This is a genomic window from Pseudomonas sp. ITEM 17296 (genome assembly GCF_028895205.1).
GTDB lineage: Bacteria > Pseudomonadota > Gammaproteobacteria > Pseudomonadales > Pseudomonadaceae > Aquipseudomonas > Aquipseudomonas kermanshahensis.
The window spans coordinates 170193-227863 of record NZ_WJRS01000002.1 but is presented as its reverse complement, the minus strand read 5'-3'; the positions used below and the strand labels follow the sequence as shown (position 1 = coordinate 227863).

General features: G+C 58.4%; 51 protein-coding genes and 9 pseudogenes (2 of these 60 cut by a window edge). 37 read left to right on the top strand and 23 right to left on the bottom strand.

Annotation, left to right across the window (positions count from 1 at the left end):
* Positions 1-568, top strand: partial view of an AEC family transporter gene (locus GIB19_RS03640; RefSeq protein ID WP_407692102.1) — the 3' portion only. Its footprint begins 308 nt before the window's first position; the window shows 568 of its 876 coding nt (coding positions 309-876); its start codon lies off the left edge, out of view; the stop codon is at positions 566-568.
* 21 nt (positions 569-589) lie between these two features.
* On the opposite strand, the gene GIB19_RS03635 is transcribed toward GIB19_RS03640, so the two are convergent.
* The 4 genes from GIB19_RS03635 to GIB19_RS03620 form a co-directional block, all read right to left on the bottom strand.
* Positions 590-1516: a LysR family transcriptional regulator gene (locus GIB19_RS03635; protein ID WP_125859173.1), complete on the bottom strand. Its 927-nt coding sequence runs from the start codon at positions 1514-1516 to the stop codon at positions 590-592.
* Between the two features lie 77 nt (positions 1517-1593).
* On the bottom strand, positions 1594-2166 hold the full coding sequence (locus GIB19_RS03630) for a putative natural product biosynthesis protein (protein WP_274883614.1): 573 nt from the start codon (positions 2164-2166) through the stop codon (positions 1594-1596).
* An 83-nt stretch (positions 2167-2249) separates the two neighbouring features.
* The gene (locus GIB19_RS03625; RefSeq protein ID WP_223811845.1) at positions 2250-2627 is read right to left on the bottom strand and encodes a DUF2946 family protein; all 378 of its coding nucleotides are present in this window, start codon (positions 2625-2627) and stop codon (positions 2250-2252) included.
* A gap of 220 nt (positions 2628-2847) precedes the next feature.
* A complete protein-coding gene (locus GIB19_RS03620; RefSeq protein ID WP_125859175.1) occupies positions 2848-3228 on the bottom strand; it encodes a DUF2946 domain-containing protein in 381 nt (126 codons plus the stop codon).
* A 291-nt stretch (positions 3229-3519) separates the two neighbouring features.
* Between GIB19_RS03620 and GIB19_RS03615 the strand changes: the two are divergent.
* A pseudogene (locus GIB19_RS03615) lies at positions 3520-3969 on the top strand (cytochrome ubiquinol oxidase subunit I); the annotation flags it as partial.
* Between the two features lie 398 nt (positions 3970-4367).
* Here the strand turns inward: GIB19_RS03615 and GIB19_RS03610 are convergent.
* The 4 genes from GIB19_RS03610 to GIB19_RS03595 form a co-directional block, all read right to left on the bottom strand.
* On the bottom strand, positions 4368-6314 hold the full coding sequence (locus GIB19_RS03610; protein WP_274883842.1) for a TonB-dependent receptor: 1947 nt from the start codon (positions 6312-6314) through the stop codon (positions 4368-4370).
* A gap of 6 nt (positions 6315-6320) precedes the next feature.
* A complete protein-coding gene (locus GIB19_RS03605) occupies positions 6321-6575 on the bottom strand; it encodes a hypothetical protein (RefSeq protein ID WP_125859177.1) in 255 nt (84 codons plus the stop codon).
* A gap of 71 nt (positions 6576-6646) precedes the next feature.
* A complete protein-coding gene (locus GIB19_RS03600) occupies positions 6647-7048 on the bottom strand; it encodes a DUF2946 domain-containing protein (RefSeq protein ID WP_274883607.1) in 402 nt (133 codons plus the stop codon).
* Complete coding sequence (locus GIB19_RS03595; protein ID WP_190305999.1) at positions 7035-8198, bottom strand: PepSY-associated TM helix domain-containing protein; 1164 nt, start codon at positions 8196-8198, stop codon at positions 7035-7037. Before GIB19_RS03595 ends, GIB19_RS03600 begins: the two co-directional genes overlap by 14 nt.
* Positions 8199-8224: 26 nt before the next feature.
* Here GIB19_RS03595 and GIB19_RS03590 point away from each other — a divergent pair, with 26 nt between their 5' ends.
* The 8 genes from GIB19_RS03590 (at position 8225) to GIB19_RS03555 (ending at position 16339) form a co-directional block, all read left to right on the top strand.
* On the top strand, positions 8225-9277 hold the full coding sequence (locus GIB19_RS03590) for a TonB-dependent siderophore receptor (protein WP_274883600.1): 1053 nt from the start codon (positions 8225-8227) through the stop codon (positions 9275-9277).
* 74 nt (positions 9278-9351) lie between these two features.
* On the top strand, positions 9352-10194 hold the full coding sequence (locus tag GIB19_RS03585) for a TonB-dependent siderophore receptor (RefSeq protein WP_342456456.1): 843 nt from the start codon (positions 9352-9354) through the stop codon (positions 10192-10194).
* A gap of 217 nt (positions 10195-10411) precedes the next feature.
* Positions 10412-10681 (top strand): hypothetical protein, encoded by a 270-nt coding sequence (locus tag GIB19_RS03580; protein ID WP_274883598.1) that lies wholly within the window; start codon positions 10412-10414, stop codon positions 10679-10681.
* A gap of 9 nt (positions 10682-10690) precedes the next feature.
* Positions 10691-11242 (top strand): DJ-1/PfpI family protein, encoded by a 552-nt coding sequence (locus GIB19_RS03575; RefSeq protein WP_223811849.1) that lies wholly within the window; start codon positions 10691-10693, stop codon positions 11240-11242.
* Between the two features lie 294 nt (positions 11243-11536).
* The gene (locus GIB19_RS03570; protein ID WP_125859179.1) at positions 11537-11827 is read left to right on the top strand and encodes a c-type cytochrome; all 291 of its coding nucleotides are present in this window, start codon (positions 11537-11539) and stop codon (positions 11825-11827) included.
* 624 nt (positions 11828-12451) lie between these two features.
* Entirely contained in the window at positions 12452-14368 is a 1917-nt protein-coding gene (locus tag GIB19_RS03565) for a TonB-dependent receptor domain-containing protein (RefSeq protein WP_274883595.1), read from the top strand.
* A 55-nt stretch (positions 14369-14423) separates the two neighbouring features.
* The gene (locus GIB19_RS03560) at positions 14424-14855 is read left to right on the top strand and encodes a copper uptake system-associated protein (protein ID WP_274883593.1); all 432 of its coding nucleotides are present in this window, start codon (positions 14424-14426) and stop codon (positions 14853-14855) included.
* Between the two features lie 74 nt (positions 14856-14929).
* Entirely contained in the window at positions 14930-16339 is a 1410-nt protein-coding gene (locus tag GIB19_RS03555) for a di-heme oxidoreductase family protein (protein WP_264312512.1), read from the top strand.
* Here the strand turns inward: GIB19_RS03555 and cydB (GIB19_RS03550) are convergent.
* Positions 16268-17425 (bottom strand): cytochrome d ubiquinol oxidase subunit II, encoded by a 1158-nt coding sequence (gene cydB / locus GIB19_RS03550; protein WP_274883590.1) that lies wholly within the window; start codon positions 17423-17425, stop codon positions 16268-16270. The genes GIB19_RS03555 and cydB (GIB19_RS03550) overlap by 72 nt on opposite strands.
* Before the next feature lie 335 nt (positions 17426-17760).
* Here cydB (GIB19_RS03550) and GIB19_RS03545 point away from each other — a divergent pair, with 335 nt between their 5' ends.
* Positions 17761-18249 carry a copper chaperone PCu(A)C gene (locus tag GIB19_RS03545; RefSeq protein WP_264312510.1) on the top strand — a complete coding sequence of 163 codons (489 nt, stop codon included), beginning with the start codon at positions 17761-17763 and terminating at the stop codon, positions 18247-18249.
* A gap of 80 nt (positions 18250-18329) precedes the next feature.
* On the opposite strand, the pseudogene GIB19_RS03540 reads toward GIB19_RS03545, so the two are convergent.
* The 4 genes and pseudogenes from GIB19_RS03540 to GIB19_RS03525 all read right to left on the bottom strand — a co-directional run.
* Positions 18330-18575 (bottom strand): annotated as a pseudogene (locus GIB19_RS03540) (LysR family transcriptional regulator); the annotation flags it as partial.
* A gap of 75 nt (positions 18576-18650) precedes the next feature.
* A complete protein-coding gene (locus GIB19_RS03535) occupies positions 18651-19226 on the bottom strand; it encodes a putative natural product biosynthesis protein (protein WP_274883587.1) in 576 nt (191 codons plus the stop codon).
* Positions 19227-19304: 78 nt separating this feature from the next.
* The gene (locus GIB19_RS03530) at positions 19305-19694 is read right to left on the bottom strand and encodes a DUF2946 family protein (RefSeq protein ID WP_274883585.1); all 390 of its coding nucleotides are present in this window, start codon (positions 19692-19694) and stop codon (positions 19305-19307) included.
* Between the two features lie 176 nt (positions 19695-19870).
* A complete protein-coding gene (locus tag GIB19_RS03525) occupies positions 19871-20248 on the bottom strand; it encodes a DUF2946 family protein (protein ID WP_274883583.1) in 378 nt (125 codons plus the stop codon).
* Positions 20249-20541: 293 nt separating this feature from the next.
* Between GIB19_RS03525 and GIB19_RS03520 the strand changes: the two genes are divergently transcribed.
* The 5 genes from GIB19_RS03520 to GIB19_RS03500 all read left to right on the top strand — a co-directional run bounded on the left by GIB19_RS03520 (position 20542) and on the right by GIB19_RS03500 (position 25758).
* Positions 20542-21957, top strand: coding sequence for a cytochrome ubiquinol oxidase subunit I (locus GIB19_RS03520; protein WP_274883581.1), 1416 nt, complete (start codon positions 20542-20544; stop codon positions 21955-21957).
* Between the two features lies 1 nt (position 21958).
* On the top strand, positions 21959-22966 hold the full coding sequence (cydB, locus tag GIB19_RS03515; protein WP_274883580.1) for a cytochrome d ubiquinol oxidase subunit II: 1008 nt from the start codon (positions 21959-21961) through the stop codon (positions 22964-22966).
* Between the two features lie 12 nt (positions 22967-22978).
* Complete coding sequence (locus GIB19_RS03510; protein WP_274883841.1) at positions 22979-23119, top strand: DUF2474 domain-containing protein; 141 nt, start codon at positions 22979-22981, stop codon at positions 23117-23119.
* Between the two features lie 101 nt (positions 23120-23220).
* The gene (locus tag GIB19_RS03505) at positions 23221-23628 is read left to right on the top strand and encodes a DUF2946 family protein (protein ID WP_274883579.1); all 408 of its coding nucleotides are present in this window, start codon (positions 23221-23223) and stop codon (positions 23626-23628) included.
* 78 nt (positions 23629-23706) lie between these two features.
* Complete coding sequence (locus tag GIB19_RS03500) at positions 23707-25758, top strand: TonB-dependent receptor (protein ID WP_274883577.1); 2052 nt, start codon at positions 23707-23709, stop codon at positions 25756-25758.
* Positions 25759-26016: 258 nt separating this feature from the next.
* Here GIB19_RS03500 and GIB19_RS03495 read toward each other — a convergent pair.
* The 4 genes and pseudogenes from GIB19_RS03495 to GIB19_RS03480 form a co-directional block, all read right to left on the bottom strand.
* Positions 26017-26903, bottom strand: a pseudogene (locus GIB19_RS03495) (IS5 family transposase); the annotation flags it as partial.
* A 212-nt stretch (positions 26904-27115) separates the two neighbouring features.
* A pseudogene (locus tag GIB19_RS03490) lies at positions 27116-28091 on the bottom strand (IS5 family transposase).
* 181 nt (positions 28092-28272) lie between these two features.
* A complete protein-coding gene (locus GIB19_RS03485; protein ID WP_125859195.1) occupies positions 28273-28821 on the bottom strand; it encodes a cysteine hydrolase family protein in 549 nt (182 codons plus the stop codon).
* A gap of 102 nt (positions 28822-28923) precedes the next feature.
* Positions 28924-29814: an MBL fold metallo-hydrolase gene (locus GIB19_RS03480; protein WP_125859196.1), complete on the bottom strand. Its 891-nt coding sequence runs from the start codon at positions 29812-29814 to the stop codon at positions 28924-28926.
* A 121-nt stretch (positions 29815-29935) separates the two neighbouring features.
* Here GIB19_RS03480 and GIB19_RS03475 point away from each other — a divergent pair, with 121 nt between their 5' ends.
* Both GIB19_RS03475 and GIB19_RS03470 read left to right on the top strand, forming a co-directional pair.
* Positions 29936-30907: a GlxA family transcriptional regulator gene (locus tag GIB19_RS03475; RefSeq protein ID WP_125859197.1), complete on the top strand. Its 972-nt coding sequence runs from the start codon at positions 29936-29938 to the stop codon at positions 30905-30907.
* A 346-nt stretch (positions 30908-31253) separates the two neighbouring features.
* Positions 31254-32566, top strand: a pseudogene (locus GIB19_RS03470) (di-heme oxidoreductase family protein).
* A 56-nt stretch (positions 32567-32622) separates the two neighbouring features.
* Here the strand turns inward: GIB19_RS03470 and GIB19_RS03465 are convergent.
* Complete coding sequence (locus GIB19_RS03465; protein ID WP_264312502.1) at positions 32623-33585, bottom strand: GlxA family transcriptional regulator; 963 nt, start codon at positions 33583-33585, stop codon at positions 32623-32625.
* Positions 33586-34347: 762 nt separating this feature from the next.
* Between GIB19_RS03465 and GIB19_RS03460 the strand changes: the two genes are divergently transcribed.
* The 8 genes and pseudogenes from GIB19_RS03460 to cydX all read left to right on the top strand — a co-directional run bounded on the left by GIB19_RS03460 (position 34348) and on the right by cydX (position 42702).
* Positions 34348-35040, top strand: a complete 693-nt coding sequence (locus tag GIB19_RS03460) for a hypothetical protein (RefSeq protein ID WP_274883575.1) — start codon at positions 34348-34350, stop codon at positions 35038-35040.
* A gap of 1306 nt (positions 35041-36346) precedes the next feature.
* Positions 36347-36895 (top strand): annotated as a pseudogene (locus GIB19_RS03455) (hypothetical protein); the annotation flags it as partial.
* Positions 36805-37098 (top strand): annotated as a pseudogene (locus GIB19_RS28355) (hypothetical protein); the annotation flags it as partial. The pseudogenes GIB19_RS03455 and GIB19_RS28355, both read left to right, overlap by 91 nt.
* A gap of 72 nt (positions 37099-37170) precedes the next feature.
* Positions 37171-38010 carry an ATP-binding cassette domain-containing protein gene (locus GIB19_RS03450; protein WP_274883572.1) on the top strand — a complete coding sequence of 280 codons (840 nt, stop codon included), beginning with the start codon at positions 37171-37173 and terminating at the stop codon, positions 38008-38010.
* A 71-nt stretch (positions 38011-38081) separates the two neighbouring features.
* On the top strand, positions 38082-39716 hold the full coding sequence (locus GIB19_RS03445; protein WP_264312500.1) for an amino acid ABC transporter ATP-binding/permease protein: 1635 nt from the start codon (positions 38082-38084) through the stop codon (positions 39714-39716).
* 39 nt (positions 39717-39755) lie between these two features.
* Positions 39756-41378, top strand: coding sequence for a cytochrome ubiquinol oxidase subunit I (locus GIB19_RS03440; protein ID WP_125859202.1), 1623 nt, complete (start codon positions 39756-39758; stop codon positions 41376-41378).
* Positions 41365-42519, top strand: a complete 1155-nt coding sequence (gene cydB / locus GIB19_RS03435) for a cytochrome d ubiquinol oxidase subunit II (RefSeq protein WP_125859203.1) — start codon at positions 41365-41367, stop codon at positions 42517-42519. The genes GIB19_RS03440 and cydB (GIB19_RS03435) overlap by 14 nt, the downstream gene beginning before the upstream one ends.
* Positions 42520-42546: 27 nt before the next feature.
* Positions 42547-42702: a cytochrome bd-I oxidase subunit CydX gene (gene cydX, locus GIB19_RS28350; protein WP_125859204.1), complete on the top strand. Its 156-nt coding sequence runs from the start codon at positions 42547-42549 to the stop codon at positions 42700-42702.
* 229 nt (positions 42703-42931) lie between these two features.
* Here the strand turns inward: cydX and GIB19_RS28345 are convergent.
* From GIB19_RS28345 to mexE, 4 genes and pseudogenes are all read right to left on the bottom strand, one after another.
* Positions 42932-43039: pseudogene (locus tag GIB19_RS28345) on the bottom strand (hypothetical protein); the annotation flags it as partial.
* Positions 43038-43411 (bottom strand): annotated as a pseudogene (locus GIB19_RS03425) (TolC family protein); the annotation flags it as partial. The pseudogenes GIB19_RS03425 and GIB19_RS28345, both read right to left, overlap by 2 nt.
* Positions 43408-46587 carry an efflux RND transporter permease subunit gene (locus GIB19_RS03420; protein WP_274883565.1) on the bottom strand — a complete coding sequence of 1060 codons (3180 nt, stop codon included), beginning with the start codon at positions 46585-46587 and terminating at the stop codon, positions 43408-43410. The pseudogene GIB19_RS03425 and the gene GIB19_RS03420, both read right to left, overlap by 4 nt.
* Before the next feature lie 15 nt (positions 46588-46602).
* Positions 46603-47859, bottom strand: a complete 1257-nt coding sequence (gene mexE / locus GIB19_RS03415) for a multidrug efflux RND transporter periplasmic adaptor subunit MexE (protein ID WP_274883564.1) — start codon at positions 47857-47859, stop codon at positions 46603-46605.
* Positions 47860-49546: 1687 nt separating this feature from the next.
* Between mexE and GIB19_RS03410 the strand changes: the two genes are divergently transcribed.
* The 9 genes from GIB19_RS03410 to GIB19_RS03370 all read left to right on the top strand — a co-directional run bounded on the left by GIB19_RS03410 (position 49547) and on the right by GIB19_RS03370 (position 56680).
* Complete coding sequence (locus GIB19_RS03410) at positions 49547-50311, top strand: hypothetical protein (protein WP_274883562.1); 765 nt, start codon at positions 49547-49549, stop codon at positions 50309-50311.
* A 113-nt stretch (positions 50312-50424) separates the two neighbouring features.
* Positions 50425-50640 carry an AlpA family transcriptional regulator gene (locus tag GIB19_RS03405; protein WP_125859208.1) on the top strand — a complete coding sequence of 72 codons (216 nt, stop codon included), beginning with the start codon at positions 50425-50427 and terminating at the stop codon, positions 50638-50640.
* A gap of 4 nt (positions 50641-50644) precedes the next feature.
* Entirely contained in the window at positions 50645-51523 is an 879-nt protein-coding gene (locus GIB19_RS03400) for a ParA family protein (protein ID WP_274883560.1), read from the top strand.
* Between the two features lie 14 nt (positions 51524-51537).
* Complete coding sequence (locus tag GIB19_RS03395; protein WP_125859210.1) at positions 51538-53076, top strand: ParB family protein; 1539 nt, start codon at positions 51538-51540, stop codon at positions 53074-53076.
* Between the two features lie 16 nt (positions 53077-53092).
* Positions 53093-53644 carry a DUF2857 domain-containing protein gene (locus GIB19_RS03390; protein WP_125859211.1) on the top strand — a complete coding sequence of 184 codons (552 nt, stop codon included), beginning with the start codon at positions 53093-53095 and terminating at the stop codon, positions 53642-53644.
* Complete coding sequence (locus GIB19_RS03385) at positions 53638-54849, top strand: STY4528 family pathogenicity island replication protein (RefSeq protein WP_274883557.1); 1212 nt, start codon at positions 53638-53640, stop codon at positions 54847-54849. The genes GIB19_RS03390 and GIB19_RS03385 overlap by 7 nt, the downstream gene beginning before the upstream one ends.
* A 150-nt stretch (positions 54850-54999) precedes the next feature.
* Positions 55000-55755, top strand: coding sequence for a PFL_4669 family integrating conjugative element protein (locus tag GIB19_RS03380; protein ID WP_125859213.1), 756 nt, complete (start codon positions 55000-55002; stop codon positions 55753-55755).
* Positions 55752-56246 (top strand): DUF3158 family protein, encoded by a 495-nt coding sequence (locus GIB19_RS03375; protein WP_274883555.1) that lies wholly within the window; start codon positions 55752-55754, stop codon positions 56244-56246. The genes GIB19_RS03380 and GIB19_RS03375 overlap by 4 nt, the downstream gene beginning before the upstream one ends.
* 5 nt (positions 56247-56251) lie before the next feature.
* Positions 56252-56680, top strand: a complete 429-nt coding sequence (locus tag GIB19_RS03370; RefSeq protein WP_125859215.1) for a single-stranded DNA-binding protein — start codon at positions 56252-56254, stop codon at positions 56678-56680.
* 102 nt (positions 56681-56782) lie between these two features.
* On the opposite strand, the gene GIB19_RS03365 is transcribed toward GIB19_RS03370, so the two are convergent.
* A complete protein-coding gene (locus GIB19_RS03365; RefSeq protein ID WP_125859216.1) occupies positions 56783-57001 on the bottom strand; it encodes a hypothetical protein in 219 nt (72 codons plus the stop codon).
* 105 nt (positions 57002-57106) lie between these two features.
* Between GIB19_RS03365 and GIB19_RS03360 the strand changes: the two genes are divergently transcribed.
* Together GIB19_RS03360 and GIB19_RS03355 are read left to right on the top strand one after the other, a co-directional pair.
* Positions 57107-57451, top strand: a complete 345-nt coding sequence (locus GIB19_RS03360; RefSeq protein ID WP_125859217.1) for a helix-turn-helix domain-containing protein — start codon at positions 57107-57109, stop codon at positions 57449-57451.
* Between the two features lie 111 nt (positions 57452-57562).
* Positions 57563-57671 carry the 5' end (the start) of a DNA topoisomerase III gene (locus GIB19_RS03355; RefSeq protein ID WP_274883549.1) on the top strand. 1859 nt of this gene lie beyond the right edge of the window, so 109 of the gene's 1968 nt are visible here — the first part of the coding sequence; the start codon lies at positions 57563-57565; the stop codon falls past the right edge of the window.

The window sequence follows — 57671 nt, the reverse complement described above, 5'->3', positions numbered from 1 at the left end:
CCAGGGCATCGCGCTGGCTGCCGTAGCCAATGCGGCCATAGTGCCGACAGTGAACATTCTGTGTGTACTGGTGTTCGCCCGCTACGGCACAGGGGGCGGAATGTCTGTGTGCAAGGTTGCCAGGCAAGTGGCACTTAACCCACTTGTTCTGGCCTGCTTCGCAGGTATAGCGCTTCAGGCGCTGGGGTTGGGCCTGCCGGTTGGCATCGAGCCGGTGATCAAGGCTTTAGGGCAAGCGTCGTTGCCGTTGGGCTTGCTTTGTGTGGGGGCTGCGCTTGAGCTGGGCTCTGTACGCAGTTGGTTTCGACCCGTCGCGTATTCATCGGTGGTCAAGTTTCTGATCATGCCGCTGATGACGCTGTGCGCTTGTCATGTGGTGGGGCTGGGCGGCAAGGCCGCCATCGCGGCATTGCTTTTCCAGGCACTGCCGACCGCCTCATCATCCTACATCATGGCGCGGCAGCTAGGAGGGGATGCGCCCCTGATGGCAGGAATCATTGCCAGCCAGACGTTACTTGCAGCAGTGGTTCTGCCCATTGCTGTGATCGTCTTGATCCCCTGGATCTGATACCAGAACTGGCACGGCCCCTCAAGCACAGAGGGTCTGCACATCGCCAGCCAACATACCCGGCATGTGATCCATCAGATGATGGATCCAGGTGCTGGTGCGCACATCCGTCTGCTGCCGGCTCGGATAGATCGCATAGATAGCACCAGGCCGAGCATGGTAACTTGGCAACACCTGGAGCAGACTGCCGTTGCGCAAACCCTCAGCTGCCGCATATGCCGGCAGCAAACCTATTCCCAACCCCGCCACGATCGCCGATCGCATTGCGTCTTCCGAATCAACCCGTAGTGGCGTCTGCGCCAGCGGCACCTTGACTGGCCCAGAAGGGCCGTAAAGCTGCCAATCATCAGAGTGCCGCGCACCATCACAAAAGCTGAGACAGGCATGCGCACGCAAATCCTGCGCACCTTCCAAGGGAGCATGGCTCGCCAGGTAGCCTGGCGACGCGCAGAGAATCGCGTCTACGCTACCCAGTGCCTGCACACAGTACGCCACCTGAGGCGGTGAGTTCTGCAACAGGATCGACATGTCATAGCCATCCTTGTACAGGTCTGGCAATCGGTTGGATAGCGTCAGCTTGAACGTGACCTCGGGATAGCGTTTACGGTATCGGGTGATCAGGTCCACCACGTAGTGCTGTCCCAACCCGTGCATCGCGTGGATACGCAACTCCCCCATCGGCCGGTTGTGCTGTTGCTGCACCTCGCTCTCGGCCGTGTCTACCAACGTAAGTATCTGCTCGCAGCGTGCCAGATACCGTTTGCCTGCTTCTGTCAGGGCGACACGGCGAGTGGTGCGATTGAGCAGGCGAATACGCAGGTGTGCCTCCAGTTGCGTGAGCATACGGGAGATGTTCGCCGTGCTGGTTTGCAGTCGTTCAGCCGCGCCCGTCAGGCTGCCCGCCTGGACCACGGAACGAAACGCGCGCATGAATTGCAGTACATCCATCGTCAGAGCCTCGAAGTGGGTTGAATATCATGTCGCTGTCGGGCGAGCCCTCGGTCCGCCCGTGCAAACACACAGCCCTAGCCGGGCACTGGCAACCAACGCCGAAAGCTGACCGCACCTTTGCCACTGAGTGGGCTCCATGAGAAGTCCCACGGTGGCGACGGCAGTTGCTTGCTGTCTTCAAGCGTAAATGCGCCAGCACGCGCCCCCTGCTTCCACTCCACCACCACCTCGCCCATCGGTTGCCAAGCCAGTACCAGGCCACGGGCTTGGGAAACATCACTGGCAACCCACAACGCCGCCGCTGCGACTAGAAAAGCTTCGATGTGCTTATCGGTAACCTGGGCCTTGTAAGGCGAACTCAGCAGCCAGCGGCAGACGCTGACGTAATAGGTCCAGTCCAGTGACGGATGATTCCGATAGGCCCAGGTCATGAAACGACGAAATAGCTCCAGACCTTCAGGAGGGTCCAGTTTGAGCAAGCTCGGACATACATCGAACAACGTATGCCAGTACGGCAGCAGGCGTGCGTCAAGATGCACGAAACTGCGGGCATTGCAGGGGTAATCGGGAAACGGCAACAAAAAATCACCGTTGCGAGGTGCATTACCGGGGACCGGCACCGCCGGAGAGGTCAAGGCGCGAGACATCGCGTGCTCCTGAAATCATTAGCCATCGGCAGGCTCGCACGTCAGCAGAACGCTGAAGGGCGACAACCTGTATTCACTTCGGATCAGAGGATTGATGCAGGCGAGGCGCGAGGGTTGATCGATGGCCAGTCATGACGGGGCGAACGGTGTTGACCGCTGGCCTGAGGGACCTCAGGAGAAATTTGTGGCAGCCAGCGCGAGAGCAGCAGGCTAGCCGTAATCGGCACCGGACCGTTTGCCTGAGAACAACAGCAATGCCCCGAGTCCGACACTTGCGAGGAACTGACCGGGTCCTTGTCTACCGCCAGATACTGCGCGCCACCGGAAGCGCAGTAACTGCCGGAAAGCAGTTGCACCAAGCTCAGCTCACCCGCAACACTGGCCACGGACAAGGCGAACACCTTGAACAACATCGCCATCAGCGCTGCTATCCATAAATTGTCCCAGGTGGTTTTACTCATGCCGCAGCGCTGCACTGTCAAACCACTCTCGGGCGGGAGTCAACGCGCAGCGCTAGACCCGCCAGTACTGGCGAGATAATCAGATAGTTCATGGCTCATGCCCTTGACAGCTGACGATCACCTGGGCGCACCACCTACGTTCTGACGGACGTGAAAATGGACGATCAGGCGCCCTGGAGCATGAGCAAAAGCTCGCTCCAGCACTCGAGTGCAGATAGTCTCAGAGAGGGGATGCGCGTGGGTTGGCCGAGGGCCAACAATATCGAGGCGGCGCCTCAGTGCGCACCTCAGCATTGATCAGGCGTCGATTGGCGCGTGCCAATAACCAGAACACGCCAAATAGAAACAGCAGGCAAAAAAAGGATGCCGAACACAACGGGCAAGCGAATGGGCTGCTCAATTCTTCGGTTACAAGCGCGCTACCCTCCTCGGCCTGGAGCGTCGAGGTGTCGCCACCAAGACTGCAGAACACACCGCTGATCCCTATCAAGGCAAAGCCCAGCGCCTGACCGTGCCCCAGCCCACAGGAAAACACATTGAACAGGACACAGAAATACAGTGCCCAGGTAGTGAGAGGACGGTGGGAGTGGTTGCGATTCATGGCACGGACTCTAGCACCGAAAGCGCTCAGGTTGAAGCACACCCCCTGAGCAACCTGGGTGCGACACCCTGCCACAGCCATCAGCCTTCGCTGCGGCCAGATGCCGAGTGGCGCATGGCGGGGCAGATTGTCGCAGTTGGTGATGCCTGGCACGGTCTTTAAAGTGACGCCGCCGTCGCATCGACGACTTTGCACCATTCAAGAATTTACTGCCAGCAAGCTCGCCCAGGACCTGAGCGCTTATTCCAGCAACCGGCGCCGAAAGGTGCCGTCCCGTGAGGCTTAAACATTATGAGCATGTTCGAGGCGTTGGACCTGGCCCGAATCCAGTTCGCATTCACTATTTGATTTCACATCCTTTTCCCTGCCATCACCATTGGCCTGGCCAGTTATCTAGCGGTACTTGAAGGCCTTTGGCTCAAGACCCAGCAAAGCGTTTACCGCGACCTCTACCACTTCTGGTCGAAAATCTTTGCCGTGAACTTCGGCATGGGCGTTGTCTTGGGCCTGGTCATGGCCTACCAGTTCGGCACCAACTGAAGCCGCTTCAGCGACTTCGCGGGTGCTGTGACCGGGCCGCTGCTGACGTATGAAGTACTGACCGCGTTCTTCCTTGAAGCGAGCTTCCTCGGTGTGATGCTGTTCGGCTGGAACCGCGTGGGCCGTGGCCTGCACTTCTTTTCCACGGTGATGGTGGCGATTGGCACACTGGTTTCAACTTTCTGGATTCTCGTGCGTAATTGCAGTCACTTGACCACCTGTTTGCATCCGACGTGACCAGTCATTTGCATCGACTTGACCAGTCGCTCGCGTGGGGGGCTTGCCAGTGGCTCACCGGTAATCGTTGGCCTGTTCCTTGGATGTCCATGCCCGACCTAACTCAAGGCAATGGAACGTTGCGATGGAGATCGGGCATTTTGCCCACCACTACTCAAGCCTGCTCACCCTGCTCATGAGGTATTACTCAACGCAGGCACCGCCCGCGAAACCGCTGAAAAATGGAATATCCGCGCAGAGGACATGGATTACATCTACAACTCAGACAGCTAACTCTTAACGCACAGACCAAGCCCTCAATCGCTGTCTGTTGGATGATGGCTGCTCCGGCAGGCACAGCCAGGAACTGATCTCCCGCCGACCTAGAACTTGAAAGCGAGGCTCAGCTCAACGCTTCGTGGAGCACCGAGGTAGATCTGGGTCGCTGAATAGCCTGAGTACTCGCCATAGAACCTATCGGTGAGGTTGCGCCCGCGAAGCGTCAGGGTCGCATTCTTCATTTCATAGGCAATCGACGCGTCGAGCGTCGTGTAGCCCTCAACGAAATAGGTGTTGGCGGTGTCGGTGTAGAAGCCGCCTGAGTGCCTGACGTATTCGCCGACTGTGATTGGAACGGATTCGAAACGATAGATCAGTGCTGCATTGGCGGTTGTTCGTGGGACGTTGACCGGATGGTTACCGGAGCGGTCAGCACCGCCTGCCTCGACAAGCTCTTCGTAATGCGCATCGACAACCGAACCCCCGAGGTCGGCCCGCAGTTGCGAGGTGAGCTGTGCCGAGCTCGTCAGCTCAACGGCGCGCGAGCGCTGTTTGCCGCCCTGCACGGTCCAGGTGCTGTCGTTGGGATTGCGCGTCAGAATATCTTCGAGGTCGATCTGGTACAGCGCACCAGTCAAGCTTGTCCGTCCGTCAAACATCGACGCCTTGAAGTCCACTTCCACGGACCGGCCCTTGGAGAGGTCGAAGTCGCCGTTGGCCGAGGAAATGAGCAAAAGCGACGAGACCGGCGTTACGGCGGTGCTGTACTGCGCATGGAGTTGGATGTCAGGGGTCAGGTTGTAGACGGTGCCTAGGCGCCAAGAGAACGGGTCATACGTGGGGCGAAATTTCTGTGCTGTGCCCAGAGTTACGTCTTCCACCGTGCGGCGCAGATTGATGTCCTCATAACGCATTCCGCCAATCAGCAGCCAGTCGTCCGTGAGGTTGAAGGCGTCCTCGGCAAAGACGGCGGTGTTGTCCATATTCGACTGATACAGCACGTTGCGCCCTGCGCCCGGCCAGTTTTGCGCGGCGCTTGAGGGGAAGCTGCCCACGTCGGGATTCCACGGGTCTACTGATGTGGTGGTCCCGTTCTGCCATGGATTGTTCAGATCGGTGTAGCTATACTCTGCTCCCACACTGAACCGGTTCCGGAATCCGCCAATAAGCTGATCAGTGCTGGCCGAGAGGCGTTCGTTCCAGAACTGGTGGTCGTAGCTGACCCGCTGCACGGTTCGGTTGAACATCCCGGTGCCGGCGTTGTAGTTCTGCTCGGAAGAAACGAAGAACTCCCTGTGAGCGGTGTAGTAGCTGATGATGTTGTTGAGGGTCCAGTCTTCGCTCAGGCGGTAGTCGGTGGTCCAGCGCCATGACGTGCTGCGCGCACCGGAGTTGGCACCGTCAGGGTTGTAGTTGCTGCGTCGCAGCGACTTGTCGATCACCAGGCCATTCTTGCTGCTCACGATGCCACTAGGGTTGCGAGCCACAGACGCCGGCACCAGTAGGGAGCCGTTGTAGGTGGAGTCGTATTCGTCATAGTCATGATCAAACGCGAAGATCATCGACAGATCGTCGTTGGGTTTGAACAGCAAGCTTGCGCTGATGTTGAGCGTGGTCGTTTCCTGGTCATCGACGTCGTAGAAACCGTCCGAATTCACGTAACTGACATCAGCACGCAGCGCCATGGTGTCGTTGAGAGGCTGATTGACGCCGATCGCAGCCCGCTTGGTTCCGAAACTCCCGGTGCTGATCAATCCTTCGAGCTTCTGCTCGTCCAGGGTCGGCTTGCGTGTGACCAGGTTCACCGCACCGCCCAGAGAGCCCTCGCCATACAGGACAGACGCGGGGCCTTTCAGTACCTCAATCTTTTCGTACTTCCAAGTGTCCATGTCGCGTGTGGTGACGGTTGAGGCAGCCACCCGCACGCCGTATTGCATAACGTTCACGGTGTTCCCGGTGAAGCCGCGCATTGAGATGACGGCCGGGTTGCCTGGCACGTTACCCACGGTCACGCCTATCACGTCGGCGAACGCCTCTTTGGTGGTACGCAGCCCTTTCTACTGCATATCGGCCTGGGTCTTGGTCTCGATGGATGCTGGTGTTTCACGGGCGGTCAGGCCCAGGCGGCTACCCACGGCATTCGGGGTGTCCAGGTGCAGGCGGTCGTCAGCTTCATTGATCGGCTGACCACTCACTTGGGTCGCTGGAAGCTCAAGGTTGATGGTTGGTGCAGGTTCGGCAAGTGCGCTTTTGCAGGCCAGGGGAAGCAGGCAGGCAGCAGCGATCTGCACGGCAAGTCGCAAAGAGTTCATGGATCGTCTCGATGTAAGGTCGGAATACACGGTAGCCTCACCGATGGTGAGTGAGTTGCTCGAACGCGCCTTTACGACATCGAGCCTGCAGGTGGGGCGTGACTCATGGCTCCGGGGAATACCGGGACATCACGCGCAGCGAGACGCAGGGAAAACGGATTGCCGTAGCAGGTAGCGACGGCTCGAAGATACAGCCCAGTCTGACTCTGTGGGATGCCTGGGGTGTGGAAAAACAGTGAGCAATACCCGCAAGCATCCAGCAGGTCATGCAAATGGGCCTTTGAATGCCCATAACCATGCTCTGTGGCTGGCATGGCCATGCAGTGATCAGGCGCCTCAGCGGCTGTTACGCGCTGCACCCATGCGCTGCCCTGGCCGATCAGCGGCCCGAGCACCACTATGAGCATGGCGAAGATCGCCAAACTGATTCCAGGTTGGCGTCCTGCCATACGCATCAGATCACGGGGTTTCATCCGCCGTCCTGGCGGTGGTTGCCCGTTGGGTCAGAACCAGATCAAGGGCCAGCAGCAACACTAGGCTGCCCCCCAGCACAGGCAACGCATAACCGAGCAGCGCACCGACCACGATCAGCCCATAACGACCAGGCGTGGGGATCTCGCACCACGCTGTGAGGAGTGTTGGCTGACGTGCGATGACCGGCCGGCGCCGCCACCACATCAGGTAGCCGAGAATCACCATGAGCGCCAAGCCCAGGCCTGTCACTACCAGGATCAACTGATTAAGCGGACCGAACAGCAGCCCCATGTACACGTCGATTCCCCACCGCGTCAATTTGGCTGCGAGGGGATAATCCAAGAATCTGGCGTCGTCCACGACTTGCAGATTGTGTGGGTCGATCGATACAGCGTCGACCTGGGTCGGCAGGCCGGGCGCGATCTCCCTGACAATCCAGGCACTGGCATCATCCCGGCCCGGCTTGATCTCAACCTTGCCGGCGTTAATCCCCGCCGAGCGTGCACTGTTGAGCACACCGAGGAACTGCTTGGCCTGCTGAGGTGACATGGACATGTTCATGTCCATCGCGTGGTGATTGTGCTCAGCATGCTGGTCGACCACTGCGGGTGATGTTTTAGGGCCAAGAACAGTACTGACAGTAGGCGTACCCCAACCAAACTGCGCGCGTAGTACGCCGATGTTGCCACCTGCAAAGCGTGACCAGGTGAGTCCAGTCGCCGAGAAGAACAACAACCCCAGCAGCAACCACAAGCCGGCGGTTCTGTGCAGACTGCGGATGCTTTTGCGACGCCCCGTAGCCGCAGGGTTGGCCAGCCAAAGCGCCAAGCCGCCGAGAGCGGCGACCCACAGCCAGGAAGCAGCCAGTTCGCTATAAAGACGCCCCGGATCGCCGAGCAACAGGCTTCGGTGGAACTGATCTATCGCGGTTCGCAGCGGCAACACACCGCTGGTGCCATACACATTCAGCTCTCCCAGCACCTCTGCCGTGACCGGGTCGACGAACACCGCCCGGCTCTCCGACGCCCCGTGGCTGGCGTCAGTGAACATCACCCGAGTGGTATCGCCTGCGCCCGGAGCAGGTCGCACGGCGGTGATGACCGCATGGTGCCCTGCAGCGTGCTGGGCACTTTGAATTTGTTCGTCCAACGGTTTGGCTGGACCTTGGCGCGACTTTGCAAGACATCTGCGTACAGCACGCTTTCCAGTTGCGGGGTAAATGCGTATGCCTGACTGCTGGCCTGACGCTGCATAACGTTGCGCTGGCGAGTGACACTGCCGTTGTTGCTGCTGCGCAAGCCACTCCCGCACAAGAGAGCAAGGCGAGCTGGACGCTGGAGCCTCTGATCGTTAAAGGACAGCGTACGAGTTATAGCGAAGCCAATTCGACATCGGCCACCCGCACCGATACACCGGTGAAGGAAGTAGCGCAGTCAGTCCAGGTTATTACCCGCTCACTGATCGAGGAGCAGTCCAGTGCCACCCTGGGTGATGCACTGCTCAATGTATCCGGCGTCCGTCCGACCAAGCCGGAGGAAACGCTGTTCACCCAGCCCATCGTGAGGGGCTTTCCAGCAGAAATTTACATGAATGGCATGCCCGCTTTCGGCGGGACAGCCGCCTATATCGATCCCACCAGCATGATGGGTGTCGAACGTGTGGAAGTGCTCAAAGGGCCAACCTCGACACTGTATGGCGGCGGCCTGGGTGCCCCGCTGGGTGGCCTGATCAACGTGGTGAACAAGCGCCCCGAAGCCAAGCCGAGCGCATTGCTGTCAATGCGAACCGGCAGTTTCGACACCATCAACCCGGCGATTGATCTAAACACACCAATCAACGACAACAGCGCTGCCCGTCTGACTGCCGAGTACCAGAAAAACGGCAGTTGGATTGACCAAGTCGAGGGTGAGCGCTGGTCTATCCAACCGAGCATTGCCTTCAAGCTATCTCCTGACACAGAGCTGCTGCTGCGCGGCCAGTACGACAAACGCAGCCAGTTGGAGTACTCAGGCCTGCCGGCAGAGCAAGCGCTGCGCGGGCAGATTGACCGCAATGCTTTTCCTGGTGCAGGCCGTGGTCAGCCGCATACCACCATCGAAAACCGCCTGAGCGCTGCGGAACTGACCCACCACTTCAACGACGACACGCGCCTGACCGTCACCGGTCAGTCTTACGAAATGCAGGCACGGGACTATGGCAGTTGGGCCTTGGGTGCAACTGATCGGTAGCGGCTCCGACGACCTACTCGATCTACAAGCTCTACCTGCCGGGCAGTGTTCGTGAAAGTACCCTGGACGCCAACTTGGCGTTCAACGTCGACGCGCTCGGTGGAAAGCATGAGCTATTGGTAGGGGCAACCTACGACAGCACGCACTTCTGGTCAGCGATGTCGGGTGCCGAGTATGTCGGTGAGCTGGATCTGACCAATCCCATCTATGACTTGGACTACGGTACGACCCCGCTGCTTTCGGCGGGCAGCGCAACGACGAATGATTACCGAGCCAGCGCGCTTTATCTGCAGGATCAGGCCACCTATGGACGCTGGCACCTCCTGGCGTCCTTGCGTTTCACAAGTATCGATCTCAAACAGGAAGGAGTTGTCGGCGATATCGACAAGCGATACCACCGTGCTACGCCACGGTTTGGCGTCACCTATGACTTGACCGACAGCCTGGCCCTGTATGCTGCCTATGCGGAAGGTTTTCGCGGTGCGTTCAACTTCACCGGGCTGGAGGCACCCAAGCCCGAGCTTTCCCGCAACTACGAAGCTGGTGTGAAACTCGCGTTCACCGATATTGGCCTGTCTGGCACCCTCGCGCTTTTCGAGCAGACAAGACGCAACGTTGCGACCCTCGACCCCGACCCGGCCAACGCGGTGATGGGCTATAGCGTGCAGAGTGGAGAACAACGGGCCCGCGGCTTCGAAACGTATTTGACCTGGGAGCCGACGCCAGCCGTGTCGATTCTCGCCAACTACGCCTATACCCAGGCCGAAGTCCGCGAGGACAACTCCATTCCCGCGGGTGACGGCCTGCCAAGGGTTCCGAAGCACAGTGGTCGCCTGGCCGCTCGCTACCGCATTCTCGATGGCGCCGCCAAAGGCCTTTCTTTCGGCGTGGGCGTCACAGCGCTCAGTGCCCGCTAACTGACCCTGCCCAACACCGTATCAGTGTCTGGTTACGCGCTTCTCGACGCTCAGGCCTCCTACGACTTCGACCGTTACAGCGTGTCGCTGTCGGGTGTGAACCTGGCTGGACGCAAAGTCTTCGAAACTTACCAGTACTTGGGCTCGCCATTGGTGCTGCGAACGCAGCCTCGCTCGGCGTACGTCACCCTTAGTGCTCGCTTTTAAGGACCTCGACATGATCGACAACCAACGCCGCAACCTGCTGCTTGGCGCCTTACTGGCCCCGCTGATGAGCAATTCTACCCTGGCCGCCAGTGCATCCGGGGCGATGCCCCATGCACATGCCATTCCCAGCATGGGATCCGAGATGGACAAGGTGAAGTGGATGGGCGATGAGCAGATCGGCATGCTGGTGTATCCCGGCATGACGGTAATGGATCTGATCGGCCCGCACTGCATGTTCGGCTCGCTCATGAGCGCGAAAATCTACATCATCGCCAAATGACTTGACCCGGTGACCAGTGATGCCGGATTGACGGTAATTCCAGACACGACCTTTGAAACCTGCCGGCGCGATCTGACCGTGCTGTTTGCACCCGGCGGCACCGACGGCACCCTGGCCGCTGCATCAGACCCAGCGACCCTGGAATTCTTCGCCGACCGTGGTGCCCGTGCCAAATACATCACCAGTGTGTGCTCGGGTTCGCTGATCCTGGGGGCTGCCGGATTGCGCAAGAGTTACAAGGCTACCTCGCACTGGTCCTGTAGAGATGCGCTGGCCGGGTTTGGTGCAATCCCGACTGATGCGCGCGTCGTTCGCGACCGCAACAGGATCACCGGTGCAGGGGTTACCGCTGGTTTGGACTTCGGCCTCTCCATGGTGGCCGAACTGCGGGACCAGACCTACGCCGAGTGCGCACAACTGATGAGCGAGGACGACCCCGAGCCGCCGTTCAACGCAGGCTCGATGAAGACGGCCCCGGCAGGCGTGCAAATGGCAATGATCGATCTGGTGGCTGACTTCAGCACAAAAGCTGCAGCGCTCGCCGCAGCGAGTAAAGGATAAAGGTAGCCCTTTCACGAAAGACGCCTTTCGAGACGCAGATAGACAAAAGCCGGGGCGGTACGCCATCCCGGCTTTTGTTTGACCCGATGAAAAACCCTGCCAAGAGTAAAACACCGGATCAGGTCCAACTTAGCACGGCTTCCGAGCGATGCAGGCCTGCGACACCCTGCCGCACCGCTCATCACAATCTGCCGGACCACGTTCCCCCCGCACCTGTGCGGCTGGAGGTCGCACCTGACAGATCCCACTGCCCTCATAGATTCTGGATTTCCGAAAAAACTTGAGAAATTGGTCATGAAAAAAACACTGACGCTGCTTGTTTGCCTGGCAATCGCCAACCTGGCCCAAGCGGCTCAAGATCCGGAGACGGTATTCAACCGCTCCTGCCAGATGTGCCACAACGGCCTGCTGCCCATGGCGCCAAAGAAAGGCGACCACGAAGCCTGGAAACCTCGACTGGCAAAGGGCGACGAGGTGCTGATCAAGCACGTGACTGAGGGGTTCAACGCGATGCCGGCACGCGGTTTGTGCGTGGACTGTACGGCAGAAGACTACAAGGCTGTCATCGATTATATGTCCAGATAACCCCGGAACCGGTATCCCCCTGGCGGTCAGCTGCACTAGGAGCAACTCAGCTGCGGCAGGCTGTCGCACCTGGCGTAAACGCGAAGCATTGCTAAAGTGCCCCATCGCCCCCAACAGCAGCGGCCATCGAGCAATGGATATGCATCGACAAACAGAACGCCGCCGCTCAATAGCCTGGACGCTCTACGCCAGCCTTCTGTTCGCCGTGCTTCATTGCGGCCTCGGGCATGGCCAGGTAATCGGCCTGATCCCAAATGGCATGGGCGGAGCGTTCTGCGGCCAGGGTGTAGCGACGCTCAATCCCAACAGTGTCGCCCCTTGGCTTGGCGACACCTTGGCAAGCGGCAGCACGATCGACTGTCCACTGTGTAGCCCCACCGGCCTTGCGTTCACATCTCGGCTTCCAGTCCCTCCCGTCGCCCACCTAGACAACGCGTTACCCCTCACCTTGCCCGTGGCCTGGCCGCGCCAGCTTTGGCTTGCAGCCAACCCACGCGCCTCACCTACAGAAGCCTGACCAAGGCTCATACCCAATCGTGCACCGAGCTTGATGACCATGGCGAATAGTCATGCGCACAAGACAGGCCCGTCACGGCTGTATTTCGCAACAGGAATATCCAGAGCATGAATAACAAAACACTTTGCTGCGCTGCCGCACTCGCCTTTTCCAGTGGAGCCACGCTGGCTCAGACCAACACGATGGAGTTGGCCGAAACCTCGGTGGTCGGCACCTCGGTCATCGATCAGAACAACGTCGACAGCTTCGGCAGCCTGACCACTGTGGTCGGCCAGGAGCAAGTCCGCGACCTCAATGCCTTGGACCTGTCCTCGGCCCTGCGTCGCACACCTGGTGTGGTCGTATCGCGCTTCAACCCGGTCGGCTCGTTCGGCGGTGCCGAGGGTGGAGCCGTGTACATCCGTGGCATGGGCGCCAGCCGCCCGGGCAGCGAGATCAAAACCTACATCGACGGCGTGCCGTTCTACATGAGTGTCTGGGGCCACCCACTGCTGGACCTGCTGCCGATCAACGCGATGCAGAGCATCAGCGTTTACAAAGGCCCTCAGCCGCAGAAGTTCGGCAACACCTTCGCGGCCATCGACCTGACGCCCAAGGTCGCCGAACAGGGCGACAACCACCATGGGGAGCTGCAACTCACCGGCGGCAGCTTCCGCACGGCCACCGAACAAGCCAGCCTGATTGGCCGGGAAGGCGATTTCGATTACCTGCTGGCCCAAGGTGCAGCCCACTCCGACGGTGACCGCAGTGACGGTGATGGCCGGCTGAACAATGGCATGGCGCGCTTGGGTTATCGGCTGAATGAGAACTGGAGCAGCGGGTTGCTGCTGCTGCATGCCAACAACCAGGTCTCCGACCCCGGCCAGAAGGGCCTGCCGGAAACCAAGAATGGTGAGTTCAATACCCGCGGCACGCTCGCTTCACTGTCCTTGGTCCACAATCACGAATGGGGCGATGGCAGCCTCAAGGTCTACCACAACGAAGGTCGTGGCTCAGCCCTTGACCAAACCGGCCTGGACGGCGACACCATCAGTGATTTCACCCTGCAGGGCATTCGCTGGGAAGAGCAATTGCGCCCGTGGCAAGGCGGCGAAGTGGCCTTGGGCCTGGACATCGACGAGAGCAAGGGCGAGGTCCACTTCAAACGCATCGCCCCGGCGCCACAAGCGAAGTTCGACGCGCCCACTCTACGCGTGACGTCGCCGCACGTCGCAGTCAGCCATTCCTTTGCCCTAAACGATACCTGGACCCTGACCCCGTCGGCGGGCGTACGCACGTATGAGCACAACGTGTTCGACAACGCCACCGCCCCGCACGCAGGCCTGCTGCTGTCATCGAATAATGTCGAATTCCGCGCCAACGCCTCGCGCGGCATCAACTACCCCGGCCTGGAAGCCTCGGTGATGTCGAGCCTGATCCCGGCGCTGGGTGAAACCTGGAAGGACCTGAAGCCCGAGAAAGTCGACCACCAAGAACTGGGCGTGCGCTTCAACCCCATCGACAGCGCCACCCTGGACCTGGCGGTGTTCAAGGACAAGCTGCAGGACCGCTACCTGTTCGCCTTCCCGCCATCGGTGTCACGCCCGTCGTATATCAACCTGGGTGACTACAACATCAAGGGCGCCGAAGCCACCTGGCAGCAACGCTGGACCAGCAACTGGAGCAGCTTCGTCGGTTTCACCTGGCTCGATCCATCGCTCAAGACCCTGCCCTACGCGCCGCAGAAATCGCTGTCGCTGGGCACCACCTACGAGACCGGGCCTTGGCGCCTGTCGGCTGATGCGCAGTACCAGAAGGACATGTACGTGCTGGCCGAGGAACGCACCGGCGGCGCCAGCAACTTCTCCAAAGTCGATAGCTTCACCGTGGTCAACATGCGCGTGGGCTATGCCGTGCCGGCGCTGGGCAAGGTCGGCGAAGTGTTCGTCGCCGTGGAGAACCTGTTTGACCGTGATTACGCCTACCGCACCAACTACCCGATGCCCGGCACTTCGGCGCAATTGGGTGTGAAGATGGGCTTCTGAGGCCCGCCACCGGACGCTGCCGACAGCCGTCGGCAGCCTTACAAGGAACAAGCATATGAAAGCACCGATCCTTGCCCTTCTGCTGGCCTGCAGTCCGCTGCTGGCTGCGGCCGATACCGCCAGCGAGCAGCAGAGCATCCAGCAACTGATGCGACACAACTTCGAACGCCCAGATTCGCCGCTGGACGTGGGCCCGGTTACCGTGCAGGACGACTATGCGGTAGCCGGTTGGTTACAGGACCAGCGCGGCGGTCGTGCCCTGTTGCGCAAAGGGCCTCACGGCTGGCGCGTGGTGTTGTGCGCAGGCGACTCACTGCTCGACCCGGCGACCCTGCGCAGCGCCGGGCTCAATGAACAGGACTCGGCCCAGCTGAGCCAGGCAGTACGCCAGGCCGAGAGTGAACAGCCAATCGAGCGGGTCAAGCAGTTCGCGCTGTTCCAGGGCGTGGTCAAGGTCGACAAGGACGCCGCTCACGGCAACCACTGATCCTCATCTCCCAGGGCCGGCGGGCTCTGTCTGCTGGCCCCGCCCCTTACACCTGAAGATTTACGAGCTACCCCATGCGCACCTTTCCCCTTTTCGCGGCAGCACTGGCCAGCCTGCTGGCTGGCTGCGGCGATCCACATGACAGGCCTGAGCCTGGCGAACACTTGCCCGGTGGCGCCACCACGGTACAACGTGCAGACAAGGATGCCTTCTCGATGCCTGCCGCGAACCTCTCGCCCACCAGGCGGATGGACTTCTTCGTCGGCAACGCCTTCTTTCGCGGTAGCTGGCATACGGCTCGCGATGATCAACGAAAAGGCGGCCGAGTAGGCCTGGGGCCTTTGTTCAACACCGATGCCTGCCAGAGTTGCCATATAAAGGATGGCCGTGGTTTCCCGCCTGGGGAGGCCAGCAGCACACCTGCGCTGTCCTCGCTGGTACGCCTATCGATCCCACCGAGCGCCGAGCAAGCCGCATTGATTGAGCGCCTTGGCGTTGTCCCCGAGCCCACCTACGGGGCGCAACTACAAGATGAAGCCATAGACGGACACGCGCCGGAAGGCCGAGTCCAATTGCACTATGAACCCTACGCCATCAAGCTTGCCGACGGCCAAACGGTCACACTGCGCAAGCCTTCTTTCACCATCGTCCAACTGGGTTATGGTCCGATGCATCCTCAGACGCAAATGTCATTGCGCGTAGCACCGCCAATGATCGGGCTTGGATTGCTGGAGGCTATCAACGACAGCGACCTAGAGCAGAACGCTGCGCTTCAGTCTGAGGCCAGAGGCCCGGTGCGTGGCCAACTCAACAAAGTCTGGGACGACTTGCACCAGCAAACACGCATTGGTCGCTTTGGCTGGAAAGCCGGCCAGCCTACGTTGGACCAGCAGAATGCCCACGCCTTTGCTGGAGACATGGGGCTGACCAGCAGCCTGCTGCCCACCGACGACTGTACCGAGCGTCAATCCGCATGCCGCGAGGCGCCCCAAGGGGGATCCCCGGAAGTCAGTGACAAGATTCGCGACCAAGTGCTGTTCTACACCCGGACCCTAGGCGTACCTGCGCGCAGAGATGCCGAGTCACCCCAAGTGCTCAAGGGCAAGAGCGTGTTCCATACCGCAGGGTGCGCGGCCTGCCATCGTCCATCCTACGTGACCGGGGAACACGCACTCCCGGAGCTTTCCGGGCAACAGATCTTCCCCTACACCGACCTGTTGCTGCATGACATGGGTGAAGGGCTGGCGGATCACCGTGGTGAGTTCCTTGCTAATGGCCGGCAGTGGCGAACGCCGCCGCTATGGGGTTTAGGGCTGACCGCCACAGTCAGTGGCCATACACAACTGATGCACGATGGCCGGGCCCGTGGTGTGCTGGAGGCGATCCTGTGGCATGACGGCGAAGCACGTAAGTCACGCGATGCGGTGATCGCCATGGATCGCGGGCGACGCGAGGCGTTGCTGGCGTTCCTGAATTCGCTGTGAAATTTTGCATTTGGGCGATGACTGTATCGGACGGTTCCGGTCCCTGAGGCCGGCGCCTACCGTATAGGCCAGTAGCATCGGCATCAGTACGCTGGCCAAAATCAACATTAGCCCCAACGTCTTTTCGCCGCTTGCGGCATTCCAAACGGTCAAACTGGCCGAGAGCTGCACACTGGACGGAATGATGAAGGGAAACAATGCCACGCCGATGCTGCACAACATCATGACGATGGTCAGCCCACTGCCGACCACGGCCATACCTGCTCGACCTCGCACAATACTGTAAAGGCTCAGGACCGTGCCGCTGAGGGCCAGCAAGGGTGCCAGGCAAGCCAAGGGCCAGGCGCTGAAGTTGCCCTGCCAGCCTGCATTGCCCGGCAGTACAACGCTCTGGCCAGGGCTGCACAGCGTATGGGAGTGGACTGATGCTGCAAGCCTGTAGCCGCGTATATCCGCCGCTAGCCACAGCGCAGCTGCAGTGAAACAGACCAGGAACACGACACCCGCACGCCATGCAATTCGGCGAGACACTTTGCGCAAGGCGTTACTACCGCGCAGCATCACCCAGGTGGCGCCTAGCTGGCAGAACATGCTTAGGCTGATGACTCCGAGGAGCAGTGCGAAAGGCCTGAACAGACCAGAGAACGTACCGTGAAACTGACTGGCTGCCAGCGCGCAGCGACTGAATGGCAATCCGAGGAAAAGGTTGCCCAACACGACGCCGATCAGCGCGGCGGGTATTAAACCGATTACCAGAGCACTCCAAGCCCCGAACGGTCGCAAAGACGACCCGTTGGATTGGCGCAACAATAAGAGCACACCCATGAGGCCACCCCCTACGCAAGGTAGTAAGCCCAGCGATGGCCAAAGCACCACAATCGCGGAACACAGGGCTAGCAGCCAGAACAAAGTAATGTGCTGAGGCCAGTTGAACGGTCGAGTCTGTTGCGAAATAGCAGCACTCTGCGCTGCCATGAATGGCGCCAGGACACGCGCCCCCAGATCCAGACCTTCAAGCAAAGCAAAGCCAATCAGCAGACCACCGATCAATAGCCACCAGAAAAATTTCAGCAGTTCGTAGTCCATGGCTGGACTCCCCAGCGTAAAAAAAAGCGGCCCGCCAATGGACGGGCCGCTGTCGTGTACCTGTACTGCACCGGGGATGGGAAAACGGCATATCAGGCACTTGGAGATGCTAGGCGTTGACGGCGACGCCCCCAACTGCGACGCGCCGCCGCACCCTGGATAAAACCCCAATGATTTTCGTATCGGTCCGTTGGCACAGCATTGAATGCGGCAGAATGTCGCATGACAGGTCTTTGAAATGACCGACATCACATAGGATTAACAGCAACTATACTTTTCTCCTTGGCAACATTAATGACGGGATTCCGTCATAGATAACCGCTAAGGAGTATTCGATGAAATCGATCCCGAGTTTCGGTCTCGGCAAGGGCAAACATCTGATAATCGGCCTACTGCTGGCTGGTTTTGGCACTGCCGCGCTGGCCGATGTCAACGTCACGGTTGAAGACGCCTGGGTCAGGGCGTCGGTACCGGGTCAAGCTGCCACTGGTGCCTTCATGCGTCTTACTGCAAGCGAGGACTCAAAACTTACGGCAGCGAGTTCGCCAGTGGCAGGTACCGTAGAAATACATGAGATGCATATGAAGGGCGATGTGATGAGCATGGCTCGCGTTGCAAGTATCGACCTCCCAGCAGGCAAGTCGGTGTCGCTCGATACTCACGGCTACCACATCATGCTGATCAACCCGAAAGCGCCGATCGAAGCCGGCGCGACAGTATCGCTGACCCTGACGGTGGTTGACGGTGGTGGCAAGCAGACCTCGGTCAAGGTCGATGCGAAGGTACGTCCTCTGGCCAGCGGCGAAGAGGACATGCCGCACTAACAGTGCACTTTATGGCCAAAATGCACCAGGGGCTGGCGAGCCTGACCCAACATGGGCATCTCCAGCCGCTGCTGCAGCACTTCGGTCTCTGCAGTTTCCACCAATTCGAGGATCAGCAGGCAACGTTTGTGATATCGCATGCCTGCCTCCGTCAAGGCAATTCGGCGTGTGGTGCGATTCAGCAGCCGGGTTGTCAGGTGCGCCTCAAGGCTGGAGAGTATTCGGGAAACGCTGGCAATGCTGGTATCCAGGCGCTCAGCCGCACTGGTCAGGCTTCCTGCCTGGACAACGCAACTGAACACACGCATGGCTTGGAGTACATCCATAGTCGCTATCTCGGTTGAATTAGAGTTCACAGGTAGAGCGGGGCTGCTCAAGGCTGCCCCGAGCGTAATCAACGCTTAGCCGGGCACTGGTAGCCAGCGCCGAAACCGACTCCCTCCCTTGGCGCTAAGCGGACTCCAAGAGAACTCCCAAGGTGGTCGTGGCAGGTCCTCAACCTCGTCCCACGTCGACATCAGCGGCCGTGCGCCAGACTTCCACTCCACTATTCGCTCGCCCATCGGCTGCCACGCCAAGACTAGTCCACGAGCCTGCGACACGTCGGTGGTTACCCACAGCGCTGCGGCGGCCACCATAAGCGCTTCGATATGTTCCTCACTCACTCGGGACTTGTATGGCGAGCTCAGCAACCAACGGCAGACACTGATGTAATACGTCCAATCCAGCGTCGGATGGTGCCGATAGGCCCAGGTCATGAAGCGCCGGAACAACTCCAAGCCTTCTGGTGGATCAAGCTTGAGCAGGCTCGGGCAGACATCGAACAAGGTGTGCCAATAAGGTAACAGGCGCGCATCAAGGGTGACGAAGCTGCGGGCATTGCAGGGATAGTCGGGAAACGGCAGAAGAAAATCGCCATTACGCGAAGCGCGAACAGCGGGCTCCAGCAGAGCGGAAGATGTCATGACACGAGTCATCGTGTACTCCTGGATACAGATAGCCTTTGACATGCCGGTGTCCCCGTTCAGGGGGCACGGCATGGGTTCCTTGTCAGGTCAGGCGATCAGAATCGGGGAGGCACGTGGGTTTATCGACGGCCAGCAGTGCCGAGGCGAGCATGCCAGAGCGACCCGCACCAGCGCGGTCGGCAATGCCTGGACAGGTGCCGTGGGCAAGACCAATGCGGCAGGCAACGGCGCCGGGCCTCCCTGCGCGCAGCAGCAGTGTCCAGGATCGGATGCCTTCGGGCTGAGGTTCCCATCCTTGTCTGCAAGCGCTGGCTGCACACCACCCGACGAGCAGTAGCTGCCCGCCAGCAGTTGGGCCAGGCTCAAGTCGCCCAAGGTGCTGGCCATAGGCAACGCCAGCACTTTGAGCAACATAGCCAGCAGTGCCGCGACCCAGAGGTTATCCCAGGTACGCGGGCGCAGGCCGCAGCGGTTCATATTCACGCCTCGGCAGATTGCGAGGGCGTGGAGATCCAATCAGGCATGATGGTTTCTCTCAAACGACGGTGATGTCAGCCGCCAGGTCCGTGAGGGATATGCCGCAGGCATACGCCACGGACCCGCCAACCGGAAAGCGGGCAGAGGCCCGCCCCAGCGCCAGGGCGCAGGCAGTGTCAGAGAGGGGAAGCGCGGGGGTTGGACGAAGGCCAGCAATAGCGGGGAGGCGCTTGGCTGCGGACCTCGCGAATGATCGGACGACTATGGGCACTGGCCAGTAGCCAAGCGACACCGATCAGGAATACCAGTGAGAGAAAAGCCGCCGAGCCCATCGGGCAACTGAACGGAATGCTCAAATCCCCCGTCAGGGCGCTGTCCTGCTTGGCCTTCAGTGAGGCGATGTCGCCACCGAGGCTGCAGAAGGCACCACCGAACCCATTCAGCGCCAGCCCCACTGCCTGCCCGTGGACAAGGCCACAGCCAAGCACATTGAACAGGACACAGAAGTAGAGTGCCAAGGCAATGAGGGGTCGGTTTGAAGGCGGACGGTTCATGGGCAGCGACTCTAGCATCTAACACTGCCAGCTTGAAGCTCGACCTTTGACTTGCACCCAGTGCGACAGAGCGCCACACCACAAGCCAATAGCACCGTAAAAGACCCACAGGCCAGTCGCCGGGACAGATTGTCGCAGTTGGCCTCATGGGGCCCAGTCAATACAGTGGCGCCGCCATGGCGATGGCACAACTGAACCTTCCTTACACCCCCGCGCAGAACCGATCAGGACCCGGCCCCTGCATCCAGAAACTGGCGCTCTTGCGCACTGCCCCCGTGAGGCTTCTCATCATCATGAACGTGCTCGATGCGCTAGACCTGGCTCGAATCCAGTTCGCCTTCACTGTTTCCTTCCACATTCTGTTCCCCGCCATCACCATCGGCCTTGCCAGTTACCTGGCAGTGCTCGAAGGGCTGTGGCTGCGTTCGAACCAGCAGGTCTACCGTGACCTCTACCACTTCTGGTCGAAGATCTTCGCCGTCAACTTCGGCATGGGCGTGGTGTCCGGCCTGGTCATGGCCTACCAATTCGGCACCAACTGGAGCCGCTTCTCCGATTTCGCCGGCGCCATTACCGGCCCGCTGCTGACCTATGAAGTGCTCACCGCGTTCTTCCTGGAGGCAGGCTTCCTTGGCGTCATGCTGTTTGGCTGGAACCGTGTCGGCCGCGGCCTGCACTTCTTCTCCACGGTGATGGTGGCGATCGGTACGCTGGTCTCAACCTTCTGGATTCTGGCCTCCAACAGCTGGATGCAAACGCCCCAGGGCTATGAAATTGTCGATGGCCGGGTGATTCCGGTGGACTGGCTGGCAGTCATCTTCAACCCCTCGTTCCCCTACCGACTGATGCACATGTCCACGGCCGCGTTCGTTGCCACGGCATTCTTCGTCGGCGCCTCGGCGGCCTGGCACCTGCTGCGCGGGCGTGATAACCCGGCCATCCGCAAGATGCTGTCGATGGCCATGTGGATGGCCCTGATCGTGGCGCCGGTTCAGGCGGTCATCGGCGACTTCCATGGGCTTAATACTCTCAAGCATCAACCGGTGAAGATCGCGGCGATTGAAGGCCACTGGGAGAACAAACCGGGTGAACCGACACCTTTGATCCTGTTCGGCATTCCCGACATGAAGGCCGAAACCACCCGCTTCAAAGTCGAGATCCCGGCGCTCGGGAGCCTGATCCTCACTCACAGCCTGGACAAACAAGTCCCGGCGATGAAGGAATTTCCGCCTGAAGACAGGCCGAACTCGACCATCGTCTTCTGGTCGTTCCGGATCATGGTCGGCCTGGGCTTCCTGATGATCTTCGTCGGCCTGTGGAGCCTGTGGCTGCGCAAGCGTGGCACGCTCTATACCTCGCGCCCGTTCCTGTACCTGACACTGTGGATGGGGCCGTCGGGACTGATCGCCATTCTCGCCGGCTGGTTCACTACCGAAATCGGCCGCCAACCGTGGGTGGTGTACGGCTTGCAGCGCACTGCCGATGGTGTGTCGAACCATGACGCCACCCAGCTCACCATTACCTTGGTCGCGTTCGTGGTGGTCTATTTCGCCCTGTTCGGCACCGGCCTTGGCTACATGATGCGCCTGGTGCGAAAAGGGCCGAAACCTGGCGAGGGCGACCAACACACCCCAGGCGGCCCAGGCCAGCAACATACCCCGGCGCGGCCGCTATCCGCCGCCGACGATTATCAGCCAGAGGTGAACTGACATGGGTATCGACCTTCCACTGATCTGGGCGGTGATCATCATCTTCGGCGTGATGATGTATGTGGTGATGGATGGCTTCGACCTGGGGATCGGCATGCTCTTCCCCTTCGTCAAAGACGCACGTGACCGGGATGTGATGATGAACACCGTCGCCCCGGTATGGGACGGCAACGAAACCTGGCTGATCCTCGGCGGCGCAGCGCTGTTCGGCGCCTTTCCGCTAGCCTACGCGGTGGTGCTGGAGGCGCTTTACCTGCCGCTGATCCTGATGCTGATCGGCCTGATCTTCCGGGGCGTGGCGTTTGAATTCCGCTTCAAGGCCAAACCTGCCAAGCGCCACCTCTGGGACAAAGCCTTCATCTGGGGCTCGCTGGTCGCGACCTTTTCCCAGGGTGTTGCCCTAGGCACCTTCATCGAAGGCATCAAGGTGGTCGAGCGCAAGTATGCCGGAGGTGCGCTCGACTGGCTCACTCCGTTCAGCCTGTTCTGCGGGCTGGGCCTGGTGATCGCCTACACCCTGCTCGGTTGCACCTGGCTGGTGATGAAGACCGAAGGGCCGCTGCAGCAACGCATGCACGATGTTGCCAGGCCCCTGGCGCTGGTACTGCTGGTGGTGATCGCCGTGGTCAGCCTGTGGACACCGCTGGCCTACCCGCAAATCGCCGACCGCTGGTTCAGCATGCCCAACCTGCTCTGGTTCATGCCGGTGCCAATCCTGGTGTTGGTAACGTGCTACGGGCTGCTACGTGCCGTGGCACGCAACGCGCACTACACGCCGTTCTTGCTGACCCTGGCACTGATCTTCTTGGGCTACAGCGGCCTTGGCATCAGCCTGTGGCCAAACATCATTCCGCCCTCGATCAGCATCTGGGAGGCCGCAGCGCCGCCGCAGAGCCAAGGCTTCATGCTGGTGGGCACACTGTTCATCCTGCCTATCATCCTCGGCTACACGTTCTGGAGCTATTACGTGTTCCGCGGCAAGGTGACCCATGAAGACGGCTATCACTAGGAGCCCAACGTGATGATACCCAGTGTGAAGCAACCGATGTGGCGGCGCCTTGCCTGGCTGGTGCTGATCTGGGCAGGCAGCGTGGCGGTGTTGAGTCTGTTCGCTTGGCTGATCCGACTGTTCATGATGGCCGCCGGTATGCGCAGCCATTGAGCCCTCGCCGTGGTGCACCTGCGACAAAAAGGCGCACCACGGAACTTGTGTAGCCCGCAACGGATGCGGCTTAATGCGCGCCATATTCGTTCGGGTGACTCATGCTTTCACGTGCACGTGCACATCTTTGTCTGTTCGCCTGCTTCGCCGTGCTGTTCAACCTGCTGGCGATGCCGCTCGACCGTGCCTTGCAATCACCCCGCATCGACAGCCAATCTCTGATTCTCGGCAGCTTCTGCAGCCTGCACGGTGCACAGAGCCTGCCCAAGTCACTGCTGGCCCAGCTCAAGGCCGAGCTGCCGCAACTGGACGATCAGCCGGAAATGAAAAACCAGGCGGGCGACTGCTGCTGTGGCCATGCCGGGCATGCCTTGCTGACCAGCGACTACTATCGCCACCTGTTCCCCCGCTTCTGGCCCGATGCACTCCTGCTCGGTGACAGCCACAGGTTGCCACTGCCACGCGAGCAGTGGCCAAAGCTCAACCCGCGCGCCTCTCCCCTAGCCTGACCTGTCGTTGCTTGCCCACGGCTGCCCCGTGACCTGCGGTGCGCAGCCTTGCCCGACTGTCTGACCAGGAAACCTTCCATGCCTGCGTTCCGTAGCACCGCACGCGCTGTCCTGCCCGTGCTCGCTTTGTTCAACCTCTGCCCCCTGTCGCTGGCCGTTGCAGAAACTCTGCCTGCTGAAAACTCCACACTCACCCTTGGCGCGGTCAACGTGACCAGTACCGAAAGCGGCCCGCTGGCCACCAGCAGCGTGCTCAGTTCGGTTGATATTCTGGGCGGTGACATCCTCGAGAAAATGCCAGTCGCCTACAGCTGGGAGCTGTTCCGCCGGGCACCAGGGGTGATGCTCACCGAGTTCAACCAGGGCACGACCTCAGGCAAATTGTCGTTCCGGGGTTTCAACGGTGAAGGTGAAGTCAATGCCGTGAAGCTGTTGATCGATGGCATCCCCAGCAATACCAATGACGGCAACATGCCCTTCATCGATTCGGTGTTCCCCTTGGACATCGACAGCATCGAAGTGGTACGCGGTACGAGCGACCCGCGTTATGGCCTAAACAACATCGCCGGTAACGTCAACATCAATACCCGCGCGGGTGGCAACTACAACAAGGCGCGTCTGCGCTACGGCAGCTTCAACACCCGCGAAGTGCAACTGGCCAAGGGCATCGAGACCAGCAACTGGACACAGAACTACTTCTTCGGCCGGCAGCAGGTCGACGGTTATCGCGAGCATGGCGACACCGAGCGCTACAGCTTTGGCGGCAAGTGGTTCTACACCCCTGACAATGGCAGCTACCGCGTCGGGCTGATCGCGCGTTATTACGAGTCCGAAGCCCAGGAGGCCGGTTACCTGACCGCGGATGACGCCCGCCGCCATCCGCGCATGACCAATGACTACAACGCCACGGACAAAGGTACTCGGCGAATGAACCAGGTCAGCGTGCACTTCGACACCGACCTGGCCGAGACCCTGTCCTGGTCGGCCAAGACCTACCTCAACACCTATGACGACCGTCGCTGGACGCAGTACTGGCGCACCAGTTCACAGCAGGAGCGCGACACCTACGAGGATCAGTACGGCGCCATCACCTCGCTGACCTGGAGGCCAGAGGTGGACTGGTTGCATGCGTTTACCCTAGAGGGCGGCAGCGATATGCAGAAGCAGGAAAACCGTAGCGAGCGCTATCGCACCGTCAGTCGTGTGCGCCAAGCGCAGACCCGCTATCAGGACTTCGATTTCAATACAGTCGGGGCCTACGTGCAGGCCGAAATCGAGCCGATCGAGTCGTTGAAAATCGTCCCGGCGTATCGCGTTGACAAGATCAGCGGTGATTTCACCAACAAGATGACCGGGCAGGGCTACGACATCAACGACTATGGGCTGATCAAGCAGCCCAAGCTCAGCATTGTCTATTCGCCGTGGACGTTCGCCAGCGTGTACGCCAACTGGGGACGCACCTTCCAGGTCGGGACAGGCGCTGCCGCCTACAAAGTGCCGCCGCGCAACGAGGACCTTGCCCCATCGATCAACGAAGGCTGGGAAACCGGCGTCAAGTTCACCCCGTCCAGTTGGGTCGATGGTCGCGTGGCTTACTGGCGTCAGGACGCGACTGGCGAAGTGAGCCGTCGTCTGAACGACCCGAGCGGCGAGTCTGACAACGTCGGCGAAACGCGTCGTTGGGGGTACGACCTGCAGGTAAATCTGCATCCTGACGAGCGTACCGAGGTGTGGATGTCGTACTCCTGGCAGTACTCGAAGATCCTTGAGCCCAGCAGCGCGCTGCCTGGCAGCAAGGGCAAGGAAATCGACCACGTGCCGCACCACCTTTGGAATACCGGTATCAGTTACCAGGCCACCCCGGCGCTGCAACTGACAGCCTGGGCGAACGGGCAAACCAACTACTACCTGGAACGCGAGAACACGCAGGGCACCTATGGCGGCTACGTGCTGATGAACCTTGGTGCGACCTACAAGCTCAGCGAGACGATGAGCGTGGACCTGCAGCTGAAAAACCTGACCAACCGTTACTACGAGTATGTCTGGTTTGACCCAGATGGGGCGGATGCCTCACTGCACTCACCCGGTGATGGCCGTGCAGTCTATGCCGGACTGACCTTCGATTTTTGAGTGGTGGGCGCTTTCGGTTTTCACTGAAGCGAGCTATGGTTGGATCGGTCGAGGCTCTCGGTTGGAGCCTCGTCTGCGGTCAGACCGAATCCACTCAAGGGAATGAGCAATGCAACGACGTGACGTTCTGAAGGCTGTTGTAGGGACAGCTGCCGTGGCCATGACAGCTTCAGTGGTGGCTGCCACTGAAAACCATGAACATCACCATGATCACGGTGCCTCTGGAGTTAAAGAGTTCGCCGGTATCATTGATAGCAGCAGCCCTCGAAAGCGCACTTTCACGTAACCAAATTGCCGTTTGATCACCCGAAACGGATGCTCAACCTTGGCCCGTGCCTGTGCTTTGCAATACTCAATTTCGCGCTTGGCTTTGTAAAGCAGGCTGCGTTTGTTCAGCTTGGTATACGTGCTGCGGCGCGCGGCGACTTGCCAGATTACCTCACGGCTTTCATGCTCTTCGCGTTTCTCGACACCGCTGTATCCGGCGTCTGCATACACCGCGTCTTCCTCGCCATGCAACAGCTCGGCGACCTGTATGACATCGGCCACATTGGCTGCGGTGCCATGGACGTGATGAACCAGGCCGGACTCAGCATCGACGCCGATATGAGCCTTCATCCCGAAAAATACTGATTGCCTTTCTTGGTCTGATGCATCTCGGGATCGCGCTTGCCTTCTTCGTTCTTGGTCGAACTTGGGGCAGAATAATGGTGGCATCAACGATGGTGCCCTGGCGCAACGACAGGCCTTTCTCCTGCAAATAACCGTTGATGACCGCAAGGATCGCAGGTGCGAGTTGATGCTTCTCCAGCAAGTGCCGGAAGTTCATGATCGTGGTGTCTTCGGGGATCCGCGCGCTCAGCGTCAGGCGTGCGAACTGGCGCATAGGCGTGATTTCGTAGAGCGCTTCTTCCATGGCCGGATCGCTCAGGGAGAACCAGTTCTACAACAGATGGATGCGCAGCATGGTTTCCAGCGGGCAGGGTTTTCTACCACCCCCGGCCTTGGGATAAAACGCCGGGCTCGATCAGCCCCAGCAGCCCAGTCCAAGGCACGACCTGATCCATCTCGGCGAGGAAGCGTTCGCGGCGTGTCTGCTTGCGCTCGCCGGCATATTCGAAGTCGGAAAAGTTCATCTGGCTCATGGGTGGCTCGGATCAGGTGGTCAGGCGTATTTCAGCACATTTGGGGACTTGATCGGAGAATCCCTAAGGAAGGTCTGAAATACCCACCGATTTTTTGATGGGCTTACTACTTGAGGCTCAAAAAATCATAAATCGGTCGAAAATCAGACCTCTTTGTCCTTAATTCACAGGGCTTTCCTCTGGTCGCGCTGTTTCAGGGCTATTGGCCCGCATTACAGGCGCACCTCGCCCATACCCATCAACCGTTTTCGCACCATCCACAAGTTTGACAACGCGAACAACGTTGTCTGCTGCGCGATGTTTTTGCCAGACCACGAAAGCGCACTTTCGTATAATCAAACTGCTGCTTGATCACGCGAAACGGGTGCTCAACCTTGGCTCGCACCTGCGCTTTCGCATATTCGATCTTGCGGCGCATGTGCCCAATCAAACTCTTTTTTCCGTGTTTTTTACAGCTGCTTGGGCGAGCCGCAATCGACCAGATCATCTTGCGGTCCTGATGCTCGGGACGTTTGTCCACGCCGGTGTAACCGGCATCGCCACACACATAAGTCTCCTCGCCGTGCAGTAATTGATCGACCTGCGTCACGTCGGCCACATTCGCCGCCGTGCCCACCAAGCTATGCACCAAGCCCGATTCGGCGTCGACGCCGATGTGCGCTTTCATCCCGAAGAAATATTGGTTTTCTTTCTTCGTCTGATGCATCTCAGGGTCGCGTTTACCGTCCTTGTTCTTTATAGAACTCGGCGCGTGAATGATCGTCTCATCGACCACCGTGCCCTGGCGCAACATCAGTCCACGGTCGCCCAGATAACCGTTGATCACACCGGGAATTCCGTTCGCCAGTTCATGTTTTTCCAGCAAGCGACGAAAGTTGAGGATCGTGGTTTCATCGGGAATCCGATCCAGGAGCAAGCCCGAAAACTGGCGCAGAATCGATGTTTCATAGAGCGCCTCTTCCATCGCCGGATCGCTGTAGCCGAACCAATTTTGCATCAGATGAACGCGCAACATCGCCATCAACGGATAGGTCGGACGGCCACCCTCACCCTAGGGATATGCGGCTCGATCAAGGCAATCAAGCCCTTCCAGGGCACCACTTAATCCATTTCGATCAGGAAACGCTCGCGGCGGGTCTGCTTACGTTTGCCTGCGTACTCGGCATCGGCGAAGGACATCTGTTTCATCGGGGCTCAACCGTTCGATTCGTGTGAGACGGGTATTTCACCAGAGATGGAAGTCTTTTCAGAGTTTCCCTAATGGCGCAATTTATTTTGAAATCAAGGCCAAAAGCGACGTCAGCAAAGTCGTCGCTTGTAACAAGGCACGTTACCTTAATCAAAACCACAGGTGCCCGCTCACAACTTTCTACTTGGTCGGAAGATAATCATCAACTGACTTTACAGCAGCATAGCCAAATTCAAACGCCGCCATTATTGCAGCGTGCACGTGAGCCGCAGGTACATTCACCCCTCCGAACGAAACGTCGAGCGTAGCGCATGCATCATGCAACACGGTTACAGGGTAACCCATATCAACCGCAGCACGCACAACTGCATCAATGCACATGTGGCTCATTGCACCTACAATCACAAGACGCTGGATGCCCCTCGCATCCAGTTGTTTTTTTAGTTCAGTTTCCCTGAACGCGTTTATATGATTTTTAACGATTACCGCTTCTTCACCAGTCGGCGAAACCGCAGGCTGCGTCTCCACGCCATGGGAGCCTTTAATAAAAAACCCAGCAGCATTATCGTCAGACTCATGCCGAATATGAAACACAGGAAGACCTGTACTTCGGGCGTGATCAATTACCCGTCTGGCACTCGCCACAGCGGCTTCGATGCCGGACAAAGGCAGCTTGCCAGCTGGCAAGTATTCATTCTGAAGATCAACTACAACAATACCCGTCTTCATTTATTATTTCCAAAGTAGATTTGAAGTAAAAGCAAAGATCCTTGTACCAGCACAGTGGACCATAACTGCCATTGCAAAAACCAACACCACCACTAAATTCTATTAAAAGCTCAGCGACTCCCCGTCTGCTGGGATCTCTACGCGGGAAGCGATCCCTTCCTTCCTGACATAGGCACGCAATGCTTCTCGGGTTAAAGACATATGATTCACGGCGTCCATATGCACTGCAATAATACGGGAATTTTTCGCAGCTCGAGTCGCATGCAGTACATCTTCCTCGCCCATGATTATCGCCCCCTCGTACCCAGTCATTAGTGCCTTGCCGGCGTTGAGCACAATAATGTCAGGGTTATATTTCTCGATGGCGTGATCTACCTCTTTACGCCAAATAGTGTCACCGGCAACGTAAAGGGTTTTATAGCCGGGCGCCTGGAAAACTACACCCATCGCTTGGCCCAACGCCTTTGCGAGCGCTGGCGTAGCATACATTTCGTCGGTGCCGTGCTGGCCACCTGTCTTGCTGATTTTGACCCCGCCAAATTCAACTTCACCCTCAAGCACACGCACATTCTTGAAACCTTGCGAACGAATGAGTTGCGCATCTTCTTCGTGCTGTGTGAACAACGGGATATCTTTAGGCAAGGTTTTTTGAGCAGCATCGTCCCAGTGATCAAGGTGAGTATGAGTGACGATGACCGCATCAACGCCAGAAACAACCTTGTCAGCAGGCTCAGGCAGATCAACCAGCGGATTGCGAAGGTTGCTGCGATAGGTCTGCTCAAACCCTGGGTAAGATCCCTTTTTGGCCAACATGGGATCGATCAGGAACGTAGTGCCCGCGTAGGTGATTTTTACCGTCGCGTTACGAATCTGCTGCATTTCTACCGAATGAGATGCACCAGAGTCTGGGGTAGCGGCTGCCTGAGCAAATGCAGGGGTATTGATCACACCACAAGCAAGACAAAGGGCCAAGGTGAGCGATTTCAATCTCATAAGACAATCCTCTGGGTTCTGGGGTGAACCTATTGTTGCCGGATACTCGAAGAGGCAACAGTGGCCTAAATGACATAATTCGATATAATCGGGCCAACATCCCACAAACAAAGGCTTGCCCATGCCCTCCCTACGCGTTGCTGTCCTGGCGTTCAATGGCGTAAGCCTGTTTCACCTGTCTGTGCCAGGGATGGTGCTAGGCACAGTCGAAACTTCCCCCGACGAGCCTCATTATGAGGTCGGCTACTGTGCCGAAGTACCCGGGATGGTGACCAGTGACCAAGAGCTTGGTATCGCAATAACCCATGGGCTTGAACTCATGCACGCCTCTGACGTAATCGTTATCCCAGCGTGGAGCGATCCTGCCATTGCTGCATCCCCACAGCTTGTGAAAGCGCTCCAACTCGCCAACACCGAAGGCAAACTTATTGTAGGTTTGTGTTTAGGTGCGTTCGTGCTCGGCGATGCCGGCCTGCTTGATGATAAAGAGGCGACGACTCATTGGATCGCCCGTGACGCCTTTGCACAACGCTTTCCAAAGGCTCGCTTCAGGCCCGAAGTGCTGTATGTGAGTGCTGACAACATCATGACCTCTGCAGGCACCATAGCGGCCATAGACTGTTGCCTGCATCTGATACGTCAGCGGCACGGTGCTGATGCTGCGAACCGCACAGCTAAATTACTGGTGACCCCCCCTCACAGACAGGGTGGACAGGCACAGTTTGTGGAGCGGCCTGTGCCGAAGTTGGCGTGCGCGACCCATTTGTCGGATGTACTGACCTGGGCGAGAGGCAATCTTTCCAGCAATTTGTCGCTTGATTCACTCGCAGAGGCCGCCAGGATGAGCAGGCGGACGTTTACCCGCCGTTTCAAGCAAGCAACCGGGAGTACCGTGTCCGCCTGGTTGAATGCTGAGCGAGTGGTAATGGCACAACAGTTGCTGGAAACGACTGACTTACCGATCGAATGCATCGCGAGCGAAGCAGGTTTTGGAACGGCCCTCTCTTTGAGACAACAATTCAGCGTTCATCTGGGCACATCGCCTTCTGAGTATCGGCGGATGTTTTTTCGTGAGAGGAATCCAAAAGCATGAAGAAAGTGCCATAACAGCCGGCGATCACATGCTCCAGCCGCTGCGACACCCCGTCGCATGCATCTACCCGGCACCGAATACGCTCGCTGAAATAATACGCCCACCGACGACCTGCGTCACGCCGTCGCGCCTGCGGTTTGCTACGTACTGCCAATAGACTCTCTGAGACCCGCAAAGCCGCTGGGCATCCGAGAGGAAAGCTGTGAAAGCAATCTGCTTGCATCTGTTGAATACCGCCACACCGCACTGGCTACGAGCCCCCATATCTCCCCTCCTCGCTCTCACGCTATTCGGCTTGCTCGCCGGTTGTGGTGACCCTGATGCCAAGCCAGAACCGGGCGAGCAAATGCAAGGCGGCAGCACCACTGTGCAACGATTCGACAAAGATGCTTTTCCATGCCCTCAGCAAACCTGACGCCGCTAAGGCGCATGGATTTTTTCGTTGGCAATGCATTCTTCCGGGACAACTGGCACGTTGCCCGAGAGGGTGCACATCAGAATGCCCGTGTCGGACTGGGCCCGCTATTCAACACCGACGCCTGCCAAAGCTGCCATATCAAGGATGGCCGAGGCTTTCCTCCCGTCGAAGGCAGCAACCAACCCGCACGGTCGTCGCTGGTGCGCCTGTCGATTCCGGCAACCGGGCAGATCGAACAAATCGAGCGCCTCGGCGCCATCCCCGAGCCCACCTACGGGCTGCAACTGCAGGACAGGGCAATCGATGGCCATGCCCCGGAAGGCCGCATCCACCTGCGTTATCAGCCACATTCAATCACCCTGGCGGACGGTGAACGGATCACCTTGCGCAAGCCGCTGATCGATATTCGCGAACTTGGTTACGGTCCACTGCACCCGCAGACACAGATGTCGCTGCGAGTAGCGCCGCCAATGATCGGCCTAGGCTTGCTGGAAGCTATCCGCGAGATCGACATTGAACATAATGCCGTGCAGGCGCAAACGGGTGGCCCTGTGCGGGGGCAGTTGAACCAGGTCTGGGACGACTTGCATCAGCGCACCACGATCGGTCGATTTGGCTGGAAAGCGGGCCAACCCAACCTGGACCAACAGAACGCACACGCTTTCGCAGGCGACATGGGCCTGACAACCCACCTGCTACCATCAGACGACTGCACCGAACATCAGATAGCCTGTCGCAAAGCGTTACAGGGCGGTACTCCGGAAGTCACCGACAAGATTCGCGCGCAAGTGCTGTTCTACACGCGTACCCTGGGCGTACCCGCCAGGCGCGGCGTGGATGAGCCCCAGATACTCGCAGGCAAGGGAATATTCCATTCCGTAGGTTGCGCTGCGTGCCACCGTCCGTCATACGTTACGGGTGAACACCCGGCACCTGAACTGTCCGAGCAACGTATCTTCCCCTATACCGATCTACTGCTCCACGACCTGGGCGAAGGGCTGGCCGACCACCGCAGTGAATTCCGGGCCGATGGTCGCCAATGGCGTACCACACCGCTGTGGGGCTTGCGCCTGACCGCAACCGTGAGCGGTCACACACAACTGCTGCATGATGGACGTGCACGCAGCGTGCTCGAGGCCATTCTGTGGCATGGCGGCGAAGCCAGCCAGGCGCGCGATGCCGTTATCACCATGGGCCAGAAGCACCGTGAAGCCCTACTGAAGTTTCTTGAGTCGCTGTAATCAGCGTAACGCCATTGAATGCAGTATGTCAGATCAACACTATCTTAAATTCAATTTTATTGATACGAATTAAAGCGAGCACGATACTCCGCCGGGGTGACGCCGACATGCTTGACAAACCGTCGAATGAGCGTTGACTCGTTGCCAAACCCGCAGCTTTTGGCTATCGATTTTAACGGGCTATTTGAAGTAACGAGCAAATCGCGAACCGCGTCCAACCGCAGCAACTCGACCATCTTGCTGGGTGTGCACCCTGTGCTTTCAGTATAACGTCGGGCAAAGGTTCTCTCACCCATGTTCATGAAGTTTGCCAGTACAGACACCGAAAGATCGCCACTTATATTATTATTTAACCATGCATGAAGATCTGAGAAATGACTGCTCTTGGATTGCAGTGCCAAGGAGGAACTAAACTGCTCCTGCCCCCCTGGGCGCTTCAAGAAGACCACCAAGTGACGCGCCACTTCGAGTGCCGCCGCGTGCCCCAAATCTTTTTCGACGATGGCAAGCGCCATGTCAATCCCTGAGGTCACACCTGCCGACGTCCATATATCACCATCATTGATAAATATAGGTCCTCGTTTGACCAGCACGGAGGGAAAAGCACTTTCCAATTCATCATAGGCTGACCAATGTGTCGTGACGTTACGGCCCTCCAGCTTACCGGCCGCCGCAAGCGCAAAAATGCCCGTACACACCGAGACTAAACGCTGGGCAGTGTTAGCATGCTCAACAAAGTGGGAGAAAAATCTTGAATCTTTGCAAAATTCCAGTATCCCTGGGCCGCCCGGCACAATCAGAGTATGCGCAGGTGGTGTTTGAGCATCTAAAATTTCAGCATTCATTGAAAATCCAGAAAACACCTCCGGAGTATCCTGTAGAGCAATTATCGACGCCGAGTAGGGCGGATGTGTAGAACGTGCCAAATAATTGGCTGCAACGAAAACCTCCAACGGCCCTGCTAGGTCAAGAAGACTAATTCCAGAATAAACAACAAATTGTATCGACTTAATCTGCATTCATAGACACTCCAAAAAACGCCCATTGGCACGCTAGCAATCTTGATCACTTTGACTGAAATCGTCAATGTTTTGTCATTCACAGCAGCAAGGATTAATTTACCCTTTCTCAACAAGTCACGTTGACCGACCAATCACCAGGCATGCCGCCCCCTGACGAAGGTGCTGAACAGGCCTTACCCAGATGCTGACTCGGGCTGCTAGACCGTTTCGCAACGCGCGAAAATCTAACGACTTCCCTACAGCCAAGACTCGAGGTTGGCTTCATGTCGAACAGTATAAAAAACACCCTAGCGTTCAACGCAACTTCAGGTGGCTTCACCCTGCCAACGTCTGCACACAATATCATTGAGTTCGATGCACAAATGGATGAGAGCTTGCCCCTCGAAATCCTGCTTCTCTTAAAGAACATACAACAGGTATCGCCCAACTGTGCTGGGTGTACACTCAAAAAAACTCAACAGCCTTGGAATTGGATCATTGCATTCACTTGGCGTGACGCGACCTCCATGCAGCGTCATTTTTCCTCCCGTGCGCTGCAAATCCTTCTGAAGCTATTAGTTCCTAGGTGTTCCAGGCTGCCTTTCGGAGATACGTCAACCACCGTAGCGTAATGGCCCCACTCAGCATAGACCACCACGCCATGTGGCTGACCGCCCTACTCACACCTATACCTTCAACCAATAAAAATTACCGCTCCGTATACAGGCAAACATTTCATTCAATGCAGATTTCAACCGCCCACCCAAGATGAGGCCAATAATGCTCCGCACACACACCCGCTTAAACTTTAACTCAAAAAACATATCGATCCTATTCAAGCCAATGTTAACTGCCGCGCTACTTTTAATAGTTGCAGGCTGCGCAAGAACACAATCTTATGAAGACACTTACAACACAGCTTCGGCCCCTAGTAAATTGCCGTCCGGTCCTATTGCCCTCGTCATGTCTGACTCTGCAACCGAAACGATCAGAGAATTGACCACCTACCATGATCATTTCAAAAAAGGCTGGGCGGCACACCTGTACACACAAGCCATACGCCAAGCATACGTCGAAACGTCAGACCCCGACTTGAGCTTGGCCGGCGTTACGTTAATCCTCAAAAAGCGCTTTGGTGAAGTATATAATTTTCAAACCTTTGAAGATGCCTCACGCAGCGGGTTGCCTCTCGTTGTAAAATTGGACATGAAAATTCGGCTTATCAACAATCGTTCGTCGGAACCGGCATCCCGACTCTCACTGGGCTTTTACACGCCAGATCAACGTCATCTGGGAACCGTTAAATCCAGCACCTGGCGCGTACTTACACCGTTATGGGCGCACAACAAACGTGAGCTTGAGATCGTAGCGGACATACGACAACAGGAAGTAATCCAACGGCAATCGCTTGAGTTACTTGAGCAACGCCTGATGCACATACCTATGGAAGGCGTTAGGGATAATCTGAAATAGCTGGGTATATTGGTCTATAGAACGGTCAGCACTTCAAACCGACGCACGTGAAAACCAGATCAATCCGCTTCGATTTATCAGGCCATCGATCACTGCAAAACGCGTCGCTGACCACGTCCCGAAAGCGGATTTCTTCATAGCCAAACTGGCGCTTGATCCCCCGGATCGATTCATTGATCTTGGTGCGAATTTGCGCTTTTACGCTCTCGATCTTGCGTATCGTTCTTACAAAGCGTTGCGTTTTCCTCACCGTGCAGCAGTCTGCCGACCGGACAAATTGCCGCAGCCCTCACACAGGTATATCCAGCCAACGGCGCAGACCAACAAGGCCGGACTGCATGATTGGTGACCAGGCGAAATCCCGATTTTCAGGTACTTGAAGAGGGATCGTTGCTGAGTTCTCCGGTGCGCCACCCTTCCACTGTAAAAGCATGAAGGGGCAACTGGAACAGACCAATACGATCCCTTGTACCCGGCTTGCATCGGTGGCGGCCCAGTGCGTGGCGGCCCAGGCGAGCATTGCTCGCAACTGGTTCTCGGTCACTGTCTCGGCGTAAAGGGACTGCAGCAACTATCGGCACAGACTGATCGGAAATGTCCAGTCGTGGCGTGGACCGACTGTTGAACCCAGGCAACCAACTGCGGGATCAATTCCTTGCCAGCAACCACGTCAAGTTCAAGAAGCGTCGGACAGCAGCGCAATAACAACTTCCGATAGTGCTCCCATTGAGCACGGCTGTAGTTCAGGTCATATATCGGCGCCAGATAAAAGCACTGACCAACCTTGCGCCGTGCCAGACCCGCGTATTTTTCTTGCATAGTGAACTCACTCCACCTCGGCAATCATCAACTTTCACGTGCGCCGTGAACTGCAACGCAATTTTCACAAAAAATGCCATTGACCCACATCAATAAAAATCATCTTTTAGCTTATAAACTAGCAAAAACAACCATTATACGTAACCGCGACGATCAGCCACACCATTCTATTGTCAAGCTGAACAATAGGGAACGCGAGTGGCTACGCGCACTGGAACGGCAACGTAGCGTCTATAGAGTCACTACGTGCGTCATTGCGTCGCACTTGAGCTGCAATAACGAAAAAAAATAGAATAGCTGTTAATAAAACACCCCATAGAAAGCAGCCAGAAAAAGTGCTTCCGATTATTGGTTTTTCGATAACCGAAGATACATCGAACGTTCTAGATAAACGCCAGCCGTGCCTTGCTATGAGATATGAAATGAATTGTCAGTGCTCGTTTTATCCGGTCATCTATCGGGACCTTCGTGTTTACTCGCCGAATCTATGTGTAGCAGCAAGAGCGAGAAAGCCATGTTAGGTCACCAAGCACCGCGCTTCGGAGCCATTCTGCAAACCTTCGCGGCATTGTTCTGGCTTGCTCAGGCAGCAGCTATCGCCTGGGCGGTTCAAAGCCTGCTGGAAAATCGTGGTATGGCCGCAGTCTGGCCGGCTGCGTTAACTGTGCTGTTGGTCGGCGTGATACGTAGCCTGGTCGAAGCCTGGGGCGGGCGAGTTCTCTACCGCAGCGCGCGGGCCCACATTTCCTCACTGCGCCACGATGCACTCATCAGCCTGGCAACCCGCTCACCACAGGATACCCAGCGCGCCAGCTCTGGCGAGGCAGCCAGCGTGCTGGCCGAGCAGGCAGAAGCACTGCTGCCGTATCTGCTGCGCTACCTGCCCGTGCAGCAACGCGTGATGATCCTGCCACTGCTGATTGCCGCTGTTACCACCTGGTTCTCATGGATGGCCGCACTGGTGCTGTTGTTCGCAGCCCCGCTGATTCCGATGTTCATGGCACTGGTCGGCTGGCAAGCCAAGGCTGCAGCCGAGAAGCAGTGGGTGGAGGCAGGGGCCATGAACGGTTTCTCCTTGACCGCCTGCGCGGCCTCACAACTCTGCGCGCCCTGGACGCCGTCGAGCATACCGCCGAGCGCCTGCAAAACTCGACCCAATCGTTGCGCAAACGCACCATGCGCGTGCTGCGTATCGCCTTTCTATCATCAGCCGTACTGGAGCTGTTTTCAGCGCTCGGGGTGGCACTGGTTGCGGTTTATGTGGGTTTCCACCTGCTTGGCTATTTGAACTTCGGGGCATGGGGCGCTCGCTTGAGCCTTGGCGAAGGGCTTTTCATTCTGCTCCTGGCACCGACCTTCTTCGAGCCGCTGCGCGAGCTATCTGCGGTCTGGCATGACCGCGCTGCGGGCACCTCGGCCATCGACGCGATGGTCCGCCTCACTGAGCGCGGCGTCTCATTGCCTGAGCGCAGAACAGCGCCGCCAGGCAGCGCCCTGCTGAGCCTCAGTGAGCTGGCCGTACAACACGCAGGCAACCAGCAGCCGGTCTTCAGGGGCCTGTCGCTCATCCTGCAATCAGGTGAGCACCTGGCTGTTACTGGCACCAGCGGTTGCGGCAAATCCACCCTACTGGCAACCATCGCCGGTTTGCTGCCGGTCAGCGCTGGCAACCTGAGCACCACACTCAAGCCCGGAGAAATCGGCTGGATCGGCCAGCGGCAACATGTATTCGCCGGCACCGTGCAAGCCAATATCTCGCTGGGCCGGCCTACTGTGGACAACGCTGCAGTGCAACAGGCTCTAACGCTAGCTCGCCTGCACGCGGTAGACCAGGCACACCCCCGGCAGATGCTTGGTGAGGGCGGCGTAGGCCTGTCCGGAGGCGAAGCGTTGCGCTTGGCTCTGGCACGCATCGCTGCCGACCCCTCGATCCAGCTGATTCTGGCGGATGAACCCACCGCCCATCTCGACCGTCAGACGGCTCGCGAAATCACTCAGGCACTGCTCGAACTGGGGCGCGGTCGCACGCTGCTCGTTGCCACCCACGATCCGGCGCTGGCGGCAGCACTCGACAGGCAGATGAGCCTCGATGAGCTCTGTCTGCCGCACCAGAACCCTCGGCGAACTGAAGAGCAGCTGCAGCCATGTTAAGTCCTCGTCTGTCCTCCTCACTGCGCAGTCTGCAACCGCTAGTGAGATTGTTCTACACGAAACACCGTAGCTTGCTACTGAGCGGTGCAGTGCTGGCCTGCCTGACAGTACTGGCCGGCATGGCTCTGCTCGGGCTGTCTGGCTGGTTCATCAGCGCCACAGCGATCGCTGGCCTAAGTGCTGTCACTGCCTTTGCCTTCGATGTGTTCATGCCGTCGTCCGGTATTCGTCTGTTTACCTTGCTACGCACTTTCGCCCGCTTCGGCGAACGCCTGGTCAGTCATGACGCCACCCTAGCGGTACTGGCCGATCTGCGTGTACGCCTTTTCCGTGGCTGGGCGGCACCGCAAGCAGCGCGCAAGCTCGCCCTGCGCCCCTCCAGCTTGTTGTATCGCCTGACCGGCGATATCGACGCTCTCGATTCGCTTTACCTACGCCTACTGATTCCCCTCGGCGCGGCATCGGTAGCAACGCTCGCTGCCGTCATCACCCTCGCGATGATAAAGGTGGAGCTAGGCATCGCCGTTTTACTGGCCATGGCCCTGACCAGCCTACTGATTCTGCAGCGCACCTGTACAGCAGCGCTGCGCCCGGCACGCCTGCGCGCGCACGCCGTCGAGTCATTGCGCAGTGGCACTGCTGACTTGGTAGCCGGGCAGAGCGAATTGCTGCTGGCCAACCGCTTGGGTGCCCAGTGCCAACATATAGAGCGCATCGATGCACGACTGGCTACTTACGATGATCAACTGCACCGTATCGATACCCGCGCAGTGCTGGGGTTTGGACTGCTTAGTCATTTGCTACAGGCGACCACTCTACTGGTTTGCGGCTGGCTGGTAGTCAATCAGGTGATCGCTTTGCCGGTAGCTGTGCTCGCTATTCTCGTCACCCTCGGCATGAGCGAGCCACTGGCCGCCTTGCGACGCGGTGCATTGGAGCTGGGCCGCACCACGCTGGCGGCAAGCCGCCTTGGCCCGCAACTGAGTAACCGTGATGATTGGAGAAAACTGCCGTCAGTCACGGAAAAGGGCTCGAATGCGTTCATCCTGGACAACATTAGCGCCCGCTATGAAGGCAGCAGCAACGACTGCTTGCACGGAATCGACATGCAGTCGCAGCACGGTGAACGCATCGCCCTGATCGGGGCAAGCGGCGCCGGTAAGTCATCATTGTTAGCACTGCTGACTGGCGAGCTGTCGTCACGCTGCGGCAGTTTTCAGATTGCCACGCACGGCTGGCTGACTCAGCGCACCGAGCTGTTTCAGGACAGCTTGCGTGACAACCTACGCCTGGCCAACGCCACCGCAAGCGACGAACAACTCTGGCAAGCCCTCGAAATTGCGGGCCTGGCCAATAGCATCGCCGATTGGCCGCACGGTCTGGACACACTACTGGGTGAGGGCGGCATCGGCCTGTCTGGTGGCCAGGCCCGGCGCCTGGCCCTGGCACGCTTGTTATTGCGCAAAGCCTCGGTATGGCTACTGGACGAGCCGACCGACGGCCTTGATGCGCTGACCGCCAACGACGTGCTGAATCGCCTGGACGAATACGGCCGCGAACACACCTGGTTGCTGGCCACTCACCTGCGCCGCGAAGCCCGGCTGGCCGAGCGTCTCATACAGATTGAGCACGGTCGCATTACTGCCGATCACCAACGTGGTAGCCGGGATTATGACGAGCTGTTGCGCAGCTTGCGCGACGACTGACATGCCCTCGACGAATTCACTACACCAAAGGAAACAGCCATGGACTTAGACATAGTCAGCCTGTCGCGACTGCAATTCGCGCTCACTGCGCTCTATCATTTTCTATTCGTACCCTTGACGTTGGGGCTGTCCATTCTGCTGGCCATCATGGAGACCATCTATGTAATGAGCGGGCGGGTCATCTGGCGGCAGATGACCAAGTTCTGGGGCACCCTGTTCGGTATCAACTTCGTCATGGGTGTGGCCACCGGCATCGTCATGGAGTTCCAGTTCGGCATGAACTGGAGCTACTACAGCCACTACGTCGGCGATATTTTTGGTGCGCCGCTGGCCATAGAAGGGTTGATGGCATTCTTTCTGGAAGCAACCTTCGTCGGCCTGTTCTTCTTCGGCTGGGACAAGCTCACACAGGTAAAGCACTTGGCCGTTACCTGGCTAATGGCGCTGGGTACCAACTTCTCGGCGCTGTGGATCCTGATCGCCAACGGCTGGATGCAAAACCCGGTGGGTTCCGAGTTCAACCCACAGACCATGCGCATGGAGGTCAACGACTTCTTCGCCGTACTCATGAATCCTGTAGCTCAGGCCAAATTCGTACACACTGTGTCGGCCGGGTATGTCTGTGGTGCGATCTTCGTAATGGGCATCTCCGCGTGGTACCTGCTCAAGGGGCGGCATGTCGACCTGGCCAAACGCTCTATGGCGGTTGCCGCTTCCTTCGGACTGGCCGGCTCGCTGTCGGTAGTGGTGCTCGGTGACGAGAGCGGTTACCTGTCTGGAGAACACCAGCAGATGAAGCTGGCAGCCATCGAGGCCATGTGGGAAACCCAGCCGGCACCGGCCTCCTTTACCGCCTTCGGCTTCCCCGACCAAGAGGCGCGCGAGACCCACTATGCGCTGCACATCCCCATCGTCATGGGCTTGATCGGCACCCGCTCACTGACAACGGAGATGCCTGGTATCATCGACCTGGTAATCAGCGCCGAGGAACGCATTCGGCGCGGCATCCTGGCTTACGATGCACTGGAGCAGATCCGTGCCGAGGGTTCCACAATCAGCATCTCGCCAGTGCTCAAAGCGATGTTCGAGAGTACTGGAGTCGATCTGGGCTACGCCCTACTACTCAAGCGCTATGTCGATGACCCGCGTCAGGCGACCGACGAGCAGATCAGAAAAGCCGCGTGGGACACCGTGCCACAGGTGGCCCCGTTGTTCTGGACGTTCCGCATAATGGTCGCCCTGGGCATGTTTTTCATCGTGCTCACCGCCGTATTCTTCTGGCTGTCCACACGCCATCGCGTGGATAAGCACCGCTGGCTGCTGAAGGTTGCGGTATACGCCATCCCGCTGCCATGGGTCGCCATCGAGTGTGGCTGGCTGGTTGCCGAATACGGTCGCCAACCGTGGGTCATCGAAGGCGTACTGCCAACCGCACTGGCGGTGTCCAGTCTCGGTGTAAAAACGCTGCTGCTGACCATCGCCGGCTTCGTGGCGATCTACACCGTGCTGCTGGTCATCGAGATGAAGCTAATGCTCAAGGCCATCAAGCACGGCCCAGAAGACGAGGCAGAGCAGCCTGAGGTCATGCAGCCAACGCTGGCTTCAGTCGCAACTCACCAACCTCTCCACTCGTCTGCGGAGTACTTCCATGATCCTGCATGAACTATTGAACTACGACACCCTGCGACTCATCTGGTGGGTATTGTTGGGCGTCCTGTTGATCGGCTTTGCAGTGATGGGCGGGTTCGATTTGGGCACCGGTACCCTGCTGCCATTCATAGCAAAAACCGATCTGGAGCGACGCGTGGTGATCAACGCCGTCGGCCCTACATGGGAAGGCAATCAGGTATGGCTGGTTCTCGGTGGAGGTGCCATTTTCGCCGCCTGGCCGCAGCTCTACGCCGTATCGTTTTCCGGCTTCTACCTGGCCATGTTCATCATTCTGGTGGCACTGATCATTCGACCGGTGGCGTTCAAGTACCGCAGCAAGCTCGAGTCGAAGGCTTGGCGCAACAGTTGGGACTGGGCGCTGTTCGTTGGAGGCTTCGTGCCCGCCCTGATCTGCGGTGTAGCGGTGGGTAACGTTATACAAGGCGTACCGTTTCGCCTGACACCCGAAATGTACATCTACTACGACGGCAGCTTCTTCGAGCTGCTCAATCCCTTCGCAGTGCTCTGCGGCCTGGTTTCGGTGAGTATGCTAGTCGCCCATGGTGCGGCCTGGCTGCGCATCAAGACCGACGGCGTGTTGGCTGACCGAGCGCGCACCATCGGCAGTATCGCCATGCTGACCACCATCGTTCTATATGCATTGGCCGGAGTAGCGCTTTGGCATTGGATCGAAGGCTACAGCATCACCTCAGTGATCAACACGACCGGCCCTTCCAACCCCCTGTTCAAGACCGCCGCTGTCAGCCAGCACGCTTGGTTCACCAACTACGACAGCAAGCCCTGGACATTACTGGCACCGGCTCTTGGTTTCGCCGGCACGCTGCTGGCCTGTCTGTTGCTGCGTGCCCGCCGCGACAATCTGGCGATGCTCGCCAGCAGCCTGGGTATCGCCGGCATCATCACCTCGGTGGGCATGTCGATGTTTCCCTTCATCCTGCCGTCTTCGGTCGATCCTCGCTTCAGCCTGACCGTATGGGACTCCTCATCCAGCCACATGACCCTGTTTATCATGCTGGTCAGCACGGCGATTTTCCTGCCGCTCATCGTGGCCTATACCACTTGGGTGTACCGCGTGTTATGGGGCAAGGTCGACGCCAAGGCTATTGAAGGTGGCAAGGGCCACGCTTACTGATCACTTGTTAAATACAGAGGTTTTCACATGTGGTACTTCGCTTGGTTACTCGGTCTGCCTCTGGCGGCAGCGTTCGCCGTACTGAATGGTATGTGGTTCGAAATGACCGAAGACAATACGGTACGTCGCGCCCTGAAGAGTGAAATACCTTCGGAAGGCAGCGCCAACAGCGACGCCAGTTAATGCAAGTCGGCCAGTCATCTGTGCACGCGTGTACAGGCGACTGGCATCCTTGACAATCATCCCAAATCATGGAGCCGAAAGCGGCTTGGGAATAGATAGGGCTGCCCCCCAGCCGCAACCTCATCAACACCTCCATGATTTCACCTGTCTCGCGCGATAGCGGACGATACATGAAGGGATCTCTCACTCTCTCGAAGCATCCGCACCTGAAGCTACCAACTATGGAATATCACATGGCAACGATGCCGCGGTACAGGTCGACTTCGGCCTGCGCCTGGGAGTCTTCAGCCGCCAGGCGTTCGCGCTGGGCGTCGAGCAGCACCAGGAAGTCCACAGTCACTTTTCACGCGCCGGGTGGTATGCCCAGGGATCTGGCCCTTGGCCTGGTCACTGCTGGTGATGGTTGGCATGGCGTCATTGCTGGCGTCATCGCGAATCGCCCGGGCCGCCCGCAGCCGGGCAAAGGCGACCCGCAGTTCGCGGTTGCCCTGCAACGACTGGGTCACCAGTTGGTTGAGGATCGGTTCCTCGAATTGCTGCCACCAGATGCCTTCAAAGTGTGCCCGGTCAAAATTCTTTTGCCCGGCGGCGCCATCGGTGGCGGCCGTGATATGGGCCGCTTCCCGGTTCTGGGTCTTGTAGTCCGGGCCCACGGCGCAGGCGCTCAGCGCCACGGCAACAGGCTCGGCAGGAAGACTCTCAAGCTCATTGCTGCGCCTCCAGTTTCGGGGCGCGGGCGGCTTTGCGAGCCTCACCGCGTTCCACATAGTTGCGGATCAGGACGTAGAACACCGGGGTCAGCAGCAGACCGAAAAAGGTCACCCCCAGCATCCCGGAGAACACCGCAACACCCATGGCGTGGCGCATTTCTGCACCAGCACCGCTGGAGAGCACCAAGGGCACCACTCCCATGATGAAGGCGAACGAGGTCATCAGGATCGGCCGCAGACGCAAGCGGCAGGCTTCCAGCACCGCAGCCTGAGGGTCTAAGCCTTCCTCTTGTTTGTCCTTGGCAAACTCGACGATCAGAATCGCGTTCTTACACGCCAGGCCCACCAGTACGATTAAGCCGATCTGGGTGAAGATGTTGTTGTCACCCCCCGACATGATCACCCCGGCAATGGCCGAGAGCAAAGTCATCGGCACGATCAGGATCACCGCCAGTGGCAAGCTCCAGCTTTCGTACTGGGCGGCGAGCACCAGGAACGCCAGCAATACGCAGAGCGGGAACACGAACAGCGCGGTATTGCCCGAGAGAATCTGCTGGTAGGTCAGGTCGGTCCACTCGTAGGTCATGCCGTTGGGCAGTTCCTCCTTGAGCAGCTTCTCGATGGCTTTTTCGGCCTGGCCGGAGCTGTAGCCTGGGGCCGCTGCACCGTTGATCTCTGCGGTGATAAAGCCATTGTAGTGCATCACGCGGTCCGGGCCTGAGGTGTCGTTGACCTTGATAAAGGTCGCCAGCGGGATCATTTTGCCTTTGTTGTTGCGCACTTTGAGCTGGCCGATCTGCTCCGGTTCAAGGCGGAACTGTTGCTCAGCCTGGACGTTGACCTGATAGGTGCGACCGAAGCGGTTGAAGTCGTTGGCATACAGCGAACCCAGGTAGATCTGCAGAGTGTCGAAGATGTCGCTGACGGCCACTCCGTGGGTCTTGGCTTTTTCGCGGTCGATAGCCGCATCGACCTGGGGCACGTTCACCGTGTAGCTGGTGAACAGCCCAGCCAGTTCGGGCACGCCGTGGCTTTTGTTGATGATGTTCATGGTTTCTTTGTACAGCTCGTCGTAGCCCAGGTTGCCCCGGTCTTCGATCTGCAGGCGGAACCCGCCAATGGTGCCCAGGCCCTGTACCGGCGGCGGCGGGAAGATCGCCATGTAGGCTTCCTGGATTTCGCCGAATTTGCCGTTCAGCGCACCGGCAATCGCACCCGCGGACATGCTTGGGTCTTTACGCTCGTCGAACGGCTTCAAGGTGACAAATATCACGCCGTTGTTCGTGCTGTTGGTGAAACCGTTGATCGACAGGCCCGGGAGCGCCGCGGTGCTTTCCACTCCCGGCTGTTTCAGGGCGATGTCGGACATGCGTTTGATCACGTCTTCGGTCCGGTCCAGGCTCGCGGCGTCCGGCAGTTGCGCGAAGGCGACCAGGTATTGTTTGTCCTGGGCGGGTACGAAGCCGGTTGGGGTATGGGCGAAGCCGAACCAGGTCAGGACCATCAGTCCTGCATACAGGAACAGTGCAATGCCACTGCCGCGAATCACTCGGCTTACGGTGCCAACATAACCGTGGCTGGCTTTCTCAAAGAAGCGATTGAACGGACGGAATAACCAGCCACCGAACAGTTTGTCGAGCGCTTTTGAGACGCGATCCTTCGGCGCGTTATGGCTACGCAGCAACACGGCGGCCAGAGCAGGGGACAAGGTCAGGGAGTTGAACGCCGAAATCACCGTGGAAATCGCAATGGTCAGGGCGAACTGTTTGTAAAACTGCCCGGTCAAGCCGCTTATAAAGGCCGCTGGGATGAACACCGCACACAACACCAGTGCCGTGGCAATGATCGGGCCAGTGACTTCGCTCATGGCTTTTTGAGTGGCTGGGAGGGGCTCTAGACCCAGCTCAATGTTGCGTTCAACGTTCTCCACTACCACGATGGCGTCGTCCACCACGATACCGATAGCGAGTACCAAACCGAACAATGACAGCGCGTTAAGCGAGAAACCGAACATGTGCATGACCGCAAACGTACCAATCAACGAAACTGGCACGGCCACCAGCGGAATGATTGAGGCTCGCCAGGTTTGCAGGAAAAGGATCACCACAAGGACGACTAGAATCAAGGCTTCGAACAGAGTGTGTACCACCGCCTCGATAGAGCCACGCACGAAGACGGTCGGGTCATAGGCGATGGCGAAATCCATACCTTGCGGGAAGCTTTTCTTCAGCTCAGCCATTTTTTCACGAACGTCGTGTGATATCTGGATCGCATTGGAGCCAGGACGCTGGAAGATTGGCAATCCTACCGCCGGATTGTTATTGAGCAAAGACCGCAGGGCGTATTGGTTGGATCCCAGTTCCACCCGCGCGATATCCTTCAGTCGTGTGATTTCGCCGTTATCGCCGGAACGAATGATGACCTTCTCAAACTCTTCTTCAGTGACCAGTCGGCCCTGGGTGTTCACCGACAACTGGAAGGCGGTCGCATTCGGGGCTGGTTGCGTGCCCAAGGCACCAGCGGCCACTTGACGGTTCTGCTCGCGAATTGCGGTCACCACATCGGTAGCGGTCAGGTCGCGCGACGCGATCTTGTTCGGATCCAGCCAGACGCGCAGGGAGTAGTCGCCCATGCCAAACAACTGCACATCACCCACACCGCTAAGGCGGGCCAGCTCATCCTTGATGTTGAGAATCGCGTAGTTGGACAGGTAGAGCATGTCGTAGCGTTTGTCCGGCGAGGTCAAGTGCACCACCATGGTCAGGTTCGGGGAGGCCTTGTCCACAGTGATACCGATGCGACTCACTTCCTCAGGCAGTTTCGGCTGGGTCCGTGTTACACGGTTTTGTACCTGCACCTGAGCGTTGTCCAGGTCGGTGCCCAAGGCAAAGGTGATGGTCAGGGTCAGCTTGCCGTCGGCGGTCGACTGCGATGACATATACAGCATGTTCTCAACGCCGGTGATGGCCTGCTCCAGCGGCGCCGCCACGGTTTCACCGATGACTTTGGGGTTGGCCCCTGGGAAGTTAGCGCGTACCACCACAGTTGGCGGAACCACTTCCGGGTATTCGCTGATCGGCAGTTGGAACAGCGAAATTGCGCCGGCGATCAAAATCAGCAGCGAAAGCACCGCGGCGAAAATCGGCCGTGAAATGAAGAATTGGGAAAAATTCATCGGAGTTGTAGTCTCTTAGCCGCTTGGAGTCGCAGTGCTGGTCAGTATCGCTGCTGTACCAGGCGCGCTTTTGCCGGGTTTGACCTGAGGCAGGTTGCTGGCTTCCAGTGCTTGTCGTTGTCGTGCCAGAGCGGCGAGGGTTTCCTTGCTGGCCATGGGGACGACTTCAGGGGTGACCGGCGAACCTGGACGCACCCGCTGCAAGCCCTTGACGATGATGGTGTCATCCTTGTTGAGGCCGCTGCGCACGATGCGCAAACCTTCGATCTTCGGCCCCAACTCGACGGAGCGGTACACGGAGTTGTTGTCGGCATCCATTACCAGTACGAACTTCTTGCCTAGGTCGGTGCCCACAGCTTCGTCGTTGATCAGCACGGCGGAGTAGGTGCCGCTGCCCACCAGCTTCAGGCGGGCATAGAGGCCTGGGGTGTAGGCGCCGTCGCTGTTGTCGAACACCGCACGGCCACGGATGGTGCCGGTTTTCGGGTTGACCTGATTGTCGACAAAGTTCATCTGGCCCAGGTGCGGGTTGCCGTCTTCATTGGATAGACCCAGGTACACTGGGGTGGTGGCACCGCGTTGGCCTTGGCGCGCGAGTTGGGTGTACTTGAGGAACACACGTTCGTCGGCATCGAAGTAGGCGTAGACCTTGTCGGTGGAGACCACGCTGGTCAGGGCCGTGGTATCGGCCGTGACCAGGTTGCCGGCGGTGATTTCCGCACGGCTGACGCGGCCACTGATAGGCGAGGTGACGCGGGTGAAGCTTAGGTTGAGTTTGGCCAGGTCCAGTTGCGCCTGGACTGCGCCAACGGCGGCGCGGGCTTCCTGGGACGCACTGGTGCGCGAATCAGCCAGTTCGGCGGAGATCGCGTTGCTGGTGCGCAGGCGCTCACCGCGCTTGGCTTCGTTTTCACTGCGAGTGGCGTTGGCTCGGCCTTGGGTGACCAGGGCTTCAAGGCGGCGCACTTCAGCCTGGAATGGACGCGGGTCGATCTGGAACAACAAATCGCCCTTTTTCACCAGGGCGCCTTCGGTGAAGGCCACTTGATCGATCTGGCCGGAAACCCGTGGGCGGATTTCAACGGTTTCCGGAGCTTCCAGGCGCCCGGTGAATTCGTCCCATTCATTGACCGGTTGCTCCAGCACCTTGGCCACACTGACTTTGGCAGCCGGCATGCTGGCGGCGGTTTCTGGGGCTTTACCGCAAGCGCTCATCACCAACACAGCCAGGGCCGCGAGTGGATAGCGCAAGAGTTTGAGTGAATGGCCCATGGTTCATAAACCCTGTAATTGTATCGATTGAAAATGATTACTCATGGACTCTTATCCCAGCAACAAACAATAAGCCATCCACTTGGAACTCCTGCCCTCTTCAACTAGCCCCCTCGCGGAGCTCTGGCATTTACATACCAGGACGCCAAGAAAATTCATAACTTCAGTACCATGAGCGCCATCAATTTCCGCTAGGACACCAATTTTTAGTCAGCTCCGAACTCGTCAAAGTCAAGAAAACAAGGACAACACTTCACTCTAGTTATTTCCCACAAACAAGAAACCAACGCGACAAGCAAAGCATAAACTTACGAAAACACTGTAACTGAACGCCTAAGCTAACAAGGGACAAAACATTGACGATTTCAGCCAAAATGATCAGAACCCTCACTCACTGCTGCCAAGAAACCACCAAACATGCCTGCCAAGCCCATACAGTTTATTACCTGCCCTGAAGTCAGCTGACTTGACTTAGCTGGCCACTTGACGCACTTATCGCCGCCAATTATCTAGCGCCTATTGATCAGAGGCCGTATTAGTTTTCCATCCTTGCGTTAACGACAACCAATAAGATACTTCCAAACCTCTCAGTTGACGCAGAAGCTCTGCAGCAAGAAACGTTGCCAGCACATACCTTGACAGCACCCAGAAGACCCGGCTTATATAATTCCTGCAAGGATCAAAAATTCTTCAGACGTTGCAATCCATGCAGATAAAGCCACCTGTTAGCCTCAGTATGAACAGGCATATTTTTCCTTGCCACGACCGGAAAGCTGGACAGAACGATAAGTTACTAATTATTGGCCTACCTACAATTAACTAGAAAGATTCCCTTTCGCGAAGATCAACCGCGGGCCAACATTTATTAATAATGGGAACGTATAGATATCCGCCGGCGCCACATAAGGAATTTATTTAGCGTTGGCATCATAAGAAGAGAATCTGGTCGACGAAAATTATCGTTCAACAGTTTGAAAGTCGATTGCAGATGTTAAGACCGAAAGCACTCCAGATCCTTTGCACGGTAGCGGGTGATACATCTGCTGGAAAGCTCAAACTGCGCAAGCTCCACTGCGTGAAATTCTCAGGCAGGCGTTGAAGCGCTTGATTGACCCTGTTTTGCACTGGTTCATCCGAAACCATGGGTGGGCGGCCCGAGGGCGGGGCATCTATCAGGTCGTCAGACGAGTACACCTTAAATCGGAGGCACCTTTTCGAAACCATCTGAACGGTCGTGCACAGGAGCTCTAAAATGCTTGCTCCACACTATCCATCGGCCCATGCAAGAACGATCCGTATACGCATTTGTTCATTACTAGGCACCTTTCGGATGACCAAGTGGGGAAGTCACTTCCGACGTTTTCTTGCATGATGATCAAATGCTTTGGAGGGTGTCCTGTTCTGGGCATGTGCTCTACCCCATTGATAAGATGGCAACGAAAGCACTAGGAGCATTTTGAGATTCCACACCAAGTGAAAAAACAGGGGCGATGGAAGAACTCCACTGGCTACTCACCCCATGTCCCACAAAGACGTCGAGCAAGAAACGCATTGATCGCCACTATCGCAGCGATCATGGCTTTCTATTTCCGCAATCCGAAGAACAATCTAACCTAAAAACTTTCAATCTATCATCACATTCCCCTCCATCAAGACTGACAGATAGTAATTCACTGGAAACCCACCCTTGGATGATCAATATGGAGGCTGCATCATGGTCTCGCACAAAAATTTCTATCGACCAATTGAGGTGGCAATACTTTGGTCTGGACTCGCTGACCACGAAAAAGAAATCCTAAAACAGACCCTTACGCGCCCTGATGACCTTCTTAAATTATTTCCTCACTGGCCATCTCTTCAAACCTACTCTGAACGAATATATGACGCCATCGCTTGCCACCAGCTACCTGCCACATATTTGAACCGCCCAATAACTTCAGATACGGAATTCGAAAAAGCCTATCTTTCCATTCGCCACTCGGACCTGAGAATATGGGTAGAGTGTTATTACCCAGACGACAAACCGATTTTCTTATTTGGCAACGAGACCGACCACTCCCACTGCATCAGCATCGGTGCACATTTAGCTTTAAAAGCAGAATTAGAAGCTTCAGACCGCGAATTACAAAAAACCCGGAAAAATCTAGAAAATCTGCATGCTAATTCTGCGCAACAAAGAGAAAACCCCGAGTCCCCCCAACCTCAAACGGGAACACCTGGATCATACCTAGAGCAGTCCAACTCGATACTTTATGTCATTATTGGCGCTCTGCTAGATGTTAGCATCGGCAAGTCAGATGATGGAAAGGTTCAATCTATTTATAGCACTCAAACGATTCTAGTTGAAACGGTAACCAACCGTTTTTCTAATGTTCAAGGCCTAAGCAAACGGACCCTTGATCGGAAATTTGCAGAAGCGCGCCGTCATTTGGCTCAGGCCATACGGGCCTAGAACCAAATTGCCAGGCAATAGCGCACATTGCCTGGCAATGACTTTCCGCCCGAGCAGACCTTCACTGACTGTCACATCCCACTGCGCACCACATGGTGCTACGGAGTGACACCATGCAACCGACCAGCTCTGCCCCTCGGACTGCAGACCGCCACATCATGCGCCGCGATGAAGTGGAGCAGAAGACCGGCTTCAAACGTTCGCACATCTACAACCTGATGAAGGCCGGCCAGTTCCCGCAATGCCGGCGCATTGGCACCCGCGCCGTCGGTTGGGATTCGCTGGAAATCGAGCAGTGGGTTCAGGATCGACTGTCAGTCAGGGAGTAGCGCCATGCACGTCCTCTCACTGATTTCGACCAAGGGCGGCGCGGGCAAGACCACTGTCGCCGCCAACCTGGGCGGAGTACTCGCCGATGCAGGCTTTCGCGTATTGCTGCTGGACCTGGACAGCCAACCGACGCTGTCCAGCTACTACGCCTTGTGCGCACCTCGTGAGGCCGGCAGCTACGAGCTCATCGCCCAGGGTCTCACCGCGCCTGAGCAGGTCATCTCCACCACTGTCATTCAACATCTGGACCTGATTGTGTCCAACGACCGCGCCGGGCACATCAGCACCCTGCTCTTGAATGCCGCCGATGGCCGCTTGCGTTTACGCAACCTGCTGCCGGCCTTCCAGGATCAATACGATGTGCTCATTGTTGATACTCAAGGTGCACGCAGCGTCGTGGTCGAGATGGTCATCCTCGCCTCCGATTGCGCCCTGTGTCCCGTCCCACCGGAGATGCTCGCCGCGCGCGAGCTGCGCCGTGGCACCCTGGGGCTGCTTGACGAATTGGAGCCCTACCGCTACCTGGGGGTGGCGTTACCATCGGTGAAGCTGTTGCTCAACCAGGCCAACGCCAACCGTCGCGATACCCGCTTGATCATGCAGAGCCTGCAAGCATCCTTTGAGGGCGATCCCCATGTCAGCGTGTGCACCACGGTCATTCCCGACCGCGTGGCCTATCCCAACGCCGCCTCGCTGGGACTGCCCGTTCACCGAGTCGAGCCCGTCCCGCCATCCGGTAGCCGCGGCCCTTGCGCCGCTGAGGTGATGCGCGCCCTGGCCCGTGAGTTGTTCCCACAGTGGACCGAGCAGCTGGTCGAAGCGGGCGCGCAAATGCCCGGTCAACCATCAGCAACCGAATGCCGGCTGATCCGTCGCGGCTGATCGGAGGATGTGTGATGAAACCGCCGACCTCCGAAGACATCACGCGTCAACTGCAGCAGGCGCACTTCCCGCAAAAACACGACCGTGAGGCAACGGTAGTGCCGATCGGTGACACACCGATGGTGGTCAGTCTCGAGCAATTGCGCCCCTACGAGCTCAACCCACGCATTGTCCGCAACCCGCTGTATAACGAGATCAAAGCTTCGATCCGGGAACGCGGCCTAGACCAGCCCCCTGCTATTACCCGCCGCCCGGAGGAGTCACACTTCATCATCCGTAACGGTGGCAACACGCGGCTGAGCATCCTCGGTGAACTCTGGCAAGAAACCCGCGAGGAGCGGTTCTTTCGCATCCATTGCCTGTTCCGGCCTTGGCAATCCGAAACCCATGCCCTGCTCGGGCATCTGACCGAAAGTGATTTACATGGCCAGCTCACGTTCATCGAGCGGGCATTGGCCGTGGCGAAACTTCAGGACATGTTTCAGGAATCGGACAGCCCCCTTAGCCAGCGCGAGCTCTCCTCACGCTTGAGCCAGGATGGTTATCCCATTTCCCAATCCCATATCAGTCGCATGTTCGACGCGCTGGAGCACTTGCTACCCGCCATTCCACAGGTACTGTATGCGGGTCTCGGCAAACCCGCTATCGATCGTCTGATGACGGTAAGGCGTCGCGCCGAATCGAGCTGGAACCGGTACTTCGGTGACGACCAACAGTTCACGCTGCTGTGGCTGGAAGTGCTTTCAGCGTTCGACGGTGAAACACCCGAGCTGGATGCGAGCGAGCTGCAGGACGAACTGATTGCCCAGATGGCGGTGGCCCTACAGCAGACACCCCGTCTGCTGGCCTTGGAAATGCACCAGGAGCAACACCTTTCGCCTATCATGTCGCCCGCTCCTCAACCGGTGCCGCAGGATCTAGCAAGCAAGCCTGTGGAGTCGCCACCTCCCCTTGAGGTCGCGTTTGGAACAGCCACTGAGTTGCCCAGCCCAGATCCGGCAGATTCTGACAGTGATCCCTCGCTGGTGGTGGAACCACGCCTGCCCCACATTCGCCAAGCGTTGAGCGATGAGCCGCCCTCTGCGAAGCAACCCGATGGTGGGAAAGTGGTTCAGCCGCAGGTGGGCTCACCTCCATCGTCCCCCGCTTCGCCGGATGACATCCCCATCTTGCGTGCACGCTGTGCCGAATTGGCGGCCAATCTGGCCGATTATGCTGATGCCGCGGCCTTGGTCAGCCCGCACCCTGATGGACTCGGATTCACGTTGTCACCTGAACACAGCGATCGGCTTAGCCCGCGACACACCGGCATTCAGCTGATCCTCTCGGCCTTGCTACGCCTCCAGGATGATGTGAGCTGGAGCCAACGCCAGCAGTTGCCAGCCGCGTTGTTTGGTCAACTGCTGATCGGCGTCTACGACCTGCCCTTTGCCGAGCGCCCTGCCCTGACCGTGGGCCTCGAACGACTCCCCGATGCACAGCTGGAGCAGCTGTTCACGCTGATCCGCCACGCTCGGCAGTTGATCGAGCTGACGCTGTCGTCCACTCGTTAACGTGAGGAGCTGCCTCATGAGCACGACCTTCAATCTGTTGAACCATGCCATGTTGAATCAGGTGCTGCATGAGCTGCGCCATGGCCGCCTGCAACGCTGCAAAGCCCTGGGCCTGGCCGACGAGGACATCGAAGTGTTGCAGTCGCTGCCGCCGACCACCCTGTCGCACCTGGCGCATTCGTCGATCGCCTGGGTCGAGGTCAAAGTCGACACCACCGTGCTGCGCCGCTTGATTGTCCAGGCTGAACGCGATGAACAGAACGAGCGCTTGATAAACCGCGCGCTCAAGCTGGGTGCGAGCTCCAACATCATGTACCGCTGCTTCGGCCTGGACCATTCGGAAACCGCACTGCGGCGCCGCGTGCTGAAGATCGGGACCCACCGCGGCCGCCCGGTTCAGCTCAGTGAGGCGCAGGAACATGCGGTGTGGAACCGCTGGAGCCAGCTCCGGGCGGAAGATCCGGACAACGATCCGCTGGACACGATGATGATGCTCGCCGAGGAGCAGCAGATTAGCCTGACCCTGGTCTGGCAACAGGTCGAACTGTACGGAGGTGCCCCATGCTGAGCTTCTACGAGGTCGATTGGCAGGACGTGGTGCGCCAGTGCTATGAAGCACTCCGGCGGCGTAACGAGTGGCAGGCCGCGCAAGCCAAATTGGCCGCTGCCACCGAGGAGGCGCCGCTGCGCACGATCTACTACGGCGACAATAATCCGTTTCCGCAGGCCTTGCTGCTCGACCGTCGGCTGACGCCCTTGGAGCGCAACACCTGGCAGGTATTGCGCTGGTTGATCACCGAGCGCCAGGTTAAAACACCTCGCTACCAAGACCTGCAGCCCTACCTCGCAACCAGCCCCTGTGGCACCCAGGCATCGCGCGAAACCATCGCCCGTGCACTGAACGTCTTGCGGACCACCCGCTGGCTCAGCCTAGTCGACCGCTCTCGCGATACCCAAGGTTGCCTGCGCGGTTGCGTCTACGTGCTGCACGGTGATCCGCTGACCCCGGCCGAGCAGCTCGAGCTGGACACCGGCTATGCGCAACTGCTGCAGCAGAACCTCACCCATGCCGCCAAGGGCGTGCGTGATGTGGCGCAGCATGTGATCGGAGAAATCCTGGCCGACCCACAGGTCGCCCAGGCGGACAAGGACAAGGTCCATTCGACTTCCGTCGCGGCGCAGCAACAGGCGCTACCTTTGATTGACGCGGAGGATTCCGAACGCAGTCAAAACCTCCCCGTTCGGAATGCAGGCAACGCAGCCATCGAATCCGAACGCAGCAGCCATACCCCGATTTCCGCTGGGGTTCGGAATGCTGACGCCGGCCGTACAGTACAGAAAGACAAAAGCAAAAAAAGTACGGTACTGGCGCAGGTGGAGTTCGGTCGAGCGCGATGGCCGGAGGATCTACCGCTCAACCCGACCGAGCGGCGCATGGCCACCCAGGCGATGCGTCAGCTCGAGCCTGAACAGCAACAAGCGGTGATCAACGAAGCGGCGGTGCGCTGCGCTCGCGGCGAGATCCGAAAACCGGTCGCCTACTTGATGGGTTTGATCAAGCGCGCCTGCCAGGGCGAATTCACCCTCTGGGCAGCCCGCGCCGACGCGACAACGCCTGCGGCTGCGCCCTCACGCGCGTCAAGGCCGGAGTCAGTGTCGACGCCGGCCAGCGAACGGCCACGCCGCAGCGATCCGCGCACCGCCTCGCCACTCGCCCTCTCCTGCCTGGAGGAACTGAAGCAACGCTGTCGCGGCCTCGGTTCTGCGTCATAGGCGCTGGACGTCTGTGGATTTGATGCCACTGCCATCATATCCATACAGGTCCACTACCGGTAATGCGAGCAGCCCAGCTTCACGTTAATCCCCCTCGGCCTTCACCGTTCAGCCCATCGTCAGCCTCACTTCGACGGCGAGGTACTGGCGATGGCCGATCACTACCAGCTCAACCTGGGCTCCTTGCGCAGCAGCATCACCCTCACCCTGCACACTCATCACGCGGCGCGACTGTGGCAGGGCCGTAGCCGCGGCGACGGGGTGCACCCGATTCTGGGCATGCCCGGCTACATCGCGGTGACTAACCTGCTCAAACAGGCGAGTAGCCAGGACGATCCGTACGCCGACTGGTTCATGCTGCAGTTGGAAGAAAAGCTGCTACAGGCCAAGGCCCAGCTACGCACACTGACCCAGCAGGTCAGCCACGTCGAGCGCGCCCTGCCGCCTCAGGTCGATGTCGGCGACAACCTCAACATCCACCCCGTCACCCTGCCGCTGTTCATCGGCAGCCAGCTGGGCTTTCTCGCGATCTATTTGCTGACCGACTACGACGTCCTGGTCCGTCGGGTACTGCTCGCCCACCACACCGCGCTGATCGGGCGCATGGACATGGAATCCTGGATCGATGGTGGTGCGCATGTCCTGCGCAGCCTGTTGGGCCTGGCACAGCAGTACCGCGTGGCCGGCGTCAGCCGGGATGACATGGCTGCCAACAACGCCCGCGCGCGCGAGGCCATCGACAAATTCGGCCTGCCGCCGCAGGACATTCTGGAAGGGTCCCGTCGTTCCCAATTCGCCCCACCGATCGCCCGCAGCGCCGCTGCAGCGGTGACCGAAGCTCTCGAAGCGCCAGAGGCCGAGCCCCCGCCCACACCGGATGCGCCAGTCGACGGAGGTGACGTATGACCCTCGCTGACGCAATTGCCCGACGTTTGTCTGCAGAGGCCTATCGCGAGTTTGCACAAGGTACCTCCCTAAAAGGCCTTTTAAAGCCTTTTAAGGGTAAGGGGGAGCTGCAGCAGTTCGCCGGGACGATCCTGCGCCTGCGCACCCAGGTCGCCGAATTGATGGGCGTGATGCTGGCGATCATGGCGCAGCCCCCCTTCTCGCTGCTGGACCTGCGACTGGTGGTGCAGCACAGCGCGACCGGCACCGATTTTTTGCGCTGGCGCAGCCCAGACTTTCAGCGCATGGGCGTGGCGGTGTGGCAGGAGGCGATAGTTCATCCGCGGCTGCATACCGAGCTGCGGCAGGCGCTGTATCAGCTGGAGACCAACCGCGTAGTGCTGAACCTGCAGATGAGCAGCCTGCAGTCGCTGTATCGCCAGGCCATCACCGGTGCCAGCAAGCTCGAGGTCGCCGAACTCGCTCTTTCCCGTTCCCCCACCGAGGAGTAGCACGCATGAGTACGTTCTTTGTTGGCGAAGGCAATATCGGCAGCGTTCCGGAATTTCAGGAGTTCAACAACAACCCAGAGGAACCACGGCGCCTGTTGCGCTTGAACGTGTATTTCGACAATCCGGTGCCGCGTGAAGGCGGCTACGAAGATCGTGGCGGCTACTGGGCCCCAGTCGAGCTCTGGCACCGCGACGCCGAACACTGGAGCACCCTGTTCCAGAAAGGCATGCGCATCCTGGTCGAGGGCCGGACGGTCAAGGACGAGTGGGAAGACAGCGAGGACAATGCGCGGGTGACCTTCAAGGTCGAGGCTCGGCGTATTGGCATCCTGCCGCACCGCCTGGCGTCGGTGTCCATGCGCGAGAAGGCACAGGAAAACGCCGGTTCCGGGCGCAAGGGGGCCGGCAAGAAGGCGTCGCGCAAGGCCGGCTGAACGCATGGTACTCAGTGGAATCACCGCCCGCAGCGCGATATCGCTGGACCTGTGCAACCTGCCCGGCGGGCAACCCCGACGCCTGCTGGGCTTTTACTCTCGCTAGGCTTTCCCCCGTTGGGCCCCCTGCAACAACTGCGACACCTCCTCCAAGTACTGGTCCAGGGCAAGGATCGCCCGCCAGTGCGCCGGACTTTCCTGGACCCAGTCGATCAACCTGGCGCGCGCCTCGAGGCTGTCCGGTTCCAGGTGGGTGGCCATGAACAGCTCATAGGCCTTGATCGCTAGTGCATCCACCTCACTCTGGTTTGATCCGTGCAAATCACAGCCTCCGTGTGGACAGGCGGGTCATACAGCTATTTTTGTGGCCGTTCATATCTTTGGGTGGTTGGTCAACCATATGGGTCGAATTGGAGAGCGTCCCCGTTGCCAGTCAAAGAGCCTAGCCCACATCACATTGGCCGCCAGTTGGCGGAGTATCGTCTCGCCCGTGGTCTGACCCAAGCGAAGGTAGGCGAGTACCTGAAAATCTCCGGTGAAGCTGTGTCGCGACTCGAACGTGGCCAGGTTGAGCTCTCCGTGAGTAAGCTGCTGCAACTGGCCGACCTTTACGGTTGCCCCGCCGATGAGCTGCTACTGGCCATCAGCCCTCGCCCCCAGGACCAGGACGTGCAGATCACGTCGATCATCAAGGCGCTGGGCGAAGCAGATAAGCAGTTTGCCTTGGAGTTTCTGCAAACGCTGGCCACCCACCTGGCGCAGCGCAAGTAACCGTCTGCCGGATCTCGCTGCACACCAACAGGAGCACGGCGGCTTCGGATTATCGCTGGTGCTCCCTCCCCACGCCGCCACCCTGTCGGTACCCACCGAGAGGGCCTGCGTATGCGCCTGTTTATCTGCGAAAAACCATCTCAAGCTCGTGATATCGCCCGGGTGCTGCAGGCCAGTCGGCGTGGCGACGGCTGCCTGCAAGGTGCGGGGGTCACCGTCA

What these genes read in the sequence shown, in the direction of transcription:
- cydB (WP_274883580.1), top strand. Translation starts at nt 21,959, where the DNA reads ATGGGTATCGACCTTCCACTGATCTGGGCGGTGATCATCATCTTCGGC.
- GIB19_RS03605 (WP_125859177.1), bottom strand. Translation starts at nt 6,575, where the DNA reads ATGAACTCTTTGCGACTTGCCGTGCAGATCGCTGCTGCCTGCCTGCTT.
- GIB19_RS03525 (WP_274883583.1), bottom strand. Translation starts at nt 20,248, where the DNA reads ATGAACCGTCCGCCTTCAAACCGACCCCTCATTGCCTTGGCACTCTAC.
- GIB19_RS03395 (WP_125859210.1), top strand. Translation starts at nt 51,538, where the DNA reads ATGAAACCGCCGACCTCCGAAGACATCACGCGTCAACTGCAGCAGGCG.
- GIB19_RS03505 (WP_274883579.1), top strand. Translation starts at nt 23,221, where the DNA reads ATGCTTTCACGTGCACGTGCACATCTTTGTCTGTTCGCCTGCTTCGCC.
- GIB19_RS03380 (WP_125859213.1), top strand. Translation starts at nt 55,000, where the DNA reads ATGGCCGATCACTACCAGCTCAACCTGGGCTCCTTGCGCAGCAGCATC.
- GIB19_RS03570 (WP_125859179.1), top strand. Translation starts at nt 11,537, where the DNA reads ATGAAAAAAACACTGACGCTGCTTGTTTGCCTGGCAATCGCCAACCTG.
- GIB19_RS03620 (WP_125859175.1), bottom strand. Translation starts at nt 3,228, where the DNA reads ATGAATCGCAACCACTCCCACCGTCCTCTCACTACCTGGGCACTGTAT.
- GIB19_RS03460 (WP_274883575.1), top strand. Translation starts at nt 34,348, where the DNA reads ATGCTCCGCACACACACCCGCTTAAACTTTAACTCAAAAAACATATCG.
- GIB19_RS03520 (WP_274883581.1), top strand. Translation starts at nt 20,542, where the DNA reads ATGAACGTGCTCGATGCGCTAGACCTGGCTCGAATCCAGTTCGCCTTC.
- GIB19_RS03475 (WP_125859197.1), top strand. Translation starts at nt 29,936, where the DNA reads ATGCCCTCCCTACGCGTTGCTGTCCTGGCGTTCAATGGCGTAAGCCTG.
- cydB (WP_274883590.1), bottom strand. Translation starts at nt 17,425, where the DNA reads ATGGACTACGAACTGCTGAAATTTTTCTGGTGGCTATTGATCGGTGGT.
- cydB (WP_125859203.1), top strand. Translation starts at nt 41,365, where the DNA reads ATGATCCTGCATGAACTATTGAACTACGACACCCTGCGACTCATCTGG.
- GIB19_RS03510 (WP_274883841.1), top strand. Translation starts at nt 22,979, where the DNA reads ATGATACCCAGTGTGAAGCAACCGATGTGGCGGCGCCTTGCCTGGCTG.
- GIB19_RS03625 (WP_223811845.1), bottom strand. Translation starts at nt 2,627, where the DNA reads ATGAGTAAAACCACCTGGGACAATTTATGGATAGCAGCGCTGATGGCG.
- GIB19_RS03400 (WP_274883560.1), top strand. Translation starts at nt 50,645, where the DNA reads ATGCACGTCCTCTCACTGATTTCGACCAAGGGCGGCGCGGGCAAGACC.
- GIB19_RS03635 (WP_125859173.1), bottom strand. Translation starts at nt 1,516, where the DNA reads ATGGATGTACTGCAATTCATGCGCGCGTTTCGTTCCGTGGTCCAGGCG.
- GIB19_RS03560 (WP_274883593.1), top strand. Translation starts at nt 14,424, where the DNA reads ATGAAAGCACCGATCCTTGCCCTTCTGCTGGCCTGCAGTCCGCTGCTG.
- GIB19_RS03420 (WP_274883565.1), bottom strand. Translation starts at nt 46,587, where the DNA reads ATGAATTTTTCCCAATTCTTCATTTCACGGCCGATTTTCGCCGCGGTG.
- GIB19_RS03580 (WP_274883598.1), top strand. Translation starts at nt 10,412, where the DNA reads ATGATCGACAACCAACGCCGCAACCTGCTGCTTGGCGCCTTACTGGCC.
- GIB19_RS03465 (WP_264312502.1), bottom strand. Translation starts at nt 33,585, where the DNA reads ATGCAGATTAAGTCGATACAATTTGTTGTTTATTCTGGAATTAGTCTT.
- GIB19_RS03530 (WP_274883585.1), bottom strand. Translation starts at nt 19,694, where the DNA reads ATGAACCGCTGCGGCCTGCGCCCGCGTACCTGGGATAACCTCTGGGTC.
- GIB19_RS03600 (WP_274883607.1), bottom strand. Translation starts at nt 7,048, where the DNA reads ATGAAACCCCGTGATCTGATGCGTATGGCAGGACGCCAACCTGGAATC.
- GIB19_RS03555 (WP_264312512.1), top strand. Translation starts at nt 14,930, where the DNA reads ATGCGCACCTTTCCCCTTTTCGCGGCAGCACTGGCCAGCCTGCTGGCT.
- GIB19_RS03385 (WP_274883557.1), top strand. Translation starts at nt 53,638, where the DNA reads ATGCTGAGCTTCTACGAGGTCGATTGGCAGGACGTGGTGCGCCAGTGC.
- GIB19_RS03390 (WP_125859211.1), top strand. Translation starts at nt 53,093, where the DNA reads ATGAGCACGACCTTCAATCTGTTGAACCATGCCATGTTGAATCAGGTG.
- cydX (WP_125859204.1), top strand. Translation starts at nt 42,547, where the DNA reads ATGTGGTACTTCGCTTGGTTACTCGGTCTGCCTCTGGCGGCAGCGTTC.
- GIB19_RS03440 (WP_125859202.1), top strand. Translation starts at nt 39,756, where the DNA reads ATGGACTTAGACATAGTCAGCCTGTCGCGACTGCAATTCGCGCTCACT.
- mexE (WP_274883564.1), bottom strand. Translation starts at nt 47,859, where the DNA reads ATGGGCCATTCACTCAAACTCTTGCGCTATCCACTCGCGGCCCTGGCT.
- GIB19_RS03370 (WP_125859215.1), top strand. Translation starts at nt 56,252, where the DNA reads ATGAGTACGTTCTTTGTTGGCGAAGGCAATATCGGCAGCGTTCCGGAA.
- GIB19_RS03480 (WP_125859196.1), bottom strand. Translation starts at nt 29,814, where the DNA reads ATGAGATTGAAATCGCTCACCTTGGCCCTTTGTCTTGCTTGTGGTGTG.
- GIB19_RS03630 (WP_274883614.1), bottom strand. Translation starts at nt 2,166, where the DNA reads ATGTCTCGCGCCTTGACCTCTCCGGCGGTGCCGGTCCCCGGTAATGCA.
- GIB19_RS03535 (WP_274883587.1), bottom strand. Translation starts at nt 19,226, where the DNA reads ATGACTCGTGTCATGACATCTTCCGCTCTGCTGGAGCCCGCTGTTCGC.
- GIB19_RS03545 (WP_264312510.1), top strand. Translation starts at nt 17,761, where the DNA reads ATGAAATCGATCCCGAGTTTCGGTCTCGGCAAGGGCAAACATCTGATA.
- GIB19_RS03565 (WP_274883595.1), top strand. Translation starts at nt 12,452, where the DNA reads ATGAATAACAAAACACTTTGCTGCGCTGCCGCACTCGCCTTTTCCAGT.
- GIB19_RS03375 (WP_274883555.1), top strand. Translation starts at nt 55,752, where the DNA reads ATGACCCTCGCTGACGCAATTGCCCGACGTTTGTCTGCAGAGGCCTAT.
- GIB19_RS03485 (WP_125859195.1), bottom strand. Translation starts at nt 28,821, where the DNA reads ATGAAGACGGGTATTGTTGTAGTTGATCTTCAGAATGAATACTTGCCA.
- GIB19_RS03500 (WP_274883577.1), top strand. Translation starts at nt 23,707, where the DNA reads ATGCCTGCGTTCCGTAGCACCGCACGCGCTGTCCTGCCCGTGCTCGCT.
- GIB19_RS03405 (WP_125859208.1), top strand. Translation starts at nt 50,425, where the DNA reads ATGCAACCGACCAGCTCTGCCCCTCGGACTGCAGACCGCCACATCATG.